The sequence below is a fragment of the Streptomyces sp. NPDC014870 genome (genome assembly GCF_043081505.1).
GTDB lineage: Bacteria > Actinomycetota > Actinomycetes > Streptomycetales > Streptomycetaceae > Streptomyces.
In genome coordinates this window covers 789,824-843,870 of sequence record NZ_JBIBWQ010000002.1, presented here as the reverse complement: position 1 = coordinate 843,870, position 54,047 = coordinate 789,824, and the positions used below count along the sequence as shown (strand labels likewise).

The following is a 54,047-nucleotide window of genomic DNA, read 5'->3' as shown; positions in this document are numbered from 1 at the left end:
AGCTCCTGCTCGAAGTCGTCGTAGTCCTCACGGATACCGTTGAGGTACGCGCTCCAGCCGAGGCTGTTCTTCGCGTAGTGGACGGCCTCCTGGATCTCCTCGTCGGTGGCCCCGAACAGCTTCGCCGCCTCGGTGTGGAAGAGCGTGCAATAGCGGCACTTCGTCTCCGAGTGCAGCGCGATCCCGATCAGCTCCTTGTACTTGTTCGGGATCAGCGTCTCGCCGAGCTCGATCTTCTTGAAGATCTCCCACTCGTGGTCCAGCAGATCATCGGGGATCCGGGAGAAGAAGTGGGGAACGAGTCCCAGGGTCTCCTTGATCTCCGCCTCCACGTCGCCCCGGCTACGTCCCGCCATGGCGACCACTCCTCTCAGCCGAGCGGAACCGGCCCCCACGTTCCACGCTAGGCCGCGCCGACGGCCCCCGCGACTCCAGCGGGCACCGCCGCGTCACGTCACTTGGGCGGCAGGCCGGCGGCGAACACGTGGCCTTGGTCCACCCATTCGGCCAGGGCGTCGTCCTCGGTCAGGGCGGAGGCGTCGACGACGGCCCAGCCGCGCATCGGGCGCCCTGTGAAGTCGAAGGGCCTCGTGCCGGGCCGCGCGCGAGCCTCGTCGTTGGCGTCGGGGCCGACCCGGACCATTAGCTCGTCGCCGATCACGCCCACGAGCATGTTGCCGGCGTACAGGAAGGCCAGGCCGCCGGACATCCGCTTCTCCGAGACGCTCGGGCCCGTACCCAGCCGGGCCCGGATCCGTTCCGCCAGTCCCTCGTCGAACGCCATGGCCGTCCTCACGCTCCGTTCTGTGGCGGGCTCAGCCACCGCTCCAGGTCCCGCAGGTCCTTGGCCAGCGAGGAGCGCACCTTGCGTCCGATGACGAGAGCAGCGAGCCCGGAGAGACCGGACGTGTCGCCCTGTACGCGGATATCGGCGAGCGTGCCGCATTCATCCGGGGTCGGGGCGAACATGTACGTCACACATATCGGCATCGGGGCCCGCGACCGACACCATGTCCAGCAGCCGAGGCGGGCCGAAGCCGCCCGCGCCGGCCTCACGCGTCACCTGCGCCGTGCGGATGCCCTGTGCGCACTCTCCGCCTCGTGCTTTCACGCTGCCGTATGGCTGGCGCGGAACAGGTCCAGGGCGCGCCCCAGGTCCCGTTGGGTGCGCAGCCGTACCTCCAAGTCGCCCGTTCCGTGGTGGCCGAGGCCCTTCACGTTCCTGGTGAAGTCGGGGACGAGATCGACCTCGGCCGGGTCGTAGCGGGTGAAGTCGCCGACGACGCAGATCAGCCGGGCCTGCTCCAGAGCACCTGGGCCCCGGCCCTCGCCCCGAGCCGGTCGCGGACCAGATGCTCGAACTCGGCCCGGTGGTCCATGAGCCAGCTCAGGTGGAACGGGCCCTGGTAGATCACGCCGGGTCGGTTGCCCGCTTGTACTCGACGATGGCTGGCGAGCCCTTCCTCGGCCAGTCACGGCGTGACCTCGGTCGCGCCGTTCGTCGTGTCGAACAGTTTCAGGTCCAGCAACCTCCGCGCTCGGGATCTTCGAGCGGTAACCCTCTCGAACGCAGGGCTATTTCCAGATATCTTCCAGCCACCTCTGGATCCGATGCCACCCAGGTCGACGACTGCTGGCGCCAGTTCGGCTGCTGACACCGGACCCACATGGGATGGACTGTTGGTTCTCGGAGTTGCGGATGCACCGCCGTCCATGTAGGAGGCATTACCTGAGGAGGAGCCTGTCGAGGTGCCGGGCAGGCCGCCTGGCGGCGACCTGGTGGGTGGTCAGGCGGGGCGCCCGCTGTGGACGCGCTGCGCCGCCTGTCCCGTGTACTGGCGGCACTCGCCGGTGAAGACGGTGGCGAGTTCGGCGTCGAGCAGGGGGCCCACGAACAGCGCCACGGGCACCCCCGCGCCCCCCTCCGGCTCGCGGTAGACCTGGAGCGCGAGCCCCTCCATCACGGCGGCGAGGCGCACGGCGGCGGGCAGCGGATCCAGGTGCTCGTCGACCTCGCCGCACTCCTTGCCGTTGTGGACGGCCCGGGCGATGTCCTCGCGCAGCTTCCGGGCGGTCTCGGTGTCGACCTCGGCGAGGGCGGGGGCGTCGAGGGCACGCCCGGCGAACGCGCGGGCCACGCGGTACTCGGCGCGGCGGGCCTCGTCCAGAGGGATGTACTCGGTCATCACCTCCGCCATGACCCGTGCGATGGGTCGCTTGTGCTGGACGCCGTCCCTGACGCGCTCCTCGACGCGTGCGCGGATCCGGGCGGAGATCTCACGGAAGGCGTGGAGCAGCATCTCGTCCTTGGTGCGGAAGTAGTGCTGCACCAGGCCCACGGACATGCCCGCGGTGGCGGCCGTGCGCGCGACGGTGACGGCGTCGAGCCCGTGCTCGGAGATCAACCGGCTGACGGCGTCGGCGATCTGACGGCGGCGTTGTTCGTGGTCGGCGGTTCGCGGCACTTGATAACCGTACCAGCGTACGGCTATAACCGTATCCCCATACGGTTATCTGTCCGTGCCCACGGAAGGACAAGGCCCCCATGCCCAGCCTGCTCCGACGCGCCGCCGCAGCGGCGACCGCCCTCCTGCTCGGCCTGCTCCCCTTAGATAAGGCGTCTGCAGCGGCCAACTCACCTGTCCCGGCGGACCGCTTCGCGGCGATCGACGCCTACGTGCGCGAACGCATGGAAGCCACCCGCACGCCCGGGCTCGCCTACGCCGTGGTCGGCCCCGACGGGCCGGACCACTCACGTGCCTGGGGTACGGACGGACACGGCGAACGGGTCACAGGCGACACGCCGTTCCTCTGGGGCTCGGTCGCCAAGCCGATCGCCGCGAGCGCCGTAATGACGCTCGTGCAGGACGGGCGACTCCGCCTCGACGACCGGGTCGTCGACCACCTGCCGGCCTTCCGCTTCGGCGGCACCGGCCACGCCGCACGCGTCACCGTCCGCCGTCTTCTCCAGCAGACGGCGGGCGTCCCGGAGTCGGCGACCTTCGAGGTCGCGGACTGCGTCGACGCCGACTGTCCGGACGCGACCGGGCGGGTCGCCGCGCTGAACGGCATACGCCCGCTCGGTCCGCCCGGTACCACGTACGCCTATAGCAGCGCCAACTACCTCGTCCTGGCGGCCGTGGTCGAGTCCGTGACGGGCCGGTCCTTCGCCGATCACCTCCGGGACAGTGTCCTGCGCCCGGCCGGCATGGACGGGGCGATCGCCGACCGGGCGGCCGCCCGTGAGCGGAACCTTCCGCCCGGACACCAGCTCCTGTGGGGCGTGCCGTCAGCGATCGCCGACAGCGTGGACGACGACGGAGCCGCCTACGGCTACACCGGCGGCAACCTGAACGACCTCGCCGCCTTCGCCTCCCTCCAACTTCGGTCGGGGAAGGCTGGCAACGGCACGACGGTCCTCACTCCCGAGTCCGTCCGCCTCATGCGGCAATCCGGCCGACTCCACCCGTCCGGCGAAGACACCGGATACGGGCTCGGCTGGCGCGTCGGCGGCTTGGAGTCCCCACTCGACACCGCGATCTGGCACACCGGCGCCACTCCCGGCTACTCGGCCATGCTCTTCCTCCTGCCGGACCAGAACCTCGCTCTCGTCGTCCAGCAGAACCTTCACGGCCTTCTCCATGACGGCAGCGTCATGCAGGTCGGCTTCGGCGCGGCCCGCATCCTCGCCGGAGGCGCCGCTCCCGCCGACGCCCCCTCTGCCGCGACCTACCACGCCACGGTCTGGGGCCTCACCGCCCTGGCCCTCGTCCTCCTCGCGGAGACCTTCCACTCACTCCGCCTGCTCCGCCGTCGGCCGGCGCACCGCCGCATCGTCCCCACCGTCATGTGGTGTCTGGCCGGCGCCCTGCCCTGGATCGTCGTGGCGGCGGCCCTTGCCCTCATAGGCCCCAGTGCGCTGTGGACCTGGACACCCGATGCGTTCATCACCCTGTGCGCGGCATCCGCCGCCGGGACCGCCGTCATCACCCTGCAGCTCGCGACCGCGTGCATCGGGAGAGGCAGCGTGCGGCGTCATACGGCGGCCGGCGCGCCGTGAAGCCTCGTGTGGGGGCTCGGCGTGCAGGGCGGAGGAGCAGGGCAGGCGCGTTACGGATGCGCGGATCGTCGGCTCAGGAGCGTACGTTCCCCGAGCCCGGGCCCGGCGAGGCGTCGGGGTGTCCATCGCTCTGCGCGGCCGGGTTCTGCAGGGGGCGGCTGTCGGCGGCCTGGTAGGTGGCCTGCTGCTCCGGGGTGCCGTCGGCCTTCATGGCCTTGGCCTCGCTCTTGAGGATGCGGGCGGCCTTGCCCGCGTTGCGGGCGAGTTCGGGCAGCTTCTTGGCGCCGACGAGGAGGATGACGACGATCAGGATGATCGCTATCTCGCTGATTCCGAACACTGTCTTCCGCTCTCTCAGGAGGTGGCCCTCTCGGAGCTGCAAATCTACAGTGATGTAGAAGGTGCGGGAAGGGCGGGTTCTGGCCGCCCGCCGCGACACCTTTCGTAGGACAACGCCACCAACATCACACCAACAGCAGCAGGCCGAGCCGTGTCGTCTCAGTACGATGAACCGCCCCACGGGGGCGGGACGAGTCGGCGGGAGGGCGGCGGAATGACGAAAGGACAAGCGAGTGGGCCAGGACGAGTCTCCCCGGCGGCGGGGGCAGGGCGAGCTCGAAGCGCAGGTGCTGGCCGCCCTGCGTCAGGCCGGCGGTGCCCACACCGCGGGGTGGGTGCAGGAGCGCCTCGGCGGCGATCTCGCCTATACGACCGTCATCACCATCCTGACGCGCCTGCACGCCAAGGGCGCGGTGAGCAGGGAGAGGGCGGGCCGTTCGTTCGAGTGGACGGCCGTGGCCGACGAGGCCGGCCTCGCGGCGCTGAGGATGCGGAAGGTCCTCGACGGCGAGGCAAACCGGGAGGCGGTCCTGGCCAGCTTCGTGACGGGGCTCTCGCCCCACGACGAGCGCCTGCTGCGTGATCTGCTGGCTCAGGACTCCGAGGAGGGGGAAGACTGACGGCATGGGGGTCTTCGTCTTCCTGCCGCTGGTCCTGCCCTTGACGGCATGGCCGGTCGCGCGACTTGCCGCACACCATCTGCATCCCCGGACGGCCACGCGGCTGCTCACCGGTTTCTCCGGCGTGCTCGCCGTATGCAGCACCCTGTGCCTCGCCCTGCTGATGGTGGTCGGCACCGCGCAGTTGCCGGGCAACCCGCTGCCGGACGGCTGGTCCGACCCCGAGGTGCGTGAGGCCGTCCCGTACGACGAGGTCGCGGGCAAGGCCGCCATCCCCGCTCTGATCGCCGTACTCGTCTCCTGTGCCAGGGCCGCGTGGCGGCACCACCGGGTACGCCGCCGAGCCGGCCGGGCGCTGGCGGGGCTGCCGGGCACCTCCGTCGTGGTGCTCTCCGACGAGTCGCCCTACGCGTACGCCCTTCCTGGCCGGAAGGACCGCGTCGTGGTCACGACGTCGATGCTCGCCACGCTGACCGGGCCCGAGCGCCGCGCGCTGTTCGCCCACGAGCGTGCTCACTTGGACGCCCGCCATCACACGTTCCTGCTGACCGTGCAGCTCGCGGCGCGGGCCAACCCGTTCCTGCGGCCCCTGCGTACGGCGGTCACTTACACCACCGAGCGCTGGGCGGACGAGGAGGCCGCCACCCGAGTCGGCAGCCGCCGTGTCGTGGCCCGGGCCGTCGGCAAGGCCGCGCTGGTCTCCCGTGGCGCACCCGTGGCGACCCTCGCGGGATTCGCCGTGGCCGGCCCGGTACCGCGCCGCGTGGCGGCCCTGCTGGGTCCCGCTCCCGTCGCACATGTCTGGCCGTCGCTCTTCACCAGGGCGGGCCTGGCCGCGTGGGGCGCCGCGGCCGGCACGACGGTCTCCGCGCTCTGCTCGGCGAATTCGGCGGTCACGCTGTTGCTGATTCTGAAGGCGGCGACGCCGCTCTAGTTCCCTATGCTGGCCTCCAAGTACCGGGGGAAATAGGGGGAGCGGTGGACTGGTTCTGGTGGGTTCTCATCCTGTTCTGGACAGGTGGGTTCGCGTGGGTGGCCGACAACGTCCGTACCGCGCTGCGTCATCGGCACGAGCGAAAGATGGAACTGCTTGAGGCAGCCAAGCAGGAACGTCTGGCTCTTGAGGCCGTACACAAGACGCCGGAGCCGGTGTGCGGGTGCACACACCATCTGGCGAAGCACGACAAGCAGGGTCGGTGCCATGAGCGTGTCGAGGTGCCCACGGCCTGGGACGAGAACAAGAAGCCGCTGCGCTTCGAGGCTGGCCAGTGCAACTGCCAGCAGTACGTGGGGCCGCAGCCGCTGTCACAGGTGTTCGCGGAGGAGCTGACCGACCGGGCCTGACGGGGCGGAAGGATGGGGCCCGTGACGACGGGACGGGCCCCACCCCAGACGGGGGCTACAGGTCGAACTCGTGCGGCGGGAGGTCGAGGGCGTAGCACGCCTCCCGTACGACCGCCTGCTCGTCCTTGTCGAAGTCGCCGTCGGCACCGCCGATGATGATGCCGATCTGGATGACGGCGCGGGCCTCGGCGGGCTTCTTCTTCGCCTTGGCGACCTCCTGGAGGACGCTGACCTTGCCGAAGTCGAAGTCGGCGGTCAGCTTGTCGCAGTTGGCCTCGAAGCGGCGCTGGAGGTCGTCCGCCGGGAAGTTCTGCAGTACCTCGTTGCTCATGATGAGCTGGGCGACCTTCTGGCGCTCGGATGGATCGACGCTGCCGTCGGCGGCGGCGACGAGCGCGCACATCGCCATGCTGGCGTCACGGAACGCGCCGCTCTGCAGGTCCTTCTTCTTCGCCATGAGCTGCGTCTGCATCGTCGATGCGGACTCCTTGATGCGGTCCCACAGGGCCATCGAGAACTCCGTTACGTGTGGGAGGTCGCCCAGGCCGGGTGAATGTGATGCCCGGACGGCCTCACTTCTACATTGCTGTAGAAGCTATCAGGTGGAGGTCGTTGATTCAGCCGGGTCTGCCCGGTACGCGACGCCGATGCGCCTTACTCGTCTGCGCCAGGTCCTGCCGCGGGGGCGAGCTTGGCGATTTCCCGGCCCAGGGTGCTGAGTTCGGTACCGTTTCCGCGGAACGCCACGCTGTCGTTCTTGTCGATCAGGACGTAGGTGTCGGCCTGTTCGACCTTGAACCGGTCGCGCAGGACGTGCCCCTTGTCCGCGAGGTGCGGGAAGTTCGTCGCCCCGGTCGAGGAGATGAAGCGGCTCAGTTCGCCGTCCGGTCCGGGGTCGGCCACTCCCACCACGTGGAGCTGCCCCATGTGCACATCCGCCCATGCGGAGATGCGGAGTGCGTGGGTCGCGCAGGTCTCGCACGAGGGTGCGTAGAACCACAGCAGGGCCGGCTTGCCGGCGAGGGTCGCCGCGTCGAAGGGCTTGCCGTCCACGGTCGTGGTCGAGGTCCGGAGGGCGTCCGGCAGCACGATCCGCTCGGCCGGCGCGTTCAGGCCGCACGCGGTGAGACCCAGGCTGAGGGCGGCGAGCAGGGCGGCTGCGGTAAGGCGAGGTCGCATGGCGGGCTCCCGGTAGGGCGGCTCACGCGCCGCCGAGTCCCCCTGGCTTCGATGGCGGCGCCCAGGGGCGGGGAGTCCGGGGACCGATGCTGTGCACCACCGGTCCCCGGACTCCGGCACCGGGAAATCTACGCCTCTGTAGAGGTGGTGCGCGGCTGGGACACGGCCCCGGTCGGACTGTTCAGCCGGTCGGCGCACCGGGCGGGCTACGCCTCGTCGTCCCCGCCGTCTTCCTCGTCGCCTTCGAAGAAATCGCCGACCTCGTCGACGACTTCGGCGGCCACCATGCCACCGACGACGCCGACGGCGAGTCCGGCCGCGCCGGCCGCGACCGCGGTGCCCATGCCGGGTCCGGAACGGTGCCCGTGGTCGCCGTGGTGGTGGTCGTCGTGGCCGTGGTGGCCGTGGGAGGCGTGGGAGCCGTACGGGGTGTGTGCGCCGTACGAGGCGCGGTGCTCGACGAGCTGCCGGATCCAGCCCTCGACCTCGGCGTTCCAGTTGATCTGCTCGACGCCGTGGTGGCTGACCGTGAAGCGGGTCAGCGCGTCGTGGCCTTCGGTGAAGAAGCCGCCGCGCTTGTCGGCCTCTACGACGACCTCCATTCCCGCCGGGCCGGCGAGGAAGGTCACCTCGATCTCGTTGACCTGGTGGGCGTACTGGGGCGACGGTGCGAGCTCGATCTCCTGATAGAAGGGGAGCTGCTGACCGGTCCCCCGGATGTGACCGAGCTCCAGGTCCGCGGACTTGAAGCCGAAGCCGAGCTGCCCGAGGGCTTCGAGGATCGACTCCTGAGCGGGCAGCGGACGCACGGCGAGCGGGTCGAGGTCGCCCTTGTCCTTGGCGCCCGCGACGCCCAGCTCGGTGCGTACGCCGAGCGTGATGCCCAGGCCCTGGCCGTACAGCTCGGTGATCGGCGTCTCCCACGGCAGCGGGAAGGAGAACGGCACGCTGCGCTGCTCACCCTCCGCGAGGCGGAAGTTGCCGCCGACGACGTGCTGGTGGAAGACGACCGTGCCGTGCGACTCCCCGTCCTCGTGCTCGGCCTCGACCCGGGCCACGAGCTCCAGCGTGATGTGCTCGATGGTGAAGTCGGCGTTGCCGCCCTTCAGGTGGACCTGACCGCTCAGGACGCCGCCGGGCGTCACCGCGCCGGGGTCGAGCACGGTGTCCACGGCGGGACCACCAACGCCGAGTGAGCCGAGCAGACGCTTGAACACCATGGGGCGTTCACTCCTTCAAATAGCCTGTGTGGTTCAGCACTTCGAGGCCGTATAACCTCGGGCCATCTACATGCGTGTAGAAGCATAGAGGCGAGGCGCCCGTACCGGGCTCAGGCGGAGCGAGGCGAGCGGGCGCATTCGGACAGGTGCCGCCTCGGCGGAAGGGGTGCGGGCGAGATGGCGGGGGAGCGGGGTGCGGGCGTTCTCGGGGACGCGTCCGGCGAGATCCTGGAGCAGACGGCCGCGCTCTTCGGAGTGCTGGCCTCTCCCGTGCGCCTGCGCATCCTCCGCACGCTGTCGCGGGGCGAGAGCGACGTCGCGCACCTCGCGGAGCAGGTGGGCGGAGCGCTTTCCACGATCAGTCAGCACCTGTCCGCCCTCACGAGGTCCGGCCTCGTCGATGCCCGAAGAGACGGACGGCGACGCGTGCACTTCATCGCCGACTCTGCCGTCGTCGAGGTGGTGGGGGTCGTGGTCGAGCGGGTCTCGGAGCGCGCCGATGCGCGGTTTGCGGCGCCTGGCGAAGCCTGCGAGGGCGCCCCCTGATCGCGGGGACCTCGCGAGGCGCCCCCGTGCGGGCGGGGGCGCGGGCGGGAGTCGTCCGGGCTACTTGGCGGCGTCGAGCGCGGCGAGGGCCTGGGCCCAGCGCACGTACTTCAGCTCCGCGAGGTCGGCGACCGTCTTCACTCCGAACGCCTCCTGAAGGAGTTCGCCGTCCCGGTCGGACACGCCCTTGAGCGCGGCGACCGGAGCCGCGAGGATCTCGGGCAGACTCTTGTCCGCCCACGCGTTGTCCAGCACCTTGTTCAGGTCGATCGAAGCCATGACACCCTCCGGAGGGAACAGTCGAGCGCGGGGCAGGGCCCGCTCGCCGACACGCGCGTGCCCTCGACCCCGACTTTCTACATTGCTGTAGAAGAATAGTTCCCGGATGTCCCAACGGAAGGGCGTCTCAAGGACGTTCGGGAAAATGTCCGGAACAGTTCACGTGGAGAGGGGTCGAGGGTGGCCTCGCCGCGAGAGAAAGGCGGGAAAGTGACGGACGAGCCGGAGCGGGTCCATGCTGTCGGCCCTGGCGAGCCGACCTGCCGGTCCCGCCTCGCCGCCGTGGTGGCGCCGGTGATCCCGTTCAGCCTCCTCCCGGGCGGCATCCTGATCGGCTCGACGCTGTTCGACGACATCGGTCTCGGCATCACGCTGGGCCTGGGGGTGAACGCGGTCGCGGCCGGCGCCTGTTCCACTCTCTGGGGGCGTTCCGCGCGTCGGGCGAACGGATAGCCGGGCACCTCCGCGGCGCGGCGCACCGGCCCTGGCGGGCACCCCGCCGGGAGCCACGGACCGTCGGCATCCCTGCGTCCTGGCGAGATGCCGCGCCCTCGGCCCTCGATGACTGTTTGCCTTTCCTTTACAGTGGTGTAGAAGCCTTCGCGCTTGCCCGACCACTGATTCCGCCCGAGTACGACAAGGAGTGAGCGACCCGCAATGGGTGAGCCTCCCAGTACCAGCCGTGCCACCGCCTGCCCTGACACATCGAGCCAGGGAGCGGGGGTGGCACGGTGACCGAGGTGCTTCTGCTGCTTCTGGCCCTCGCTCTCACGCTCGCGTGTGCGGTGTTCGTCGCGGCCGAGTTCTCCCTGACCACCGTCGAGCGCGGTGAGCTGGAGCGGGCCGTCGAGGCGAAGGAGCGCGGCGCCGAAGGTGCACTGCGTGCTGTCCGACGGCTGACCGTTCAGCTCTCCGGCGCCCAGCTGGGCATCACCGTCACCTCTCTGGTGATCGGCATGCTCGCCGAGCCGTCGTTGGCGGCGCTGCTGCGCGGTCCGCTGGAAGCGATCGGGCTCGGCGGTGCGGCGTCCTCGCTCGCCACTGTTCTCGGTGTGGCCATCTCCACCGTCGTGCTCATGGTCGTCGGCGAGCTCGTCCCGAAGAACTGGGCGATCTCGCGCCCGCTGGCTGTTGCCAAGGTCGTGGCCGGACCCCAGCGGGGCTTCACCGCGGCCTTCGGGCCGTTCATCCGGCACCTCAACAACACCGCGAACCGGTTCGTACGCCGCTTCGGCCTGGAACCGGCCGAGGAACTGGCCACCGTGCGCACCCCCGCCGAGCTGGCCTCCCTCGCCCGGCACTCGGCCGCTGAGGGGGCCATCGAGGCCGACTCCGTCGAGTTGTTCGTCCGTACGCTCCACCTGGGCGAGCTGACAGCGGAGAACGTGATGACGCCACGCGTCGACGTCCGCGCCCTGGAGGCGCAGGCCACGGCCGCCGACGCCGCCAACCTCACATACGCCACCGGTCTCTCCCGCTTCCCGGTCTACCGGGTCGCTCTCGACGACGTGATCGGCACCGTCCACATCCGTGACGTCCTCGCCCTCGAACCGGACGCCCGCGCGGCCACCCCGATCACCGACCTGGTGACCGAGCCGCTCCTCGTCCCCGAGACGCTGCCCGCCGACCGACTTCTGGAGCGGATGCGGGAGCACCGGACCATGGCGGTCGTCATCGACGAGTACGGCGGCATGGCCGGCGTGGCGACGGTGGAGGACATCGTCGAGGAGGTCGTCGGCGAGGTCCGTGACGAGCACGACCCGGTCGAGGTTCCCGACCTGCTGCCCGCGCCGCCCACCGAGGACGGCCGTGCCACCTGGGAGGCCGACGGAGGCGTACGGATCGACGAGCTGGCCCGCATAGGGCTACGGGCGCCCCACGGCCCGTACGAGACGGTGGCCGGCCTGATCGCCACCCGCCTCGGTCGCATCCCCGCCCAGGGCGACGCGATCCTGCTGGACGGCTGGCGGCTCGACGTCCTCGACATCGAGCACCACCGGGCGGACCGGATCCACCTCACCGAGCCCGCTCGCCTTTCGGAGCACAAGCACGCCGAGGCCGGGGTGTCCCGATGACCGCGCTCCAACTCACCATCGGCTTCCTCACCCTCCTGACGAACGCGTTCTTCGTCGGTGGCGAGTTCTCCCTGATCTCCGTGCGCCGCAGCCAGATCGAGCCGCTGGCCCGCGACGGCGACCGGCGCGCCCGCATGACCCTGTGGGGCCTGGAGCACATCTCCGCCCTGCTGGCCACCGCCCAGCTCGGCATCACCGCGTCCTCGCTGGTGCTCGGCGCAGTCGCCGAACCGGCCATCGCCCACCTTCTGGAGCCGGCGTTCGAGGCCACCCATGTACCGGATGCCCTGGTGCACCCGATCGCCTTCGTCATCGCGCTCACCCTGGCGACGTACGCGCACATGCTCATCGGCGAGATGGTCCCCAAGAACATCGCGCTCGCCGCCCCGGTGAAGACCGCGCTGCTCCTCGGCCCGCCGCTGGTCGCCCTCACCCACGCGCTGAAGCCCGTCGTCTTCGGCATCAACGCCTTCGCCAACACGCTGCTGCGCCTCCTGCGGGTCGAGCCGAAGGACGAGGTCTCCTCGGTCTTCACCGACGACGAACTCGCCCGCATGGTGCAGGACACCAGCGAGGCCGGACTGCTGTCGCCCGCCGACGGCGAGCGGCTGCGAGACGCGCTGGAGCTGGGGACCCGGCCGGTGGGCGAGATCCTCGTTCCCGCCGCGCGGATGGTCACGGTCGACCACCGGGTCACGCCTGCCGAGCTGGAGCGGGCCGCGGCACGCGCGGGCTACTCCCGCTTCCCGGTCACCGGCCCGGCCGGGGCCGTCCTGGGCTACCTGCATATCAAGGACACCCTCGGTGTCGCGGACCGCGACAAGCCGTTCCCGCGCACCGCGTTCCGTGCCGTGACCCGCGTACGGATCGACACCCCGCTGGACGACACCCTCACCGCCCTGCGCGCCGCCGGCAGCCACCTCGCCGCCGTCAGCGGCCAGGCCGGCACAGTCCTCGGCTACGTGACGATGGAGGACGTCCTGGAGGAGCTGGTCGGCCCCGCCGCCGTGTGATCCCGCGCGGCCGTCGCGTACCCGCAGATACTCAGTCCTGATCACCGCCCTCACCGCCCCACGAAGGAGCACCTCCTTGTCCGCCAGATCGACGCACCCCTACGCCCTGCGTGAAGGGGTGCGGTAGCCGATGAACGCCGCTCTCGGCCTGCTGGCCGTCCTCGTACTGACCGCCGGCACCGGCTACTTCGTCGCCCAGGAGTTCGCCTACGTCGCCGCCGACCGCATCGCGCTCGCCGGCGAGGCAGCGGCGGGCGACAAGCGGGCCGCCCGCGCGCTGAAGGTCCTCGAACGGCTCTCCTTCATGCTCTCCGGCGCCCAGCTCGGCATCACCGTCACCGGTCTGGTCGTCGGTTTCCTCGCCGAGCCGTCGGTCTCGGCGCTCCTCAAGCCCGCACTGGACGGAACGGGGCTGTCCGAGGGCACCGTCTCCGTCATCTCCGTCGTCCTCGCCTTCTTGGTGGCGACGGTGCTGCAGATGGTGCTCGGCGAACTGGCCCCGAAGAACCTGGCGCTGGCCGTGCCTGAGCGGCTGGCCAAGTCTTTGGCCTCCTCCACCCTCGTCTACCTGAAAATCGTCGGACCGGTCGTCCACGTCTTCGACGGCGCCGCCAACAAGCTGCTGCGCAAGGTCGGCATCGAGCCGGTCGAGGAGCTGCATCACGGCGCGACGCTCGAAGAGCTCAGCCACCTGATCGGGGAGTCCCACGAGCAGGGCCAGCTGCCGGCCGATACGGCCGAGCTCCTCGACCATGCCCTGGAGTTCTCCGAGCGGACCCTGGACGAGGTCATGGTGCCGCGCGTGGACGCCGTGTTCGTACGCAAGGACGCCCCGCTCACCGAAGCCGTCGAGCTGATCGCGAAGTACGGCCACTCCAACTACCCGGTCCTCGGCGACCACCCGGACGACGTCGCCGGGGTCCTCGGCGTACGCGAACTCGTCCGCCTGCCCGCCGACCGGTTCGAGAGCATGAGCGCAGGGGAGGCCGGCCGCTCGCCCCTGCTGCTGCCCGACACACTGCCGCTGCCGCAGGCGGTGGCACAGATGCGGGAGGCGGACGACGAGTTCGCCGTCGTCCTGGACGAGCACGGCGGCGTCGCCGGCATCGTCACCTACGAGGACATCGCCGAGGAACTGGTCGGCGACATCGCCGACGAGAGCGACACCGTCGTCGCCCTGGCGGTGCCCGACGGCGACGGCTGGCGCGTGGACGCGGGCCGCCGCCTGGACGAGGTCGAGGACGCCACCGGCATCGCCCTGCCCGAGGAAGAGGACTACGACACCGTGGCCGGCCTGATCATCGACCGCCTCGGCCGCTTCCCCACGATCGGGGACCGCCTCACCGTCGACGACGTGCGGATCGAGGTCCTGAGCCTCGACCGTCACGTCCCCGAACGCGTCCGCATCGAACGCGTCGAGTCTGCCGCCGAGGAGGCCCAGGCATGAGCTTCCCCATGGCCCTCTTCGTCACCGTCCTGCTGCTGATCGGCAGCGGCTTCTTCGTCGCGGCCGAGTTCGCGCTCGTCGCCGCCAAGCGGCACCGCATCGAGAAGGCCGTCGCGGACGGTCAGCGCGGCGCGAAGGCCGCGCTCGCCGGCACGCGCGAACTGTCGCTGATGCTCGCCGGCGCCCAGCTCGGCATCACCATCTGCACCCTGGGGCTCGGCTCGATCTCCAAGCCCGCGATCTCCCACGAGCTCGACCCCCTGCTGGTCAAGCTCGGCCTGCCCACAGCCCTCAGCTACGGCATCGCGTTCGCCGTCGCCATGATCATCGTGGTGTTCCTGCACATGGTCGTCGGCGAGATGGCCCCCAAGTCGTGGGCCATCGCCCACCCGGAGCGCTCCGCCATGCTGCTCACCCCGCCGTTCCGTGCCGTGGTCAAGGCCGTACGTCCGCTCCTCTGGCTCCTCAACAAGGTCAGCAACGCACTCGTACGGATGTGCCGCGTCCAGCCCCGCGACGAACTGACCGCCGTCCACAACCGCGAACAGCTCACCCACCTCGTCGAGGAGTCCGAGCGCCTCGGCCTCATCAACAAGACCGACTCACAGCTCATCACCCGCTCGCTGACCGAGCCGCAGACCCCGGTGGCCGAGCTGCAGACCCCGGCCGCCGACTTCGTCACGGTCCCGGCCGAGGCCGACCTCGACGCGGTCCTCGCCCGCGCCGCCGACGCCGACCGCTCCCGTCTCCTGGTCAGGGACGGCGAACGCATCCTCGGTTCCGTCCACGCCCGTGACGCCCTGGTCGCCCGCCCCCGCGGCCGCGTCCGAACCGCCCGCGAGCTCGCCCGCACCGTGCCCGAAGTGGCCCCCGACACCACGGTGTCCGAGGCCGTCGAGCAGCTGCGCCGCCGCCGTGCCTCGCTCGCCCTCGTACGAGACGAACAGGGCGTGCTCACCGGCCTGGTCAGCCTCGACGACCTGCTCATCCGGATCATGGGTCCGCAGAGCGTGTGACGCGACCGGCGTCAGCCGAGGGCTTTCCAGAACGCGTAGTCGTGGTCCTTGACGAATTCCGCGCGCTGCCATGGGCCGAGGTCAGCGACTGCACGCCCCGCTCGCCGTCGTGCCCTCAGCATCGCCGACGGCCCAGACGGTTCCCGGGTAGACCCGGTCGCGGACGAGATCCTCGGGGTTGCCCTGCGAGGACCGGGCCTCCTTCCAGGAGCAGATCAACGCCTTCATGGGCGGGGAGGTCAGCGACGAGGAGCTGATCGCGGCCGACACCGCGCCCCAGGAGTACCTCGCGCGCCTTCAGCCACGGCATCCACCAGTGCCTGGGGCAGCAGCTCGCCCGCGTCGAGATGCGGGTCGCGTTCCGCGCGTTGATCGAACCGCTTCCCGACCCTGCGCCTGGCCGCGCCGGCCGCGGAGGTCGTCCTTCGCCCGGAGACCGCGGACATCTTCGGGGTGAAGAGCCTCCCGGTCACCTGGGACGCGAAGTGACCGCGGCCCGTCTGACCGCCGACCGGGAACCCTGCATCGGCGCCGGGAGTGCGCCATGACCGCCCCCGACGTCTTCAGCCAGGACCCCGACGGCGGCCTCTTACTCCCGCTCCACGCCGCCCCGCCCACCGCCCACATGGCCGCCAGCCTCTGCCCCGCCAGGGCTATCACCCTTCACGAGCCGGAACCCGGCGACTCCTAGGTAGCTGTCACAGCCGATGTCAGCGCAAGCGGCGTCTCGGCCTCTGCCGTCCCGCTGCTACACACCAACGGCGGGGCGGCGGCTACCGGGGACCTTCCGAGACCGGGCCAGTAAGCGACGGGCAATGATGGATTAAGTCACTCAGCGTCCCCGAGGCAGTGCCCCCGATAGGCTGCCCTCCTGTGCCACCACGCCAGCCCGCAAGGGCACCTCCTGGGGAGAATCTGGGGAGTTTCGAGGGTGCTGGGGAGCGCGTGGGGAGAATCGACCGCATAACGCAGCACGATCCTGAAAGACGCTGAAAGACCTGTACGCGCAGGCCAGAGGCTGGGGCGACCGCATCGATGCAGGTCAGCACCACCACGTAGACAACTTCATGACATACGTACCGAGATCGTGGATAGCGCACGCTTGAAGGCCACTACAGATTGCCACTCCTGGGCTGATGCTGACCACGCATGTGCAGCAGCGCGATTCAGACGCTCTCGACGTCGTGGGACGGCCGGTTTTGCGCGCCGGCTCGCCGCCGCCACGGGCCATGGGTCAAGGGGCCCGCTCCGGACCGAGCAAGATCCGGGCCCACTACGACCAGCCACCTGCGGCCTGGCCGAGTCATGGCCGTGCTCCACTGGTCAGCGGTCACGCAAGGCTTATGCCACCAGCACACGAGCTGCCGGTAAGACGCTCCCCGGAAGTACAGCTTCAGCCAGCGCGGGCGTCGGCCGGCCAATGCGCCGCAAAGGCCAGAACAGACCGCGCCGGCAATCTCCTGCCGCGACGCGAACGGGGCGGCCTCAACACCGCGCTTTTGTTGACTGCCCACAACGTCGCGCACCGACCTCCGCGACAGACCGACACTGGACCGCCACGTCGGGGGGAGAGCTCGCTTGGAAGCACCCCTGGCAACCGAAGGGTCCGGGACGGGGCCCTGGTTATGTCGTTCCTCTTCTGGGAGACGCGGCCTGGGCTTCTCCTCCAGCCATCTAACTACTCGTCAGTAGAGTCAGCATAGAGTCAGCATTCGTCCGACCAGACCTGACCACAGCCTGGTTCACATGAGACTCGACCTCAAGATCAAGAAGCCTCCCCCGAGGCCGAGCCGCCTGCCGCCAGACCTCTGGAAGCGGAACGACAGGGCAGCCTCCACCTCCAACCCCTCCTTGAGGCATCGGCCCAGTTCAGCGCACCCTTCCCCTAGGCTTCAGGGGAGTTGGGGGGAGTTCCGGGGCTGGAAGTGGAGCGCCGTCGTAGCCCTTCACCTCGCCGAATCTGGTGCCGTTCGTCCACGCCTCGCGAGCTTCTTCGATATCTTGCTGGGACCGTCCGATCCAGTTCCAGAACATGACGATCTCCTCCTCGAACGGCTCGCCGCCCAGGAGCATCAGGCCCGCGTCGGAGACCGCGCGGAGGGGGAGTTCGCGGCGGCCGCAGCCGAGGTAGAGCATCGAGCCCGGGAGGACCGGGACGCCGTCGACGTGGGCCTCGCCCGACATCGACAGGACCGCGTACTCGAAGTCCGGGTCCAGGGGGAGCTTCGTCTCCGCGCCCGCCGTCAGGGCGAGATCCGCGCCGATCAGCGGGGTGTACGTCGTGCCGGGCGACGCCGCGCCGTCGAGTTCGCCGAGGATGACCGTGGCGGTGAGGCCGGCGGCGGTGACCTGCGGGAGGTTCGCGTGGTGCTGGAAGTGCGGCTCGACATGCCGGTGGGCGTCCGGGAGCGCCACCCAGAGCTGGGCTCCGTGGAGGAAGCGGGCGTGGGACTTCGGGCTCTCCTCGGAGTGGGAGATCGCCCGGCCCGAGGTCATCAGACCCAGTTCGCGCGGGCGGATCGTCTCCAGGCTGCCCGTGCTGTCGCGGTGCAGGACCTCGCCCTCGTGGAGCCAGCTCACGGTCTGGAGCCCCATGTGCGGGTGCGGCGGCACCTGCATGCCGGGCTCATCCGCGATGTCGTCGGGGCCGTAGTGGTCGACGAAGGCCCAGGCGCCGACCATCCGGCGGCCGAGGTTGGGGAGCAGGCGGCGGACCTCGGTGGACTCGCCGAGCTGTACGTGACGGGGGCTGAGGAGTTCCCGGACCGGCTCGGCGACGACGAAGCCGCGGCCGCCGCAGACGGTGAGGGCGGCCTGACGATCAAGATTGCTCATGACGGTCAACCTATTCCTGTCGGGGGACGAGGTGGGTGTGTCTCCACACGGAAATAGTAGTGGAATGTTCAACTAACCTGAGGCGTTGAGCCGAGTGCCGCCCCTTCGGGTGGCAGGGTAGGGACGCCGCGAGGGAGAGCAAGTGAACGACACGTACTACGAGTTCGGCACGGCCGGCGAGCGCTGGGACCGCGCCCAGTTCTTCTTCGAGGCCAAGGAGTACCTGACCGCCGCCCGCATCCTGCGCGGACTCGTCGCCGAGCACCCGGAGCAGAACGCCCAGCGCCTGCTGCTCGCCCGGGCCTACTACCACTCCGCCCAGCTGTCCCGCGCCGAGACCGAGCTCCGCGCCGTCCTCGACCGCGACCCGGTGGAGCAGTACGCCCGGCTGATGCTCGGCCGCACCCTGGAGCGCCAGGGCCGCCACGCAGAGGCCGCCCCGCACCTGCGGCTCGCCGCCGCCATGAGCGGCGACCTTCCGGAGTGAAGCCGGGGGACGTTCTGTAGGCTCCCTCGCAGGAGGTACAGGACGTGCGTACGGGACGAGTGGGGCGACGCGACCTCAGAGTGGCAGGCGCCTTGGCGCAGCTGCTGCTCGTCGTCGTGCTCGCCCTCGGTGTCTTCGTGATGCACGCCGTCGGTCACCCCGAGGGCTCCTCCGGGAGCGCGGCGGGCCATGCGACCTCCGCCTCCGCTCCCGCGCACCACGGCGGGACCGACGCCCCCGACTCCTCCGAGGGATCCGGTGCGCACGGGGACATGGCCACGCTCTGCGTGGCCGTCCTCGGCGTCTGGGCCCTCGCCCGGGTCGTCCTCGCCGCGCTCGACCGGCGCCCGGACTGGCTGGTCCGGCTGCTCGGCCGCCTCGTCGCCGCGCGGGGCCCGAACGCCCCGCCGCTCAGACCTCCCGACCTCGCTCAGCTGTCCGTCCTGCGGATCTAGGCCGAACGCCGCCGCGGGCCGCCTCGCGCTGCCCGCAGAAGCCCGCTCAGTCTTTCCGACAGTACGCAACAGCACACGAGGTGTCACAGACATGTCTGCCTTCGACCACCGCTACGCCCGCACGGGCGCCGTCACCGCCGCCGTCCTCGCGGCTCTCCTGCTCGCCGGCTGCGGCGGCGGGAGCGGTTCCGGCGACGCGGCGAAGACGCCCGCGGCCGCCACGTCCGGCACCGTCGGCGCGTTCAACGACGCCGATGTCGCGTTCGCCCAGGCGATGATCCCGCACCACCAGCAGGCGCTGGAGATGGCGGAACTCGCCGACGGCCGGGCCGAGGACGCCGGCATCAAGAAGATCGTCGCCGACGTCGAGAAGGCCCAGGACCCCGAGATCCGGACCATGCGGTCCTGGCTCAAGGCCTGGGGCAAGCCCGAGGCCCCCGAGGGCTCCGGCGCGTCCGGGGGGCACGGCGGCCACGGCGGGGGTGCCGGTGACGGCGGCTCCATGGCCGGGATGATGTCCGAGCAGGACATGAAGGAGCTCGCGGCCCTGCGGGGCAAGGCCTTCGACCGGAAGTTCGCCGAGCTGATGATCGCCCACCACGAGGGGGCGGTCGAGATGGCCGAGACCGAGCGCGAGAACGGTCGCGACGCCACGGCACGGAAGCTCGCCGACGACGTCGTCCGCACCCAGTCCGCCGAGATCACCGAGCTGAAGAAGATCCTCGGCCGGCTCTGACGCCGGAGCCGTACCGGCGGGCTCCCGGGCGAAACGGGGGCCCGCCGGTACGTGCCGGAGTCAGGCGGCCACGCGCGCGTGGACCACTTCGCCGCCGACCACGACGGTCTCGGCCACCGTGCCCGGGATGTCCTCCGGGTCGATCCGGAGGATGTCGCGGGAGAGGACGACGAAGTCCGCGAGCTTGCCGACCGTGAGCGAGCCTCGCTCCTCCTCCAGGAAATTGGCGTACGCCGAGCCCATGGTGTAGCCCTCGACGGCGCTCGCGACGTCGATCGTCTCCTCCGGCGTCCAGGGCTCTCCCCCGCCGTTCAGCGCGCGGCGGGTGACGGCGGTGTAGATGCCGACCATGGGGTCCATCTCGGCGACGTTCCAGTCGCTGGAGAGGGCGAGGACCGCGCCGGCGGCGTGCAGACTCCGCAGCGGCCAGGCCTTGTGCCAGCGGTCGGGGCCGATGTTCTCGGCCCAGTCCTGGCCGGGTCCCGCGATGTCGGGAGCGGCGTGGCGGGGCTGCATGCAGGCGACGACCCCGAGTTCGGCGAAGCGCGGGGTGTCGGCCGGGTCGAGGCACTCGACGTGGACGACCTGGTGGCGGGCGTCACGCGGGCCGTTGACGCTGCGGGCCCGGGCGACGGCGTCAAGGACCGTACGGATGCCCCGGTCGCCGGTGGCGTGCACGAAGCACTGGAAGCCGCGCGCGTCGAGGCCGGTGAGGAGATCGGCGAACTCCTCCGGCGGGTAGAAGGTGTCGCCGCGGTGGTGGCCGCAGCCGGCGTACGGCTCCAGGAGCGCGGCCGTGCGGGGTTCGACGACATCGTCGATGTACAGCTTGAGCGGGCCGACCCGCAGCCGGTCGTCGGCGAACTCCCGCGCCGCGGCCGCGAATTCGTCCAGCTCTCCGTCCGTGGTGCCGCGCGGGTGGAAGAGCGCCGCGACGATCCGGGAGCGGAGCCGCCCCTCGGCGCGGGCACGGGTGAACAGGGCGAGGTCGTCGAGGGAGTTCTGCGGTTCGACGACCGTGGTGATGCCGTACCCGACGGCGGCGTCGAGGGACGTGGCGAGGCGCCCGTACTGCCGGTCCGGCGAGGCCCACGGCACGCCGAGCTCACGCAGGGCGCGGTGGCCTGCGCGGGAGAGGCCCTTGACGGCGAAGTCCTTGACGAATCCGGTGGGTTCACCGGTCTCGGGGTCGGTGACGGCGGTGCCGAAGGGCAGGTCGGTCCGGTCGCGGGTGACGTCGAGCACCTTCAGGGCCGCGGTGTTGAGCCAGGCGGTGTGCACGTCGTAGCTGAGGACGAGGGCCGGGGTGTCGCCGGTGACGGGGTCGAGGTCGGCGGCGGTGGGCATGCGGCCGCCGGGGATCGCGGAGTAGTCGAAGGCCTCGGCCTCGATCCACGGGGCGTCGGGGTGGGCCGCCCGCCAGGTGGTGATCCGCTCGTGGATCGCGTCGAGGGTGCGGGCACCGGCGAGCTGGACGCAGGCGTCGTCGGAGCCGAGCCGTACGTGGTTGTGGGCGTCGATGAAGCCGGGCAGGACCAGGCGTCCGTCCGCGTCCAGGACCGTCGTGGCGGGGCCCGTCCAGCGTGCGGCGTCGGCGTCGGAGCCGAGCCAGACGATGCGCCCGTCGCGCACGGCCAGCGCCTCGGCCTCGGGCAGGCGCGGGTCGACGGTGTGGATCCTGGCCCCGGTGAGGACGAGGTCGGCCGGGGTGGTGGTGCTGCTGGTCATGGCGGGGTGAACTCCTGTGCCTGGCGAGGGTGTTACGGCTGTACGGGGGTGGCGGTGCGGCGCGCGAGGGCGACGTACACGAGCGCGGAGACGACGGCGCCGAGCAGGGTGAGGTCCGCGCCGCCGAGCGGGGCGACGAGAGGGCCGGTCCAGAGCTCGGAGTCGCAGGTCAGCGCGGCGAAGACCATGCCCGCGAGGAGGGCGGTGAGGCCGGCCGGGTGCCAGCCGCCCCGGTACCAGTAGGCGCCGCGCCCGCCGGCGTGCAGCGCGGCGGAGTCGTACCTGCAGCGGCGCAGGACCATGTCGGCGAGGAAGACGCCGCCCCAGGGGGCGAAGACGATGATCAGGAGGGAGAGGAAGGCGAGCAGCGAGGTGGTGAAGTCGGTGAGGAACAGCGCGCCGAGCGAGCCGAGGGCGGTGACGGCGGCGCTGACGACGATGGCGCGGGCGCGGGTCCAGGGGATGCCGAGGACCTGGAGGTTCAGGCTGGAGGAGTAGAGCGTGATGATCGAGTTCGTCACGGATCCGCCCAGGACCAGGGCGAGGAAGAGCGGCTGGAACCAGCCGGGGAGCAGCGTTTCGGCACCGACCACCGCGTCGGTCATGTCGGTCTGCGTCGCGGCGGCGACTCCGGCGACGCCGAGGGCGACGGAGGAGAGGAACCCGCCGAGCGCGCCGCTCCAGGTGAGGGCCTTGAGCGAGGTGGTGCGCGGCAGGTAGCGGGTGTAGTCGGCGGGCATCGGGACGTACGAGAACGGGCCCGCGAACATGACGACGAGGGCGAGGCTCCAGGCGGAGACACCCGGGGCCGCGGCGGGGGCGGACGTGTCGGCCCCGGGCAGGACGAAGACGAGGAGGGCGGCGAAGCCGAGGGCGAGGGCGTAGGCCATCCAGCGTTCGGCGACCTGGACCGTGGCGTGGCCCCAGAGCGCCACGGCGAAGGTCATGGTGAGGGTCACCAGGAGGGCGAGGGCGCGGGCCGTGTGGCCGCCGGCCCAGCCGAGGTCGGCGAGGAAGGCTTCGAGGGCGAGGGTGCCGACGACCGTGTTGACGATGGTGTAGCCGATGCTGACGATCCAGTTGACCAGTCCGGCGGGCCAGTTGCCGCGTACGCCGAAGGCGGCGCGCGAGATGACGAGGGTGGCGGTACCGGTGCGGACGCCGCTCAGGCCTGCGGCGCTGATCGCGAAGAAGGAGAGACCGCCGATCACGACGACCGCGGTGGCCTGCCAGAAGGAGAGGCCGAAGGCGACGGCGAGAGCGCCGTTGATGACGTAGGTGAAGGTGAGGTTGGAGCCGAACCAGAGCCAGAAGAGGTCCTTGGCACTGCCGTGGCGCTCGGCGTCGGGGATCGGGTCGATGCCGTGGCCCTCCACCTGGAAGACCTCGTCCTTGCGGACCTCCTCGCGGAAAGCCTCGTCGCGGCCGGTGTCCGGTGCTCTCTCCTGGTGCAGCATGCCCACTCCCAGACTTTGAATGACGTTCTAGAACTTAGAACAGGATTCAAGATGTGCGAGAGGTGACGGCCGCGTCAAGACCTCGGGCACCTGCGGTTAGAGTCGTGACCTGCAGGTGACCGGGACGGAGGCGGAGCGGGTGGCTGGGGCAGCACGACGGCGCGACGGGCACATCACCCAGGAGCGAATGCTCGAAGAGGCGATGGCGGCCATCGCCGAGGACGGACTCGCGGCGCTCACCATGTCGGCGCTGGCCGAGCGCCTGGGCACGAGCGGCGGCCACATCCTCTACTACTTCGGCAGCAAGGACCTGCTGCTGCTCGCCGTGCTGCGCTGGAGCGAGGCCGCCCTCGCCGAGGAGCGCAGGGCGCTGCTCGCCCGCCGGCTGACCGCTGAGCGCAAGCTCGACCTGTTCCTCCAGCTCTATCTGCCGCACGGTCCGCGCGACCCTCGGTGGATGCTCTGGATCGAGCTCTGGGCGCGCATACCGGCGAACGAGGCGCTGCGGGAAGCGCAGCGTGAGCTGGATCTGGGCTGGCAGGAGGATCTGGCCGCACTGCTCAGCAAGGGCGTGAGCCAGTCCCGGTTCGCCCCGATGGAGGCGGACGTGGTGGCCGCGCGCGCCTCCGAACTCCTCGCGCTCCTCGACGGCCTGAGTACCCGTGTGGTCCTCGGCGAACAGACCGGCCCTGCCGCCCGGCCGGCCCTCGCCGCCGCCCGGACGGCGGCGGCGCTCCTGGTGCCGCGCGGCTGAGGGATCTCAGGGCCCGTGCGGTGGGGGATCTCAGGGCCCGCGCGGTGGGGGCTCTCAAGGCCCGTGCGGTGGGGGCTCCGGGGGCTGCGGCGGTGTCCACGGTTCGGGAGCGGCCGTGGTGAGGGGCCAGTCCGGTGCGTCGGGATGGTGGCGGGTCTGGTCGGCGTACCAGCGGATCTGCTCGGTGTGCAGCGCGGGGCGGGACAGCTTGGCGACGGCCGGGTACGAATCCGCGATCACCTGGGCGAGGGCGAGAGCCGCCCCGGCGTCCGAGGCTGCGTCTCCGGGGTGGGCGTGCGGGACGCCGTACCACTCGGCGACGGCGCGCAGGGAGCGGCGGCCCGAGCGGTAGCGGTCGGCGTGCCGGTCCAGGACCAGGGGGTCGCAGACAGGGGCGACCCCCTGCGGGAGCCGCTCGGTCAGCGGGGCAAGACCGTGCCGCAGGAGTTCGGCGTGCAGGGCGCTCAGGACGTACGGGGAGAACCAGACGACGAGCACCTCGTGCGTCGCGAGGTGGTCGGCGAGGACGGTGGCGAGGTCGTCGAGGGCCTCGGGCGCGGGGGCGCCTTCGGCGCGGGCCCGCGCGAGGGCGGCGTCCAGTGCCGCGCCCCCGCCGGAGACCGGAGAAGGGATATCGGATCCAATATCCATGATCCAATCTCCGATGTACCCGTCGGATGACCGCACCGACGCGGAGAGGATCCGGTCCACGGACGTCCGGTAGCCGGTGGACACGATGTCCACCGCCAGGAGACGCCGGTGGTGCCAGCCCGGCACGTGCTGCCGGTCCGGCGGCTTCTCCTCCGGCACGTGCCCCGCGTGGAAGACCTGCCAGCCGTCCGACGGGCCGTGGCCGTGCCGGAGGACCCCCGTCCCGGCCGGTACGACGGCACCGCAGACCGCGCAGGGGCCGTCGTACTCGTTGGTGAGGTCGGGGGCCCCGGGGCTCATGAGGTCCCCGCACCGTCCCGGTACGCCTCGAGGAGCCGCAGCCAGGCCTCGCTCAGCGTCGGGTAGGACGGAACGGCGTGCCAGAGCCGGTCGATCGGGACCTCTCCGACGACGGCGACGGTCGCGGAGTGGATGAGTTCGCCGATGCCGGGACCGACGAAGGTGACGCCCAGGACGGTCTCGCGGTCCAGGTCGACGACCATCCGCGCGCGGCCGCGGTATCCGTCGGCGTACAGGCCGGCGCCCGAGACCGCGGTGAGGTCCAGGTCGACGGCGCGCACCCGGTGCCCGGCGCGCTCGGCCTCGGCGAGCGAGAGCCCGACGGAGCCGGCCTCGGGGTCGGTGAAGACGACCTGCGGGACGGCGGCGTGGTCGGCCGTGGCCGTGTGCGCGGCCCAGCGCCCGTCCGTGGGCAGCGAGGCTCCGGAGGCGCGGGCGGCGATGGCCGCGCCTGCGATCCGGGCCTGGTACTTGCCCTGATGGGTCATCAACGCCCGGTGGTTGACGTCTCCCACGGCGTAGAGCCAGTCGCTTCCTTCCACCCGGAGGGTGTCGTCCACCGGGAGCCAGGAGCCCGGCTCCAGGCCCACGGTCTCCAGGCCGATGTCCTCGGTGCGCGGGCTGCGCCCGGTCGCGAAGAGGACCTCGTCGCCCTCGACCCGGTCGCCGCCCTCCAAGACCACCGTGACCGGGCCGGTGCTCCCGTCGCGCACGACGGCGGCGACGGTCACGCCCGTACGGACATCGGCTCCGCCCTCGGTGAGCGCGTCGGCGACGTGGTCGCCGACGAAGGGCTCCATGCGGGGCAGCAGTCCCTTGCCCCGCACCAGGACCGTCACCCGGGAGCCCAGCGCCTGCCAGGCGGTCGCCATCTCGGCGGCGACCACTCCCCCGCCGACCACGATGAGCCGGTCCGGGACGTGGTGGGAGCTGGTCGCCTCGCGGCTGGTCCACGGCCGGGCGCCGGTCAGCCCTGGGAGGTCGGGCAGCGCGGCGCGGCTGCCGGTGCAGACCGCGACGGCGTGACGGGCGGTGAGGAGGTGGTGGTCGCCCTCGGGTCCTTCGACGGCGACCTTCCGCTCACCGCTCAGCCGGCCGTGGCCCCGGAAGAGGCGGGCGCCGGTGGACTCGAGCCAGCCGACGGCGCCGTCGTCCTTCCAGTCGGAGACGTAGTAGTCGCGGTGGGCGAGCACCGCCGCCGCGTCCAGCGGCCCCTGGACCAACTGCCGCAGGCCGGGGACCTTACGGGCGTCCGAGCGGGCGATGGCGGGACGGAGCAGGGCCTTGCTGGGCATGCAGGCCCAGTACGAGCACTCGCCGCCGACCAGTTCGCTCTCCACCACGGCCACGCTCAGGCCCGCCGCCCTGGCCCGGTCGACCACGTTCTCGCCCACCGGTCCCGCGCCCAGGACCACCACGTCGTACTCGTGCTCCACCTCGTGTGTCATGGGCCCCAGTCTGGTGGCAGGTGTGCGCCGTGGCCACAGGGGAAGGCGCGGCGTGCACGCAGGGGACCCGCACGGTGCACTCGTGGAACGGGGGCCACGCGCGCGTGGGGCGGCGCGGAATAGCGCGGCTCGATACGCGGTTGTGCGGGGCGAGTCCCCAGGGGACCGTGAAGGACACCCGCCAGGAGACCCGGAGAGGTAGAAAACATGAGCACTGTCGAGCTCACCAAGGACAACTTCGACCAGATCGTGAGTGACAACGACTTCGTTCTGATCGACTTCTGGGCTTCCTGGTGTGGTCCGTGCCGCCAGTTCGCGCCGGTCTTCGAGGCCGCTTCCGAGCGGCACGAGGACCTGGTCTTCGCCAAGGTGGACACCGAGGCGCAGCAGGAGCTGGCCGCCGCGTTCGAGATCCGCTCGATCCCGACGCTGATGATCGTCCGTGACAACGTGGCCGTGTTCGCCCAGCCCGGGGCGCTGCCGGAGGCGGCCCTGGAGGACGTGATCGGTCAGGCGCGCAAGCTGGACATGGACGAGGTGCGCAAGTCCATCGAGGACGCGAAGCAGCAGCAGGCGCAGCAGTAGGCGCGAGCCGCACGCCTCGCGGCGGCACGAACTGCAGCAGCACCCGGCGGGGGCGGTACGGGACTTCCCGTACCGCCCCCGCTCCGTCGGTTCAGCGCTCTCCGCCGGTTCAGCGCTCCAGGACGAGTGCCAGGCCCTGGCCGACGCCGATGCACAGGGCCGCGAGGCCCGTTCCCGAACCGGCCGCCGCCAACTGGTGGGCCACCGCGCCCGCGAGCCGTGCGCCGGAGGCGCCGAGCGGGTGGCCGATCGCGATGGCGCCGCCCCGCGGGTTGACGATCTCCGGGTCGAGTTCCGGCCACTCCGCGAGGCAGCCGAGGGACTGGGCGGCGAACGCCTCGTTCAGCTCGAAGGTCGTCAGGTCGGCGAAGGAGCGCCCCGCCTTGCCCAGGGCGCGCCGCACGGCCTCCACCGGCCCGAGCCCGAAGAGCTGCGGCTCGATTCCGGTGACGGCCGAGGCGCGGATCCGGGCGAGCGGCTCGCGACCGGTCTCCCGCAGCCCCTCCTCGTCCACGAGGAGCAGAGCGGCGGCGCCGTCGTTGAGGGGCGAGGCGTTGCCCGCCGTGACGGTGCCGCCCTCGGTCCGGAAGGAGGGCTTCAGCTTGGCGAGGGCCTCCATGGACGTGGTGTCGCGGATGCACTCGTCGCGGGTCAGCTCCACCCCCGGGTACGGCACGACCTCACCGTCGTACAGCCCCTTGCCCCACGCCTCGGCCGCCTTCCGGTGGCTGGCCAGGGCGAACGCGTCCTGCTGCTCGCGGGTGAGGCCGTGCTTGTCGGCGACGAGCTCCGCGCCCTCGCCGAGCGGGACGGTCCAGTCGGCGGGCATGCGCGGGTTGGTCATGCGCCAGCCCAGGGTCGTGGAGTGCAACTGCTGGTGGCCGGCCGGGAAGGCGCGTTCGGGCTTCTGCAGGACCCAGGGGGCGCGGGACATCGACTCGACGCCGCCCGCGATCGCCACGGACGCGTCGCCGACCGCGATGGCGCGCGCGGCCTGGATCACGGCCTCCAGACCGGAGCCGCACAGCCGGTTGACGGTCACTCCGGGGACGGAGGTGGGCAGGCCCGCGAGCAGGACGGCCATGCGGGCCACGTCGCGGTTGTCCTCGCCCGCGCCGTTGGCGTCGCCGAAGTAGACGTCGTCGATCCGGGCCGGGTCGAGCGCGGGCGCGCGGTCGACGAGGGACCTGACCACATGAGCGGCGAGGTCGTCGGGGCGGACGGCGGAGAGCGCTCCTCCGAACCTGCCGATCGGGGTGCGGACGGCGTCGACGATGTAGACGTCGCGGATGCTCATCGGTTCTCTCCCACGTGCCCTGGGGACGGTCCTCTTCGACCGACCGCCCACCAGTGCGTTCGCCTGGTGAATTTTCCTTCGTTGACGTGCGCGCAGAGTCTCCGCCCGGCGTGGGTTCCTGTCAACGGCGCCGAGGGGCGATACGTGGAGGGTGAAAGAACCCGGTCATGCCGCCGGCGCGGGCCGGACCAGCGCGGTCAGGCCGTAGTCCAGTTCGCGACCGTCCACCAGCAGCGCCTCGACGGTGCGGGTCCCGGGGTCGATGTCGGCTGCGATGCCGTGGCCCTCGTAACGCGGGTAGCCGGAGGAGCCCGTCCGGCCCGTGGCCTCCACGACCGCCGAGCGGACCGCGCTGTCCTCCACGGACGCGCCGCCCCGGTCCTCCACGTGCTCGGGGACGAGCAGGATCTCGTAACGCCGCGGCAGTGTGCTCATGCTTCGACGCTAAGCCGCTTCGCCCCACGGCGCCCGCCGCGACCGGCGGGACCTTCGCCGCACGGCCCTACGTCAGCTGGACTCCCGGGGAATGACGCGCGAGGCCATGAGTTCCTGCGCGCCCGGGGTGGCGTCGGGGTCGCGGACCGCGCTGTCGACGAGTTCGGCCAGGTGCCGGCCGATGACCATGTCGATCTCGACGGTGGTCAGCCGGGGCCGCAGCAACCGCCCGAGCAGCAGGTCGTCGGAGCCCACCACGGCCGTCTCGGCGGGGACCTCGATCCCGGCGTCCTGCAGCGCGCGCATGAGCAGCATCGCGTACTCGTCGTTGTAGGCGAACACCGCGTCCAGACCCAGCTCCCGCCAGCGTCCGGCGAGCGCGTCCGCCGCCCCCTCCTCGTACCGAAGCGGCAGCGGTACGACGGTGGCGTCGGTGCCCGCCACCGCCTGCCGGGCGCCGTCGAGGCGGGGTCCGGAGAACATCTCCAGGCCCGGCTCCTCCGGGATCACCACGCCGATCCGCCGCCGCCCGCGCTCCACCAGGTGCTCGACGGCGACCCGTCCCACCCGCCCCTGGTCCATGACCAGGGCGTGGGCGCCCTCGACCCGGTGCGGGCCGACCGTGATGACGGCCTTGGCCCCGGAGCGCTTGAGGATCTCCACTCCGCCGGGGGTGAGCTGGACCTCGCCCAGGGAGACCACCGCGACGGGACGCAGCTCCGCCCACGCGCGCGCGGCCTCGTCCCCTTCGAGCCCGAGGCTGCCGTACTGCACGACGGTGTAGTCGAGCCGGCGCAGGGCCCACTGCAGCTCGTTGAAGAACTGGCTGTACAGCGGGCCGATCGGCACGTGGGCGGTGGGCAGCAGGACCATCCGGCTGTGCCCGGCGCGCAGGCTGCGCGCCGCGGCGTGCGGGACGTACCCGAGCTCCTCGGCCGCCTCGCGGACCCGCTGCCGGGTCGGCTCGCTGATCCGTACGGCCGCCGTGTTGTTCAGGACGTAGCTCACGGTGGCTCTGGAGACGCCCGCGAGCCGCGCCACATCGGCGCTCGTCGGGACGGGACGTTCGGCGGACTGTCTGGGTGACTGGCTCATCGCTCCGGCATCTTTCCAGAACAATCCGGCCCGGAGTCTGGCGGATGGCCGGATTCGAGTGCTACACAGTGCTGACACGCGTCAGTGACACGTGTAACCCCATTGAAACTTCCGCTCCTCGCCCCCGCACAGGGCGATCTTCACCAGGAGGGCACCGTGGCCCTTTCCTCCTCCGAATCCGGCAGAGTCGGCACCGCCGGAGTCGACTCCCCTTCGGGCCCCCGGCCCACCCGTGGTCTGCTGCCTCTGCTTCTCGCCGGGAACACGGCGATGTACGCGCTCTACGTCGGTGTGCCCGGACTGCTGCTCGCGCTGCAGATCGAGGGGATCGACCCGGCGAACAAGGTGGCCAACTTCGGTCTGGTCTCCGGTGTTTCCGCGATCTTCGCGACGATCTTCAACCCGGTGGCCGGGGCCCTCTCGGACCGCTCGGGCCGGCGCAACCCGTGGATCCTGGCGGGCGGTCTGCTCGCGATACCGGTGATGTTCCTGCTCGGCAGCGTGGACACGATCCTGCTCGTGCTCATCGCCTGGTGTCTGGGCCAGGCCGTGATGAACGTCTACCAGGCCGCGATCACCTCCGTCGTGCCCGACCGGGTTCCCTTCGCCGCGCGCGGCAAGGCCTCGGCGGCGGTCGGGCTCGGCATGCCGATCGGCTCCACCATCGGCGCGCTGGTCGGCGCCGCGTTCTCGGAGGACTACCGCACCGGGTACCTGATCTTCGGCGTGATCGTGGCGGCCACCGGCGTCCTGTTCACCACCTGCGCCCGCGAGGAGCGGATGCCCGCCAAGGCGCCGCTGCCGGTGCGGCAGCAGCTCGCCGCCTTCGGCAGCGCGCTCAAGGACCACGACTTCCGCTGGGCGTTCATCGGCCGCGCGCTGCTCGTCCTCGGCTACTTCGCGGTGGCGGGCTTCCAGCTGTACATCCTCAAGGACCACACCGACCTGCCGGCCGGCCTCACCCCCGAGGAGGCGGTGGCGATCCTCATGCCGCTCAACTCCGCGGCCATGGTGGTCTCCACCGTCCTGGGCGGCTGGCTCTCCGACCGCTACGACCGCCGCAAGCTCTTCGTCGGGGCCTCCGCCGCGCTGGCCGCCGTCGCCTTGGTGATCCCGGCCGTCTCGTCGAGCTGGACCGCGATGCTCGCCTTCTCCGTCGTCAACGGCCTCGGATTCGGCTGCTACATGGCGGTGGACACCGCCCTGGTCACGATGGTGCTGCCGAAGGCCGAGGACGCGGCCCGCGACATGGGCGTGCTCAACGTCGCCAACGCGGGGCCGCAGATCGTCGCGCCGTTCGTCGCCTCGGTCATCGTCTCGCTGAGCGGCGGATACACGGCCCTCTTCGTGATCGCGGCCGTCCTGTCCGTTCTCGGGGCCCTCGCCGTGCGGCCGATCCGCGGCGTGCGCTGACCTCGTAGGCTCACGGGGCCACCCGTACGCCCCGTCCACCCGACCCGCGAGAGGCTTCGACGTGCTGCTCAACACCCGCACCTGGGGATCCGGAGACCGGATCGCGCTCCTGATCCACGGGATCATGTCCGACCACCGCACCTGGCGCCGGGTGGGTCCGGCCCTCGCCGAGCGCGGCTACCGGGCTATCGCGGTGGACCTGCGCGGCCACGGCGCCAGTGGCCGGGCGGCCGGGCCCGAGGGGTATGGCCCCGGGGAGTACGCCGACGATCTCGTCGAAACCCTGCCCGTCGGGGCCGAGTTGGCCCTCGGTCACTCGCTCGGCGGGCTGGCACTCGCCACCGCAGTGGAGCGGCTCGCCCCGCGGCGCGCCGTGTACGTGGACCCGGCCTGGCATCTGCCGGCCGGGGACACGGGATACAGCGCGGAGCTGTTCGTCGCCGCCACGTCCCTCGCGCGCGAGCACATCAGGATGTTCAACCCCCGCTGGGAGGAGGAGGATCTCGACATCGAGATGGCGACCATGCGGCTCTGGGACCAGCGTTCGGCCCACGGCCTCACCCCATGGGCGGGCCGCGATATGTGGCCCGCGAAGCCCGTGGTGCCCTCGCTGGTCGCCCTGGCCGACCCGAGCCTGCTGGTCTCGCCGGAGAACGCGCGGATGCTGGAGGACCGCGGCTTCGACGTCCGTACGGTGGCGGGCGCCGGGCACACGATCCACCGCGACGACTTCGACGGGTTCATGGCCGCCCTGGAGGGCTGGATCTGACGTACCGTGTGGGCATGGACGACGTCTCGATGGTGGGCATGCTCGGCCGGGTCACCGGCACCGTCGGGCCCGGCCTCGTGGGTGAGGTGATCGTCCGGATCCGGGGCGGCGCCGAGCACTTCCTCGCGTACGCGGCCGACGCCAAGGAGCGGATCCATCCCGGAACGGTCGTGATGGTCGTGGAACATCTCCCTCCACGCACCGTGTATGTCACAGCCGCGTACGACAGTTGACCGAAGCGTTGAGCACCCGTCCGTAGAGGCGCACACTCCCTTCACCGGATCCGCACGGCTCCGGTGAAGGGGGAGCTGCCCATGGCCATCGGCATCCTGGCGGGCGGCGTGGTCGTCGCCGTCCTCGTCCTCATCGCACTGTTCAAACTCATGTGGCGCGTCGCCGAGCCCAACGAGGCTCTGATCATCTCCGGTTCCAACCACAAGATGGAGGGGCTCGGCGAGGGTATGGGCTTCCGAATCGTCACCGGGCGGGGCACGCTCGTGATGCCGGGGGTCCAGGCGGTACGGAAGCTGTCGCTCGACCTCAACGAGACGCAGTTGCAGGTGGAGTGCGTCACCCACCAGGGCATTCCGCTGAAGGTCCGGGGCGTGGTGATCTTCAAGGTGGGTGACGACTTCGTGTCGATCGCCAACGCCGCCCGCCGCTTCCTCGACCAGCAGAAGCTCATGTCCGAGCGGGTGCACATCGTCTTCGCCGGTCATCTGCGCGCGATCGTCGGCGGGTTGACGGTCGAGGACATGATCCGTGACCGGGAGAAGCTGACCGGGCAGGCGCGTTCGGCCTGTGGCACGGAGATGGAGAAGCTCGGTCTGATCGTCGACTCGCTGCAGATCCACGAGATCGAGGACCCGACGGGGTACATCAAGAACCTGGCCGCGCCGCACGCGGCGGCGGTCCAGCGGGACGCCCGGATCGCGCAGGCCGAGGCCAACCGGCGGGCCACGGAGGCGGAGCAGCAGGCCGCCGCGCGGATGTCGGAGGCCACCCGGGACAGCGAGATCCTTCAGGCCGGCTACCAGGCGGAACGTGACCAGGCGTCCGCGAAGGCCCGGCAGGCCGGTCCGCTGGCCGAGGCCGGGGCGCGGCAGGAGGTCGTCGTCCAGGAGACGCGGGTCGCCGAGCTGGAGGCGCACCGCAAGGAACAGCAGCTCCAGGCGGACGTCCGCAAGCCGGCCGACGCGCAGGCCTACGAGACCAGGACCCGCGCCGAGGCCGAGCGCGACGCCCGGATCTCGGCGGCGCAGGCGGAGGCCAGGGAGACCGAACTCGCCAGCGCCGCGCGGGCGGCCGCGACCCGGCTGACCGGTGAGGCGGAAGCGGCGGCCCAGCAGGCGCGGGGGCTCGCGGTGGCCGAGGCGACCCGGGCGAAGGGTCTCGCCGAGGCCGAGGCGATCAAGGCGCGGGCGGCGGCTCTCGCCGAGAACCAGGAGGCCGTGGTCGCCCAGCAGCTGGCCGAGAAGTGGCCGGAGATCGTCGAGGCCGGGGCGTCGGCCTTCGGCAACGTGGACCAGATGGTCCTGCTGAACGGCGCGGACGGCATGGCCGAGATGTTCGCCAAGGCGCTGACCATGGGCGGGACGGGTCTGGGCCTCGCCCGGCAGTTGCTCTCGAACATGAGCCCCTCGACGGCGGCGGCTGAAGCGCCCTCGCCGAAGCTGAAGCTGGACGGCGCGGCTGTACCGGTTCCGGCGGTGCAGGTGCCGGCGGCCGCGTCGGCTCCCGCCGCAGAGGCGATTCCGGTCGGCGACGACGAGGCGTAGCCCTACCGGAGCGTACGGAGACAGGCCGGGCCCGGTGCCTTCATGGCGCCGGGCCCCGGTCGTGGTGAGGCGGAAGGTCAGTTGTGGCCGAACTTCCGTTCCTTCTTGTGGGAGACCTGCTCGATGATCGGCCTGGGCGTCTCCCGCACGACCGGTGTCGATTCCTTCGCTGCGGCTTCGGTCCGGTGTTCGTGGCCGCCCGTACGGGCACCCTTGTTCACCCGGGTCTGTTTCTTGCCCACGATCGTGCCTCCTGACAGCGGTACTCGGACGCTGGGGCCGTTTTCAGCCTCGCACGCGAGTACGAGCACCGCATGTCAGGAGAGGGCCCTCCGGAGGAGGGTCGCGCTCAGGCCGCGAGTACGCGCTGGAACGCACCGAGGGTCGCCCGCCCGGCCGTGCGGTCGAGGATCGCGAAGACGATCTCGTCGAAGTGGCCGGCGAACCGGCCGCCGCCCGTGAGCAGCGCCTGGAACGCCCGCGCGACCTCGGCCGGGTCGTTCTGGAAGACGCCGCAGCCCCAGGCGCCCAGGACGAGCCGGCGGTAGCCGCCGGCGACGGCGGTCTCCAGGACCCGTTCGGCGCGGGTGGCGAGCGCGGCCGGTATCCGGTCGGCCAGGTCCGGGGTCTGGCGGCGGACGACGCCGGCGTTCGGGGCGGGCGAGGTGAGGAAGCCGACGGTGAACGGCTCGTCCAGGAGTGCGCCGCGGTCGTCGCGGAAAACCGGGACGCCGGGCGACAGGATCACGCGGTCGGTGTAGAAGGCATCCTTCTCGGCCCGGTGGTGCGCGTAGAACTCGGGGGCGCGCAGGAGGGTGGTGTAGAGGGCGGAGGCCCGGCAGACCGCCTCTTCCTGGGCCTGGGCGCCGTTCAGATAGCCGCCGCCGGGGTTGCGGGCGGAGGCGAAGTTCAGGACGGCGACCGGGGTGGCCGGGTCGGCCCTGGTCAGTCGGCGGGCGGCGTCGAGGCTGCTCTCGTCGGTGACCTCGACCGCGGTGGCGCGGCCGGTCTCTGGGGTTACGGGGACGGGGTCGGGGCCGTACATCCGGGTGCCTGCCAGGGCGGCACTCAGCTCCTCCTCGATGGAGACGGACCGGCCGCCGGGGGCCCGGTACCGGCCCGCCTCGACGATCTCCTCGGTCTGCTTCGCGATCCCCCGCAGTCGTGCGCTCATGCCCAAAAGCATGATCGACTCCGCACTCCGGGGGCAACGGGATATTCACCCTGAGGCCGATGAGGCGCTCTTGCACGCCCGTCGACGGTGGCTTTAGGTGGAATCAGCGTCTATCGGGACGCCCATCGGAACACCAGTCCGAACGCCGACCGGAACAGGAGGAGACGACATGTCGCCGAGCGGTATACCGCGGAGCGGTCCGGCCATCAACGAGGACGAGGCCGAAGACCTGCTGCGATGTATCTGCTTCAAGACGGGCCCGCCCCGCACCGTCGGGGTGGAGGTGGAATGGCTCGTCCACGAGCTGCGCGACCCGCGGCTCCCCGTCCCGGCCGAGCGCCTTGCGCCGGCCTTCGACACCGTACGGTCCCTGTCCCTCGCCTCCCTGATCACCCTCGAACCCGGCGGACAGCTGGAGCTCAGCTCGCCTCCCGCCGACTCCCTGATGAGCTGCGTCGACACTCTCTCGGCCGATCTGCGCACGGTGCGTGACGCGCTCACCCCCCTCGGACTCTCCCTCAGCGGCTACGGGGTCGATCCCTGGAACGCGCCGCGCGAGCGGCTCCTGCGCGAGCCCCGCTACGACGCGATGGAGACCGCCCTGGACCGAACGGGTCCCGCCGGACGGGCCATGATGCGCGACTCGGCCTCCGTGCAGGTGTGCCTGGACGCCGGGCACGAGGAGCCTGGGCCGCTCGGCTACCACCGCCGCTGGCAGCTCGCCCATCTGCTCGGCGCCGTCCTGGTGGCCGCCTTCGCCAACTCTCCCCTGCACGGCGGCCGCCGGACGGGCTGGCGCTCGACCCGGCAGGCCCTGTGGACCGACCTCGACCCGGCGCGGGCCCTCGCCCCCGATCCGGGGCGCGAGCCGCGCGCCGCCTGGGCCGCGCACGTCCTCGACACCCCGGTGATGTGCGTACGGGGCGAGGAGGACGCGCCGTGGGACGTCCCGGAGGGGCTGACCTTCCGGGAGTGGCTGCGCACCGGGCGTCCCCGGCCCGCCGACGAGGACGATCTGCGCTATCACCTGACGACTCTCTTCCCGCCGGTGCGGCCGCGCGGGCATCTGGAGCTGCGGATGATCGACGCTCAGCCCGGCCCCGACGGCTGGGTCGTGCCGGTGGCCGTGACCACCGCGCTCTTCGAGGACCCGGAGGCGGCCGAGACGGTCTACCGGGCGGTCAAGCCCCTGGCGGAGCGGGCGGGTTCACTGGCGGCTCCGCGCAATCCGCTCTGGCTCGCGGCGGCCCGGGACGGCCTCGCGGACCCCGAACTGCACGCCGCGGCCCTGGTGGCGTTCCCGGCGGCACTCGAAGCGCTGCCCCGGATCGGCGCGAGCCCGGCCGTCGTCGCCGCCGTCGCCGCCTTCCACGAGCGTTACGTCCTGCCAGGCAGCTGTCCCGCCGACGATCTCCTGGAGGTGGCGTCATGACCGTGACCGACGACCCGACGGTCCTGCGGCGGCGGGCGCTGGACGCGCTCACCACCGCGCGGGCCCGCACCGCGCTCCTCACCTCCTGCGTCGAGGACGACGAACTCACCGCGCAGCACTCTCCGTTGATGTCCCCGCTGGTGTGGGACCTGGCCCACATCGGCAACCAGGAGGAGCAGTGGCTGTGGCGGGCGGTCGCGGGGCGTGACGCGCTGCGTCCGGAGATCGACTCGATCTACGACGCCTTCGAGCATCCCCGCGCCAGCCGCCCCACGCTGCCGCTGCTGCCGCCCGCGGAGGCCCGCGCGTACGCCTCGGACGTACGGGGACGGGTCCTGGACGTCCTGGAGCGGACCCCGCTGGAGGGCCGGCCGCTGGTGGAGGCCGCGTTCGCCTTCGGGATGATCGCCCAGCACGAACAGCAGCACGACGAGACGATGCTGATCACCCATCAGCTTCGGAAGGGGCCGCAGGCCCTGACCGCTCCCCCGCCGCCCGCCACGGAGACCGGTCCGCTGCCCTCCGAAGTCCTGGTGCCCGGCGGAGCGTTCACGATGGGCACATCGGACGAGGCCTGGGCGCTGGACAACGAGCGCCCGGCGCACAGCCGGTTCGTCCCGTCGTATTTCATCGACACCGTGCCGGTCACCAACGGCGCGTACATGGCGTTCGTGGCCGACGGTGGCTACACGGACGAGCGCTGGTGGCAGGCGGAGGGCTGGGAGCAGATCCGCAACCACGAGATCGGCGCGCCGCTGTTCTGGCGACGGGACGGCGGGCAGTGGACACGGCGCCGGTTCGGGGTGACGGAGCCGGTGCCCGAGGACGAGCCGGTGGTGCACGTCAGCTGGTACGAGGCGGACGCCTACGCACGCTGGGCCGGGCGCAGGCTGCCGACGGAGGCCGAGTGGGAGAAGGCGGCCCGGCACGACCCGGCGACGGGACGCTCGCGCCGCTACCCGTGGGGCGACACCGACCCGGCGCCCGAGCACGCCAACCTCGGCCAGCGGCACCTGCGGCCCGCCCCCGCCGGCAGCTATCCCGAGGGCGCCTCGCCGCTCGGGGTACGGCAGTTGATCGGGGACGTGTGGGAGTGGACGGCCAGCGACTTCCTGCCGTACCCGGGCTTCCGGGCCTTCCCGTACAAGGAGTACTCGGAGGTCTTCTTCGGACCCGCGCACAAGGTGCTGCGCGGTGGGTCGTTCGCGGTGGACGCCGTGGCCTGCCGGGGCACCTTCCGCAACTGGGACCTGCCGGTGCGCCGGCAGATCTTCTCCGGATTCCGCACCGCGCGTGACGCGGAGCTCTCCTGATGTGCCGCCATCTGGCGTATCTGGGACCTTCGGTGGCGCTCGGTGAGCTGCTCGCGCGACCACCGCACGCGCTGTACCGGCAGTCCTGGGAGCCGCGTCGGCAGCGGCACGGCACGGTCAACGCGGACGGATTCGGGATCGGCTGGTACGCCGAGGACGATCCGGTACCCGCGCGCTACCGCCGCGCCGTGCCCATCTGGGCCGATGTCGCCTTCCTGGACCTCGCGCGCGTGGTGCGCGCCGAGGCGTTCCTCGCCGCCGTGCGCGACGCGACGGTGCCGGGGGCGGACGGGGAGGCCGCGGCGGCCCCGTTCACCTCCGGGCCGTGGCTGTTCAGCCACAACGGATCGGTGCGGGACTGGCCGGGTTCCCTCGGCCCGGTGGCGGCGACACTGCCGTCCGAGGAGCTGCTCTCCCTGGCGGCGCGTACCGACTCGGCCCTGGTGTGGGCGCTGGTGCTGCGCCGGCTGCGGGCGGGCGACGGTCTCGACCGGGCGCTCGGGAACACCGTGGCGGAGGTCGCCGAGGCGGCCCCGGGATCCCGGCTGAACCTGCTGCTCACCGACGGCGCCACGATCGCGGCGACCGCCTGGGGGGACTCCCTCTGGTACCGGACGGAGCCGGGCCCCCCGGGCTCGGCCCGCACGGTCGTGGCCTCCGAACCGTACGACGACGACCCACGCTGGCACGAGGTGCCGGACCGCACGCTGCTGACCGCCACCCGTACCGATGTCACCCTCACCTCGCTCAAGGAGCAGTCCTCGTGAGTCCGTTCCAGCTGACCCGCACCCTTCCCGAGGACGCCACGGAGGCCGACCTGCGCGCCGACGTGCTCCAGGGCCTGACTCGTACACCCAAGGAGCTGCCGCCGAAGTGGTTCTACGACGCGCGTGGCAGTGAGCTCTTCGAGGAGATCACCCGGCTCCCCGAGTACTACCCGACCCGCGCCGAGCGGGAGATCCTGATCGACCGGGCGCCGGAGATCGCGGCGGTGACGGGCGCGCGGACCCTGGTCGAGCTGGGCTCGGGTTCCTCGGAGAAGACCCGTTTCCTGATCGACGCCCTGCTGCCGGGGCTCGACAGCTATGTGCCGGTGGACGTGAGCGAGTCGGCGCTGAAGGGCGCGGCCGACGCGCTGATCGCGGACCGGCCGCAGCTGCACATCCACGCCCTGGTCGCCGACTTCACCCAGGGGCTCGCCCTGCCGGGGACACCGGGGCCGCGCCTCGTGGCGTTCCTCGGCGGCACGATCGGCAATCTGCTGCCCGGCGAGCGTGAGACGTTCCTGCGCTCGGTGCGGGCCATGCTGGCGCCGGGCGACGCGCTGCTGCTCGGCACGGACCTGGTCAAGGACGAGGCGACGCTGGTCGCCGCGTACGACGACGCGGCCGGGGTGACGGCGGCCTTCAACAAGAACGTGCTGGCCGTCATCGCCCGTGAGCTGGACGCGGACGTCGAGCCGGACGACTTCGAGCACGTGGCGCTCTGGGACCGGGAGCGGGAGTGGATCGAGATGCGGCTGCGGGCGCGTCACGCGCTGACCGTGAAGATCCCGCAGCTGGATCTCGTGGTGCCGTTCGAGGCGGGCGAGGAGATGCGGACGGAGGTGTCGGCGAAGTTCCGTCAGGCGGGTGTGCGGGCGGAGCTGGCCGAGGCCGGGCTTGAACTGACCCGCTGGTGGACGGACAAGGAGGGGCGGTTCGCGCTGTCGCTGGCGACGGCGCGCTGAGCCGCCTGAGCGAGCGCACGACGGTTCGGATACTGGATCGTGGATATTGGATCCAGTATCCGAATTTCGGCGGTGAGTCCGCGGGCGGCGACGACCCGCCAGAGCGAGGCGCCCAGCGGATCCTCCCCCACGAAGGCCGCGGGCCCGACCGGCCGGTACTCGAGCCGTACCGGTAGCACCGGCACGGAGGCGTCGAGAGCGGCCTGGAACGCCGCGTGCCGGAAGGCGCCACCGCCCCGGCCGCACCAGGTCGACCCTTCGGGGAAGACGACCACCCGGCCGCCGCCGGCCATGGCCCGGGCCATCGTCCGGACGGTGTCGGGCAGCGCCCGCAGCCGGTCCCGGTCGATGAAGATCGTGCCGCCCCGCGCGGCGAGCGGGCCGAGCACCGGCCACTGCCGGACCTCCCGCTTGGCGAGCATGCGCCCGGGGAGGACCGAGGCGACGAGCGGGATGTCCAGCCAGGAGATGTGGTTGGCGACGATCAGGAACGGGGTGTCCGCCGGGGCGGGGACGCCGGTGACCACGACCCGGACGCCGAAGGACCGCAGGACCAGCCGGCACCACACCCGGACGAGCGCCCGCCGACCGGCGGAGGGCAGCGGCACCGCCAGCGGCGAGAGCACCACCCCGGCGAGGACGGCGGTCATGCCCAGGACCAGCCGGAGCACCGCGAGGACGGATCCCGCGACCGGTCCTGAGTGCCGTGCGCAGGGGTCGGGCGCGCACGGCGACGTCGGCAGCCAGGGGGAGACGGGGCCGGCGGTGGTCACTGCGCCGGGGCGAGGGAGAGGAAGTGGTTCAGGTAGCGGGGGTTGGTGTTGCGCAGCGACAGCAGGACGTAGAGGTCGGCGACCCCGAAGTCCACGTCGTGGGCGGGGGCTCCGCAGACCCAGGCCCCGAGCCGGATGTAGCCGCGCAGCAGCGGCGGGAGTTCCACGCGGCCCTCGGGGCGGGCGATCCCGTCCGGGGTCCAGAGCTTGTGCGGGGTGACCCAGTACTCCTCGGGGGCGAGGTGCTTGGCCTTGACCCGGTCCCAGGTGGCGGCGGCGAGCGTGCCGCCGTCGGACAGCGGTATCGAGCAGCACCCGGCGAGCCAGTTGTGGCCGGTGCGGGTCATGTAACGGGCGAGACCGGCCCAGATCAGGGCGATGACGGCGCCGTTGCGGTGCGCGGGGTGGACGCAGGAGCGGCCCACCTCGACGAGGTCGTCGCGGATGGGGCCGAGGCGGCCGAGGTCGAACTCGCTCTCGGAGTAGAGGCGGCCGGCGACCCGGGCGCGGTCCGGCGGCAGCACCCGATAGGTGCCGACGACCTCGCCGGTGGTCTCCTCGCGGACGAGCAGATGGTCGCAGTAGGCGTCGAAGGCGTCGATGTCGAGGCCCGGCTCGGGTCCGTCGAGGTGGGCGCCCATCTCACCGGCGAAGACCTGGTGGCGCAGCCGCTGGGCGGCGCGGACGTCGTCCTGGTCGCGGGCGAGGCAGACGATGTAGCGGGGCTCATCGGCGGTCCTGTCCGCGGCGAGGGGCTGGGGCTGCGCCGGGACACCCGTGAGCGGGGCGCCCGTCAGCGGGGGGCTCATGAGGGGGACACCGGCGGGGACGGGGACAGCGGGTGCGACAGTGGCTGCGGGGGACGGTGCGGGCATGTCGGGCTCCTCCGGCGTACGGAAGGGGGACGGTGAGGGCCGGACCGGGTGAGCGGTGGTCCGGCTCCTTACTTCTTCCGTGGCCGATTGGATTCGACATGACCGTTCGGGGGATCGCGGGTGTGTAGGCGCTGAATGCTGTGGTCGGTGGACCCCGCGCGGCCTGCCGTGTTCCGGGCGCTCGCCCGCAACCCGCTGCTCCCCCGCCCCGCTGCTCCTCCGCCCCTCCCTGTCCCCCCGCCCCGACCTGCTCCCCCGCCCCGCCGCTCCGGCTCCCGCGCTACTCCGCGAGGGCCTGCGTGATCCGGGTCGAGGCCGCCTCCGCGGCCTTCTTCGGGTCCTCGCCCTGGAGCACGGCGGTCATGTAGGGCTTGATCGGGTTGGCGGCCTCGACGTCGGCCCACTGCGGCGAGTTGGGCGTGGCCTTGCCGCGCGCGGCGCCGACGGCCATGACGGCGGTGGCCTCCTGGCCCTCGACGACCGAGGCGAGGGAGGTCTTGTTGGGGACGTAGTTCATGGCGCGGGCCAGTTCCGTCTGCCACTTCTCGCCGGCCAGGGCCTTGACGACCTCGATCGCGGCGTTCCGCTGCGGCGCGTTCTCCGGGACGATCAGGTCGGAGCCGCCGGTGAAGACGGCGCAGGGCCGACCGGCCTTCTTGCCGGGTATCGGGAAGAAGCCCAGCTTGTCCTCGAGCTCGGGGTTGGCCTTGGTGATGGCGGCGACGGCGCTCGGGGTGGCGATGATCTGGGCGACGTCGCCCTTGGCGAAGACCTCGGCCTGGGGCGGTGTCTGCTCGTCGGCGTTCTTGGGTCCCGAGCCGAGCGACTGCAGCTCCTTGTAGAAGTCCATGCCGCGCAGCGCGGCGGGGCTGTCCAGGGCGCCGGTCCAGTCGCCGCCCTTGTCCACGGCCAGCTCGCCGCCCTCGTCCCAGATGAACCCGGCGAGCGTGTACCAGTCCTGTCCGGCGAGGTAGATGCCCTGGGATCCGTCGCGGTTGAGCTTCTCGGTGTCGTCGAGCCACTGGGCCCGGGTGGCGGGCGGCTTGGTGACGCCGGCCTGCGCGAAGAGGTCCTTGTGGTAGATCACCACGCGGTTGGCGGCGTACCAGGGGATGCCGTACTGCGATCCACCGATGCGGCCGGGCTCGGCGAGACCGGGCAGCCAGTCGGAGCTGCCGAGGTCGCGCACGGACTCCAGGGTCAGGTCGTAGAGCTTGTCGGTGTCGGCGTACTGGGCGACCTGGGTGTTGCCGACCTCGATGACGTCGGGGCCGCCCTCGCCGCGGATGGCCTCGGTGACCTTCTTGCCGATGCCCGTCCACTCCTGGAAGGTGAACTTCAGCTCGACGCCCTCGTGCTGGGCCTCGTAGTCGGCGGTGAAGCGCTGCAGGAAGTCCTCGCTGACGCTGTCGCGCATCAGCCAGACGTTGACCGTGCGGGTCGCGTCGCCGGAGCCGGGGAGGAGCCCGCAGCCGGCGAGGGCGAGGGCGGTCGCCAGCGGACAGACCAGGTGTCGGTTCTTCACGGAGGTCACCTTCTGCGTCCCATGGAGGGACTGCGGTTGGGGAGCTGACCCGTCGTGGGGGGACCGAACGGCGTGTTCGTGCGGGTGTGTGGGTTGGATTCTGGTCTGGACCAACGGAGCGGTCAAGCCCCGGACGCCCCGGTTCCGGGCAGGCGCACACCAGGCGCCTGCCCGTTACCGCAGGTAGCACGGAGCCCGTGACGTCAGACGGCCGGTACGGAGTCCTCGAAGGCCGTGCCCGCCGTCCGGTACGCCGCCACCTTGGCGGCCACCTGCGCCGGGGTCAGGACCTGGTCCTTCACGTGCAGGACGTAGTCGACCTTCTGGTCGTAGGACCGGGGCGTGGTGGAGGTCTGCCCCTGGAGGTCGATGAGCCACTGGTTGAAGTTGATGGACATCGGGCGTTCGGGCAGATAGCGGGCGTCGTGCCGGCCGAACTCCTGGCCGTCGACGTAGTAGACGATCGTGCTGTCGTCGATGGTCAGGACGAGGTCGTGCCAGCCCGCGTAGCTCGCCCGGACCTCGGAGTGCTGGTTGACGGCCTCCCACGGGTCGGGCCGGTAGGTCTCCCACGAGGTGGTGTAGAGGATGTTCGCGGGCTCGCCCCAGCCGCCGTTGGGCAGGTACTCGAAGTCGTACTCGGCGTAGTCGTCCGCCATCGGCGCCTTGAGGTCGTTGATGGTGAAGAAGGTCTGCACGAGCCGGTCGCCGTCCGGTCCGGAGAGCGGCGCGTCGGAGAAGCGGACCCGGGCCGCGTACGTCCCGTTCTTGAACTTCATGGACCGGGTGAGGATCTCGGTCTGCCGGGTGGATTCGGCGGTGCCGGCCGTCGAGGTCCGCAGGTTCATGATCGAGTTGGTGCCCTCCTTGGCGAAGGTCACGTTCTCGGGCGCCCAGGCGGCGCCCGGCACGCCCGGACCGCCGGAGTTGGACCGCACGCTCCAGCCGTGCGCGGCGATCGCCGGGTCGGTGTGGCCGGTGTAGTCGAAGTCGTCGAAGAGCGCGGGCCCGCCGGTGGGCGGCGGGGTGGTCGGGTCGGTGGGCGTCGGGGTCGGGGTCGGCTCGTTGCCCTCGGGTGCCGTGCCCCAGACCTGGACGCCGCCGACGGTGGCGGTGACCTTGCTCCAGTTCGCGTACGTCGTCTGCGTCGGGCCGAAGGAGTAGTCGTCACTCTGGTTCAGCGGCTGCCAGTTGGAGCGGTGGAAGCGCAGCTGCATGTCGCCGGTGTCGGCGCCGGGGGCGAGGCTGCCGGCGCCCGCGGTGAAGCCGACCTCCAGATAGCGGTCGGCGGTGGCCGTGGGGTGGGCGAGGGTGCCGAAGGTCCCGGTGAGGTTCGCGCAGCCCTTCACCGCCCAGGAGCAGGCGTAGGTGTACGAGGCTCCCGCGTCGGCCTTGAAGTAGTACCGCAGCTTCACCTGGCTCAACGGGACGCTCGCCGTACCGGAGTTGACGACCTTGAACCACGGCTCGGCCTGGTCGCTCCCGGTGGCGCTCTGCCGGTACTGCACGGTCACGGCCTCGCCGGCCGCGGCTGCGGGCAGCGCGGTCAGGGCGGTGGCGCCGAGGCCGGTCACACCGGCGACGGCGAGCGCGGCCCGTATCCGCAGCGTCGTCTGTCGGGTACGCGTTCGGGTACTCATGAGGATTCCTCTCCTTGGACGGAGGTGGGGGAAAGGCGGCGCGGCACCCGGAGGGTGTCGAGCCGGGTCCGGTGGTGGTGCAGCCGCGCCCGGAAGCCGGGCCAGTCCCGGCGGCCGGTCCAGGCGGTCTCGGCGAGGGCGCAGAGCCGGGGGAAGGCCAGGTACTCGGCGTGGGCGCCGGTGGGGACGTACTCCGTCCACAGCTGGGCCTGGGTGCCGAGGACCCGAGCGCTCTCCTCCGGGCTCCAGTGGGCGGGCGCGGGGTCGGTGGCGAGCACGGTGCGCAGGTCCACGACCGCGCCGGGCTGGCCGGGCGGCTCGTGGGGGCTCGCCGACTGGGGGTAGTCGAGGTAGGTGGAGCGGTGCGGCGCCATCACGACGCGGTGGCCGCGGCGGGCTGCGGTGCGGCCGTGGGCGGAGTCGCGCCAGGGCATCACGGTGAAGTACGCGGGGAGGTCGGCACCGGTCTCGGTCCAGCCGAGCGGGTGGCGGCCGGCGTCGCGGAGATGGCCGCCGATCCGCTCCATGAACCAGCCGTGCAGGGCGTCGGGCCCGTCGAGTCCCTCGTCGGCGACGCGCCGGAGGGCGGCGGGCGAGGCGTGCCACTCGGTCGTGGGGCACTCCTCGCCGCCGATGTGGACGAACGGCGAGGGGAAGACGTCCATCACCTCGTCGAGGACGTCCCGGCAGAAGTCCAGGACCTCGTCGTGGACGCCGAGGACGGTGTCGCAGACGCCCCAGCGGTCCCAGACCGGGAGGGTGCGGTCCGGCCGGTTGCCGAGCGAGGGGTAGGCGGCGAGGGCGGCCCTGACGTGGCCGGGCATCTCGATCTCGGGCACGACGGTGATGCCGCGTGCGGCCGCGTGCCGTACGAGGGCGGCGAGTTCGGTACGGGTGTAGGCGCCGCCGTGCGGATGGCCGCCGATCTCGGTGAGCCGGGGGCGGGCGGCGACCGGCATGCGCCAGCCCTGGTCGTCGGTGAGGTGGAGGTGGAGGACGTTGAGCTTGTGGAGGGCGAGCAGGTCGACGTATCTGCGGAGGAAGTCGACGGACCGGAAGGTGCGGGAGACGTCGAGCATGGTGCCGCGCCAGGAGAACCGGGGCACGTCGGTGATCTGGACGCAGGGCACGGTCCACTCGACGCCGGCGACCGGGTGGTCGAGGAGGGCCTCGACGGGCAGGAGCTGACGGAGCGTCTGCACGCCGGCGAGCAGGCCGCGCGGGGTGGCGGCCCGTAGCAGCACCGCCCGCGCGCCGACGGTCAGGCCGTATCCCTCCTCGCCGAGGCCGGTGAGGGCCGGGTCGACCGCGAGGACGACGGACCCGTCGGGACGCTCGGGCAGCGTCAGACCGGTGGCGGGCCGGAGGAGGGTGCGCAGCAGATCGGCGGCGCCGTGGGCGCCGGTGCCGACCTTGAGCGTGACGGTCTCGTCGAAGGTGAAACTGCCCGGCAGTGAGGTGAGTTGGGTGGGCTCGGGCACGAGCGAGGGCGTGGGGTGGGGGCGCATGGTGGCTCGTTATCCCTTCACGGCTCCGCCGGTCATCCCGGCGGCGACCCGGCCCTGCAGGACCAGGAAGAGGACGAGGACGGGCAGGGCGAAGAGGGTGGAGGCGGCCATGGTGGCGCCCCAGTCGGTGCCGAAGACGTTGGAGAAGGAGGAGAGCCAGACCGGAAGGGTCCGGTCGTCCTGGTTCTTGATGATGAGCATGTTGGCGAAGGCGAACTCGTTCCAGGCGGTGATGAATCCGAAGAGCGAGGTGGCAAGCAGACCGGGCGCGAGCAGCGGCAGCGTCACCCGGCGGAACGCCTCGGCGCGGGTGCAGCCGTCGACCTGTGCGGCTTCTTCGAGTTCGGCGGGGACGGCTGCGAGGAAGGACCGCAGGGTGACGATGGTGAAGGGCAGGGTGACCATGAAGTAGATCAGCGTCAGGGTGGCCAGCCTGTCGAGCAGGTCGGCGTCCCGGGCGATGACGTACATGGGGATCAACAGTGCTTCCCACGGGGCCACTTGGGCCACGAAGACCATCAGGACGAAGCCGCGCCGGCCGCGCCAGCGCATCCGGGCGACGGCGAAGGCCGCGCTGAGTGCCACGACCAGAGCCAGCAGGACGCAACCGGCGGTGACGAGCAGGCTGTTGCGCCAGAAGAGCCAGAAGCCGTCCGCCTCGACGGCGTGCGCGAAGTGCTCCAGGGTGAGGGAGGTGGGCAGGAAGACCGGGGTCTCCGCCTGGATGTCGGGGGTGGGTTTGAAGGCGGTCAGGACCATCCAGTAGACGGGGAAGACGGCGAGGACGAAGACGATCGACGCGGCCGTGTTCAGGGGAACGCGGCGCAGGGCGCGGGGAGTCACCGGTCGGCCTCCTGGCGGAACAGCTGGCGGAAGTAGGCGATCAGCACGGCGACCAGGAGGAGCACGGTCAGGGTCGAGACGGCCGAGCCGAGGTCGTAGCGGTGCAGGGACTGGGCCACCCGGTACGCGTAGACGGGCAGCGTGGTCGTCGCGTCGCCGGGGCCGCCGCGGGTGACGGCCCAGATCTGGGCGAAGCAGCGGAAGACCCAGATCACTTCGAGGCAGAGGACGAGACCGAAGATCGGCCGGAGCAGGGGCAGGGTGATCGAGCGGAAGATCCGCCCCGCCCCGGCTCCGTCGAGCCGGGCCGACTCGTACAGCTCCTCGGGAACGGTCAGCAGGGCCGTGTGCAGGGTGATCGCGGCGAACGGCACCGACTGCCAGACCACGAGCAGGACGAGGACGGTGAAGGCGGCGGTGCCGTCGGCGAGCCAGGAGTAGCCCTCGTAGGAGGTGAACCCGAGGCGTACGAGCACCCAGTTGACGACGCCGAGCCGCGAGGCGAAGAGCCACTGGAAGACGGTGGTGGTGGCGATGACCGGGCTGGCCCAGGCCAGCACGAGCCCGCTCGTCACCACGATCCGCATCCGCCGGCCGAGCCGCCGCATCATCAGCGCGACGAGGGTGCCGATCACCATGATCAGGACGACGTTGATCAGGGTCCACCAGAAGGTGCGCCGGACGACCTCCCAGAACTCCGGGTCCGCGAGGACGGTCCGGTAGTTGGCGAGCCCGACGAACGGCGCCCCGCCCCTGATGAGTTCGCCCATGCCGTAGTGCTGGAGGGAGATCAGCAGGTTGCGGACGAGGGGGTAGCCGAGGAGCAGGGCGCCGCCGAGGACGGTCGGCGCGACGAGGAGGTAGGGCCAGAGGGCGGCCCGGCGCCGCCCGCTCACGAGCCGAGGGTCTTGGTGATGCTCTCCGACGCGTCCTTGGCGGCCCGCGCCGGGTCGGTGCCGGTGAGCACGGCCGTCATGTACTGCTTGATCGGGTTGGTGGCCTCGACGGCCGCCCACTGCGGGGAGTTGGGGGTCGCCCGGCCCTGGGCCGCGCCCGCCGCCATGGCGGCGGTGCCCTCGTCGTCCTGGATGACGCGGGCGAGCGAGGTGCGGTTGGGGACGTAGCTCATCGCCTTCGCCATCTCCGTCTGCCACTTCTCCCCCGCGAGCGCCTTGACGACCTCGTAGGCGGCGTCGGGGTGGGCGGAGGCCTCGGGGACGATGAGGTCGGAGCCGCCGGTGAAGACGGCGCCGGGCTTGTCCGCGGTGGTTCCGGGGATCGGGAAGAAGCCCAGCTTGCCCTTGAGCGCCGGGTTGGCCTCCTCGACGATCTTCGCGCCGCCGGGCACGGCGATGATCTGGGCCACGTCCCCCTTGGCGAAGACGTCGGCCTGCGGGGGCTTGGCCTCGTCGGAGTCCTTCGGCCCCTTGCCGAGGGCCTGGAGCTGCCGGTAGAAGTCCATGCCCGCGAGGGCCTGCGGGGTGTCGAGCGCGCCCTTCCACGTCTCGCCGTCGCGTACGGCGAGGTCGCCGCCGTCCTCCCAGATGAAGCCGGCGAGGGTGTACCAGTTCTGTCCGGGCAGGTAGATGCCCTGCGTCGAGCCCTTGTTGAGCTTCGCGGTGACGGTGAGCCACTCGGCGCGGTTCCTGGGCGGGGCGGTGACGCCGGCCTTGGCGAAGAGGTCCTTGTGGTAGATGACCACCCGGTTGGCGGCGTACCAGGGGATGCCGTACTGCTTGCCGTCGACCTTGCCGGGCTCGGCGAGTCCGGGCAACCAGTCGGCGCCGTTCAGGTCGGCGACCTTGTCGCTGAGGTCGCGCACGCCTCCGCTCGCCGCGTACTGGGCGATCTGGGTGTTGCCGACCTCGATGACGTCAGGGGCGTCCTTGCTGGCCAGGGCCGCCGTGACCTTCTCGCCGATGCCGTCCCACTCCTGGATCTGGATGTCGAGGGTGGTGCCCTGGTGCGTCGCCTCGAAGTCGGCGCGGAAGCGGGAGAGGAAGTCGTCGGTGACGCTGTCCTTCATGATCCAGACGGTCACCTTGCCGGATGCGCCGGACTTCGGGTCGTCCGTCGAGCCGCAGGCCGTGACGGAGACGGCGAGGGCGGTCGCGAGGGCGACGGGGGCGGCGAGGGAGCTGATCTTCACGGGCACCTCGAAGGAGAAGGATTGACCAATTGGTCAGGTGGTCAGCTGCGCGCCCAGAAGGTGGCATAGACCAATCGGGCCGTCAACCCCCGTAAAAATATGCGCTGTTCACGGATCAGCCGGGCACCGACCATGGCTAGGATGGGGCTTACCAGTTGACCAGTCAGGGGAGCCAGGGAGAGCACATGAACGACAGCCCCTCGGGCGGGGTGCTGAAGCGGGAGCGGGTACGGGAGCACCTACTGGGCCTGATCGAGGCCCGCGGACCCGGCATGCCGATCCCGTCCGAACGCACGCTCTGCGCCGACCTCGGCGTCTCGCGACCCACACTGCGCGCCGCGGTCGACGAACTCGTCGCGACGGGCGCGCTCGTACGGGAGCAGGGCCGCGGCACGTTCGTCGCACCGGCCAAGATCACTCAGCAACTCATGCCACTGGACAGCGCGTTCACGGTCCCGCGGGCGTCGGGCACCTGGTCGAGCCGGGTCATCGAGTGCGTCCGGACGACGGCCGGGGCGCGGATCGGAAGGAAGCTCAGGATCTCCCCGGCCGCCGAGCTGCTCTACATCGCCCGGCTGCGCCTGGTCGACGGCTCGCCCATGGCCATCGAGCACCTCCACATCCCGGCGGAGCTGCTGTCCACGACGCTCACCACGGAGGAACTGGAGGCCGGCGATCTCTACGAGCACCTGCGCGACCACCACCGGATCCACGTCCGCGAGGCGACGCAGTCCATCGAGCCCACCGTCGTCAGCGAGGACGAGGCGGGGCTCCTCGACATCCCCGTCCTCTCCCCCGCCCTGCTGATCGAGCGGCTCACCCTGGACACCTCGGGCCGGCCCGTCGAGTACGTCCACTCGGTGTACCGGGGCGACCGGTACCGGATCGTCTCGCGCCTCGACTTCACCCAGGACGGCGTCGTGACCTCCTCGACGGAGGGGGACGCGTACTGAGCCCGCCTCCCGGGCGCGTCCGACGTGTCGCGGACCGGGGCTCCGTGGGGCACCGTGGAATGACCCCCACGGAGAGGAATCCGGCCCCCATGTCGAACCACACCTACCGCGTCACCGAGATCGTCGGCACGTCCACGGAGAGCGTGGACCAGGCCATCCGCAACGGCATCGAGCGGGCCTCGCAGAAGCTCCGCGGTCTCGACTGGTTCGAGGTGACGCAGGTCCGCGGCCACCTGGTCGACGGCGCGATCGCGCACTTCCAGGTCGGCCTGAAGGTCGGCTTCCGGCTGGAGGAGGGCGAGTAGGACGCCCGGCCCCGCCGGGCGGGCGGGCGCCGGTCAGGTCCGGCCCTCCTTCTCCTGGGCGTCCCTGAGCGCCTCCGAGGCCGTCGCCCAGCGGGCCCGTACGACCGTGAAGCCTGCCCCCTCCGCCGCGTCGCAGACCAGCTCGTCGTCGTCCACGAGCATCCGGATCTCACGGTCGCGGCCGAGGCGGCGCAGGATCTCCAGCTTCGTCACACGCGCGGGGCGGAAGTCCCGGTCGCGCCGCATGTGCAGAGCGCCCTCGGGAAGCCCGTGCGCGGCGAGCCACGCGACGGTGTCCCGGCGGCAGCGCTCGGGCCGGCCCGTCAGATACACGGTCTCGCACTCCTCGGCGGCCTCCCGGCACAGGGCGACACCCTCCGCGAGCGGCGGGTCCTGGGGCGCCGCAGCGAAGAACGCGGCCCAGTCGCGCGGCTTGCCCTCCAGGAAGCGCTGCCGGTGCGCCGTGGAGGCGAGCGTGTTGTCGAGGTCGAAGACGGCGAGGGGCCTGTCGGCACTGCTGGTACGGGTCACCCGGACAGCCTAGGCAACTCCGGACCGTGCCCCGTCCCCGCGCCGGGAATCCTCGGCGACCTGGGGCGTTGAACCCCATGTGACTCTTTCCGCCGACGGCATCCGTCTCTCCGTGCTCGACCGCTCCCGCACCCGGGAGGGCGAGGACGGCTCCGTCGCCCTGCGCGCGACCGTGGACCTGGCGCGGGAGGTGGAGGCGCTCGGGTACCACCGGTTCTGGGTGTCGGAGCACCACAGCGTGCCCGGCGTCGCCGGTTCGGCGCCGACCGTCCTGGCCGCCGCCGTGGCCGCGGCGACCTCGGCCATCCGGGTCGGGACCGGCGGAGTGATGCTCCCGAACCACCAGCCGATGGTCGTCGCGGAGCAGTTCGGCGTCCTGGAGTCGCTGTTCCCCGGCCGGATCGACATGGGCCTCGGCCGTTCCGTCGGCTTCACCGACGGCATCCGGCGGGCGCTCGGCCGGGACAAGGACGACGCCGACCGGTTCGGCGAGCAGCTGGACGAGCTGCTCGGCTGGTTCACCGGAACCCAGAGTTCCCATCCGCAGGTGCACGCGCGCCCGGCCGAGGGCCTGCGGGTCCCGCCTTACGTGCTGGCCACCGGCGAGGGCGCGCGGATCGCGGCCCGGGCCGGGCTGCCGCTGGTGATCGGGGACCTGCGCGGCCGGGAACGGATGCTGCGCGCGATCGACGACTACCGCTCCGCCTTCCGGCCCTCGCCCTGGTCCGTGGAGCCGTACGTCGTGATCGCGGGTACCGTCGCGGTCGCCGCCACCGAGGAGGAGGCTCGGGAGCTCCTCGTCCCGGAGGCGTGGTCGCTGGCGTACTCCCGTACGCGGGGTGCCTTCCCCGCGCTCGCGCCCGCCGACGAGGTCCGGCGGCTCGCCATGACCGACAAGCAGCGTGAGTTCTTCGACTCGGGCCTCCAGGGGCATCTGTACGGCACGGAGGAGCAGGTCGGTGAGGCCCTGGAGCGGGTGGTGAAGGAGAGCGGCGCGCGGGAGGTGCTGGTGACGACCAGTACGTACGACCGCGCGGCGCTGCTCGACTCGTACCGCCGACTCGCCCGTACGGCGGGCCTCACACCGGCCTGACCAGGCAAAACGCTTAGAATCTGGCGCATGTCCCACAGCTCCCCCGGCACCTTCGACCCGTACGTCCGTGTGCGCGGCGCCCGCGAGCACAATCTCGCCGGCGTCGACGTGGACATTCCGCGCGACGCGATCGCCGTCTTCACGGGGGTGTCGGGCTCGGGCAAGTCCTCCCTGGCCTTCGGGACGATCTACGCGGAGGCCCAGCGCCGCTTCTTCGAGTCGGTCGCGCCGTACGCCCGGCGGCTCATCCACCAGGTGGGGGCGCCGAAGGTCGGCGAGATCAGCGGCCTGCCGCCGGCGGTCTCGCTGGAGCAGCGCCGTTCCTCGCCGGGCGCCCGCTCGTCGGTCGGCACGGTCACGACGCTCTCCAACTCGCTGCGCATGCTGTTCTCCCGCGCCGGTACGTATCCGGCGGGCGCCGAGCGGCTCGACTCCGACGCCTTCTCGCCCAACACGGCCGCCGGCGCCTGCCCCGAGTGCCACGGTCTCGGCCGGGTGCACGAGACCAGCGAGGAACTGCTCGTACCGGACCCGGAGTTGTCGATCCGGGACGGGGCGATCGCCGCCTGGCCCGGAGCCTGGCAGGGGAAGAACCTCCGTGATGTGCTCGACGCCCTGGGCCACGACGTCGACCGGCCGTGGCGGGAGCTGCCCGAGGCGGACCGGCGGTGGATCCTCTTCACCGAAGAGCAGCCGGTCGTGACGGTGCATCCGGTACGGGACGCTGAACGCATCCAACGTCCGTACCAGGGCACCTACATGAGCGCGCGGCGCTATGTGATGCACACCTTCTCCGACTCCAAGAGCGCCACGCTGCGGGCGAAGGCGGAGCGCTTCCTCACCAGCGCGCCCTGCCCGGTCTGTGGGGGCGGCAGGCTCCGTCCCGAGGCGCTCGCGGTGACGTTCGCCGGCCGGACGATCGCCGATCTCGCCGCCCTGCCGCTGACGGGCCTGGCCGGTCTCCTGGCGGAGCACGACGGCTCGGAGACCGCCCGGGTGCTGACCGAGGATCTCGTCGCCCGGATCGGCACGGTCGCCGAACTGGGCCTCGGCTATCTCAGCCTGGACCGGGCCACCCCGACGCTCTCCAACGGGGAGCTCCAACGGCTGCGGCTCGCGACCCAGTTGCGCTCGGGTCTCTTCGGTGTCGTGTACGTCCTCGACGAACCCTCCGCCGGTCTGCACCCGGCCGACACCGAGGCGCTCCTGGTGGTCCTCGACCGGCTGAAGGCGGCCGGCAACACGGTGTTCGTGGTGGAGCACCACCTCGACGTGGTCCGGCACGCCGACTGGATCGTGGACGTCGGGCCAGGGGCCGGGACGCACGGCGGCCGGGTGCTGCACAGCGGTCCGCCGGGCGGTCTCGCGGAGGTGACGGAGTCGGCGACCCGCCGCTACCTCTTCGACCGCGCCCCCGTGCCGGAGCGGGCGGCCCGTTCCGGCACGGGCCTGCTGCGCGTCGGCCCGGTCACCCGGCACAACCTCACGGGCGTGACCGCGGCGTTCCCGACCGGGGTACTCACGGCGGTGACCGGCGTCTCGGGCTCGGGCAAGTCGACGCTGGTCGGCGAGTTGCGCGAGGAACTCGCCGGTGTGGGACGGGTCGTGACGGTCGACCAGAAACCGATCGGCCGGACTCCCCGGTCCAACCTGGCGACGTACACGGGCCTCTTCGACGTCGTACGGAAGCTGTTCACGGACACCGAGGAGGCGCGGGCCCGCGGCTACCGGGCGGGCCGGTTCTCCTTCAACGTGAGCGGCGGGCGGTGCGAGACCTGCCAGGGCGAAGGCTTCGTCTCGGTCGAGCTGCTGTTCCTGCCGAGCACGTACGCTCCCTGCCCGGACTGCCGGGGTGCCCGCTACAACCCGGAGACCCTGGAGGTCCGGTGGCGCGGGCTCACCATCGCCGAGGTGCTCGACCTGACGGTCGAGTCGGCGGCCGGGTTCTTCGCCGACACCCCGGCCGCCGCGCGGAGCCTGCGGACGCTGCTCGACGTCGGCCTCGGGCATCTGCGGCTCGGGCAGCCGGCCACCGAGCTGTCCGGCGGCGAGGCCCAGCGCATCAAGCTGGCCGCCGAACTCCAGCGGCCGCGCCGGGGCCACACCCTCTACGTCCTGGACGAGCCGACGACGGGGCTCCACCCGGCCGATGTCGAGGTCCTGATGCGCCAGTTGCACGGCCTGGTCGACGCCGGTCACACCGTGGTCGTGGTCGAGCACGACATGGACGTCGTCGCCACCGCGGACTGGGTGATCGACCTGGGTCCTGGCGGCGGCGAGGAGGGCGGCCGGATCGTGGCCGAGGGCCCGCCGCGGGTCGTGGCGGCGGTGGCGGCGAGCCGGACCGCACCGTACCTCGCGGCCCGGCTCGACGGCCGGTGACCTCCAGCCCCTGACGGGCTGAACGCCTTCGAACCCAGGTCTACCTGGGCTCGACGAACTGGACCTCCAGGCTCACCTTGATCACGTCACCGAGGAAGCCGGGCGCGAAGTCGAGGCCGAAGTCGCTGCGCCGGAACTCCCCGGTCGCGTCGAAGCCCGCGTGCCGGCTCCCGTCCACCGGGACGTCGACGACACCTCCGAACTCGACGTCGAACGTGATGGGGCGGGTGACGTCCCCGATGGTGAGGTCGCCCTCAAGCGTCCACTCCTCCCCCGCGCCGCCGATCCGGGTGGACCGGAACGTCATGGTGGGGCGCTTCTCGACATCGAGGAGATCCGCGGCGCGCACGTGTGCGTCCCGGTCCGCGTTGCCGGTGTCGATCGAGGCGAGGGCGACGGTCGCGGTGATGGAGGAGTCCGCGAGGCTCTCGCCGACGACCAGCTCGGCGCTCAGCTCGTTG

At 71.7% G+C, this 54,047-nt stretch carries 58 protein-coding genes and 2 pseudogenes (2 of these 60 running past the window's edge); 29 read left to right on the top strand and 31 right to left on the bottom strand.

Going from position 1 to position 54,047, the window contains the following annotated elements; translation table 11 throughout:
- From ACF09C_RS08405 to ACF09C_RS08385, 5 genes and pseudogenes are all read right to left on the bottom strand, one after another.
- A protein-coding gene (locus tag ACF09C_RS08405) for a carboxymuconolactone decarboxylase family protein (protein ID WP_392090145.1) crosses the window boundary here: on the bottom strand, positions 1-356 show its 5' portion. The gene continues 37 nt to the left of window position 1, outside the view; the window shows 356 of its 393 coding nt (coding positions 1-356); it begins with the start codon at positions 354-356; the stop codon falls past the left edge of the window.
- A gap of 98 nt (positions 357-454) precedes the next feature.
- A complete protein-coding gene (locus ACF09C_RS08400; protein WP_392090142.1) occupies positions 455-784 on the bottom strand; it encodes a TfoX/Sxy family protein in 330 nt (109 codons plus the stop codon).
- An 8-nt stretch (positions 785-792) separates the two neighbouring features.
- Positions 793-969: a hypothetical protein gene (locus tag ACF09C_RS08395; RefSeq protein WP_392090140.1), complete on the bottom strand. Its 177-nt coding sequence runs from the start codon at positions 967-969 to the stop codon at positions 793-795.
- Positions 970-1,107: 138 nt separating this feature from the next.
- A pseudogene (locus ACF09C_RS08390) lies at positions 1,108-1,459 on the bottom strand (transporter); the annotation flags it as partial.
- A gap of 328 nt (positions 1,460-1,787) precedes the next feature.
- Positions 1,788-2,465, bottom strand: coding sequence for a TetR/AcrR family transcriptional regulator (locus ACF09C_RS08385; RefSeq protein ID WP_392090138.1), 678 nt, complete (start codon positions 2,463-2,465; stop codon positions 1,788-1,790).
- An 80-nt stretch (positions 2,466-2,545) separates the two neighbouring features.
- Here ACF09C_RS08385 and ACF09C_RS08380 point away from each other — a divergent pair, with 80 nt between their 5' ends.
- Entirely contained in the window at positions 2,546-4,060 is a 1,515-nt protein-coding gene (locus ACF09C_RS08380) for a serine hydrolase domain-containing protein (RefSeq protein WP_392090135.1), read from the top strand.
- Positions 4,061-4,133: 73 nt separating this feature from the next.
- Here the strand turns inward: ACF09C_RS08380 and ACF09C_RS08375 are convergent, their stop codons facing one another.
- Positions 4,134-4,400: a twin-arginine translocase TatA/TatE family subunit gene (locus tag ACF09C_RS08375; protein WP_392090133.1), complete on the bottom strand. Its 267-nt coding sequence runs from the start codon at positions 4,398-4,400 to the stop codon at positions 4,134-4,136.
- A gap of 232 nt (positions 4,401-4,632) precedes the next feature.
- Between ACF09C_RS08375 and ACF09C_RS08370 the strand changes: the two genes are divergently transcribed.
- From ACF09C_RS08370 to ACF09C_RS08360, 3 genes are read left to right on the top strand one after another with little or no spacing between them, the layout of a single operon-like run.
- Complete coding sequence (locus ACF09C_RS08370; protein ID WP_392090130.1) at positions 4,633-5,019, top strand: BlaI/MecI/CopY family transcriptional regulator; 387 nt, start codon at positions 4,633-4,635, stop codon at positions 5,017-5,019.
- A 4-nt stretch (positions 5,020-5,023) separates the two neighbouring features.
- A complete protein-coding gene (locus tag ACF09C_RS08365) occupies positions 5,024-5,953 on the top strand; it encodes a M56 family metallopeptidase (protein WP_392090127.1) in 930 nt (309 codons plus the stop codon).
- A gap of 44 nt (positions 5,954-5,997) precedes the next feature.
- A complete protein-coding gene (locus tag ACF09C_RS08360; RefSeq protein WP_392090124.1) occupies positions 5,998-6,363 on the top strand; it encodes a hypothetical protein in 366 nt (121 codons plus the stop codon).
- 55 nt (positions 6,364-6,418) lie between these two features.
- Here the strand turns inward: ACF09C_RS08360 and ACF09C_RS08355 are convergent, their stop codons facing one another.
- The 3 genes from ACF09C_RS08355 to ACF09C_RS08345 all read right to left on the bottom strand — a co-directional run bounded on the left by ACF09C_RS08355 (position 6,419) and on the right by ACF09C_RS08345 (position 8,762).
- Positions 6,419-6,874, bottom strand: coding sequence for a tellurite resistance TerB family protein (locus ACF09C_RS08355; protein ID WP_392090121.1), 456 nt, complete (start codon positions 6,872-6,874; stop codon positions 6,419-6,421).
- Between the two features lie 143 nt (positions 6,875-7,017).
- Positions 7,018-7,542, bottom strand: a complete 525-nt coding sequence (locus tag ACF09C_RS08350; RefSeq protein WP_392090118.1) for a redoxin domain-containing protein — start codon at positions 7,540-7,542, stop codon at positions 7,018-7,020.
- 206 nt (positions 7,543-7,748) lie between these two features.
- Positions 7,749-8,762 (bottom strand): sporulation protein, encoded by a 1,014-nt coding sequence (locus tag ACF09C_RS08345; RefSeq protein WP_392090115.1) that lies wholly within the window; start codon positions 8,760-8,762, stop codon positions 7,749-7,751.
- Positions 8,763-8,939: 177 nt separating this feature from the next.
- On the opposite strand from ACF09C_RS08345, the gene ACF09C_RS08340 reads away from it, so the two are divergent.
- A complete protein-coding gene (locus ACF09C_RS08340) occupies positions 8,940-9,308 on the top strand; it encodes an ArsR/SmtB family transcription factor (protein WP_392090112.1) in 369 nt (122 codons plus the stop codon).
- A gap of 60 nt (positions 9,309-9,368) precedes the next feature.
- Here the strand turns inward: ACF09C_RS08340 and ACF09C_RS08335 are convergent, their stop codons facing one another.
- Positions 9,369-9,587, bottom strand: a complete 219-nt coding sequence (locus tag ACF09C_RS08335) for a hypothetical protein (protein WP_392090110.1) — start codon at positions 9,585-9,587, stop codon at positions 9,369-9,371.
- A 210-nt stretch (positions 9,588-9,797) separates the two neighbouring features.
- Between ACF09C_RS08335 and ACF09C_RS08330 the strand changes: the two genes are divergently transcribed.
- The 5 genes from ACF09C_RS08330 to ACF09C_RS08310 all read left to right on the top strand — a co-directional run bounded on the left by ACF09C_RS08330 (position 9,798) and on the right by ACF09C_RS08310 (position 15,138).
- Positions 9,798-10,040, top strand: coding sequence for a hypothetical protein (locus ACF09C_RS08330; protein ID WP_392090107.1), 243 nt, complete (start codon positions 9,798-9,800; stop codon positions 10,038-10,040).
- 278 nt (positions 10,041-10,318) lie between these two features.
- Entirely contained in the window at positions 10,319-11,662 is a 1,344-nt protein-coding gene (locus ACF09C_RS08325) for a hemolysin family protein (RefSeq protein ID WP_392090104.1), read from the top strand.
- The gene (locus ACF09C_RS08320; protein WP_392090101.1) at positions 11,659-12,675 is read left to right on the top strand and encodes a hemolysin family protein; all 1,017 of its coding nucleotides are present in this window, start codon (positions 11,659-11,661) and stop codon (positions 12,673-12,675) included. The genes ACF09C_RS08325 and ACF09C_RS08320 overlap by 4 nt, the downstream gene beginning before the upstream one ends.
- A 130-nt stretch (positions 12,676-12,805) precedes the next feature.
- A complete protein-coding gene (locus ACF09C_RS08315) occupies positions 12,806-14,122 on the top strand; it encodes a hemolysin family protein (protein WP_392090098.1) in 1,317 nt (438 codons plus the stop codon).
- Complete coding sequence (locus ACF09C_RS08310; protein ID WP_392090095.1) at positions 14,119-15,138, top strand: hemolysin family protein; 1,020 nt, start codon at positions 14,119-14,121, stop codon at positions 15,136-15,138. The genes ACF09C_RS08315 and ACF09C_RS08310 overlap by 4 nt, the downstream gene beginning before the upstream one ends.
- Positions 15,139-15,219: 81 nt before the next feature.
- Here the strand turns inward: ACF09C_RS08310 and ACF09C_RS08305 are convergent, their stop codons facing one another.
- Positions 15,220-15,408: a hypothetical protein gene (locus ACF09C_RS08305; RefSeq protein WP_392090092.1), complete on the bottom strand. Its 189-nt coding sequence runs from the start codon at positions 15,406-15,408 to the stop codon at positions 15,220-15,222.
- A 23-nt stretch (positions 15,409-15,431) separates the two neighbouring features.
- Between ACF09C_RS08305 and ACF09C_RS08300 the strand changes: the two are divergent.
- A pseudogene (locus tag ACF09C_RS08300) lies at positions 15,432-15,627 on the top strand (cytochrome P450); the annotation flags it as partial.
- A gap of 55 nt (positions 15,628-15,682) precedes the next feature.
- Complete coding sequence (locus tag ACF09C_RS08295) at positions 15,683-15,829, top strand: ferredoxin (RefSeq protein ID WP_392090089.1); 147 nt, start codon at positions 15,683-15,685, stop codon at positions 15,827-15,829.
- A gap of 1,178 nt (positions 15,830-17,007) precedes the next feature.
- On the opposite strand, the gene ACF09C_RS08290 is transcribed toward ACF09C_RS08295, so the two are convergent.
- Entirely contained in the window at positions 17,008-17,973 is a 966-nt protein-coding gene (locus ACF09C_RS08290; RefSeq protein ID WP_392090087.1) for a pirin family protein, read from the bottom strand.
- A 142-nt stretch (positions 17,974-18,115) separates the two neighbouring features.
- On the opposite strand from ACF09C_RS08290, the gene ACF09C_RS08285 reads away from it, so the two are divergent.
- From ACF09C_RS08285 to ACF09C_RS08275, 3 genes are all read left to right on the top strand, one after another.
- Positions 18,116-18,460, top strand: a complete 345-nt coding sequence (locus tag ACF09C_RS08285) for a tetratricopeptide repeat protein (protein ID WP_392090085.1) — start codon at positions 18,116-18,118, stop codon at positions 18,458-18,460.
- A 44-nt stretch (positions 18,461-18,504) separates the two neighbouring features.
- Positions 18,505-18,915 carry a DUF6153 family protein gene (locus ACF09C_RS08280; protein WP_392090083.1) on the top strand — a complete coding sequence of 137 codons (411 nt, stop codon included), beginning with the start codon at positions 18,505-18,507 and terminating at the stop codon, positions 18,913-18,915.
- Positions 18,916-19,006: 91 nt separating this feature from the next.
- Positions 19,007-19,651: a DUF305 domain-containing protein gene (locus ACF09C_RS08275; RefSeq protein ID WP_392090082.1), complete on the top strand. Its 645-nt coding sequence runs from the start codon at positions 19,007-19,009 to the stop codon at positions 19,649-19,651.
- Between the two features lie 60 nt (positions 19,652-19,711).
- On the opposite strand, the gene ACF09C_RS08270 is transcribed toward ACF09C_RS08275, so the two are convergent.
- Both ACF09C_RS08270 and ACF09C_RS08265 read right to left on the bottom strand, forming a co-directional pair.
- Entirely contained in the window at positions 19,712-21,379 is a 1,668-nt protein-coding gene (locus ACF09C_RS08270; protein ID WP_392090080.1) for an amidohydrolase, read from the bottom strand.
- Between the two features lie 32 nt (positions 21,380-21,411).
- Positions 21,412-22,836, bottom strand: coding sequence for a purine-cytosine permease family protein (locus ACF09C_RS08265; RefSeq protein ID WP_392090078.1), 1,425 nt, complete (start codon positions 22,834-22,836; stop codon positions 21,412-21,414).
- Between the two features lie 139 nt (positions 22,837-22,975).
- Here ACF09C_RS08265 and ACF09C_RS08260 point away from each other — a divergent pair, with 139 nt between their 5' ends.
- Complete coding sequence (locus ACF09C_RS08260) at positions 22,976-23,590, top strand: TetR/AcrR family transcriptional regulator (protein ID WP_392090076.1); 615 nt, start codon at positions 22,976-22,978, stop codon at positions 23,588-23,590.
- A gap of 54 nt (positions 23,591-23,644) precedes the next feature.
- On the opposite strand, the gene ACF09C_RS08255 is transcribed toward ACF09C_RS08260, so the two are convergent.
- Both ACF09C_RS08255 and ACF09C_RS08250 read right to left on the bottom strand, forming a co-directional pair.
- Entirely contained in the window at positions 23,645-24,541 is an 897-nt protein-coding gene (locus ACF09C_RS08255; RefSeq protein ID WP_392090074.1) for a hypothetical protein, read from the bottom strand.
- Positions 24,538-25,989, bottom strand: a complete 1,452-nt coding sequence (locus ACF09C_RS08250; RefSeq protein WP_392090072.1) for a dihydrolipoyl dehydrogenase family protein — start codon at positions 25,987-25,989, stop codon at positions 24,538-24,540. The genes ACF09C_RS08255 and ACF09C_RS08250 overlap by 4 nt, the downstream gene beginning before the upstream one ends.
- Before the next feature lie 207 nt (positions 25,990-26,196).
- Here ACF09C_RS08250 and trxA point away from each other — a divergent pair, with 207 nt between their 5' ends.
- The gene (trxA, locus tag ACF09C_RS08245; protein WP_362415181.1) at positions 26,197-26,574 is read left to right on the top strand and encodes a thioredoxin; all 378 of its coding nucleotides are present in this window, start codon (positions 26,197-26,199) and stop codon (positions 26,572-26,574) included.
- 109 nt (positions 26,575-26,683) lie between these two features.
- On the opposite strand, the gene ACF09C_RS08240 is transcribed toward trxA, so the two are convergent.
- The 3 genes from ACF09C_RS08240 to ACF09C_RS08230 all read right to left on the bottom strand — a co-directional run bounded on the left by ACF09C_RS08240 (position 26,684) and on the right by ACF09C_RS08230 (position 29,401).
- Positions 26,684-27,871 (bottom strand): thiolase family protein, encoded by a 1,188-nt coding sequence (locus ACF09C_RS08240; RefSeq protein ID WP_392090070.1) that lies wholly within the window; start codon positions 27,869-27,871, stop codon positions 26,684-26,686.
- 165 nt (positions 27,872-28,036) lie between these two features.
- On the bottom strand, positions 28,037-28,306 hold the full coding sequence (locus ACF09C_RS08235) for a hypothetical protein (RefSeq protein ID WP_392090068.1): 270 nt from the start codon (positions 28,304-28,306) through the stop codon (positions 28,037-28,039).
- Between the two features lie 72 nt (positions 28,307-28,378).
- Entirely contained in the window at positions 28,379-29,401 is a 1,023-nt protein-coding gene (locus ACF09C_RS08230) for a LacI family DNA-binding transcriptional regulator (RefSeq protein WP_392090066.1), read from the bottom strand.
- Positions 29,402-29,557: 156 nt separating this feature from the next.
- Between ACF09C_RS08230 and ACF09C_RS08225 the strand changes: the two genes are divergently transcribed.
- The 4 genes from ACF09C_RS08225 (at position 29,558) to ACF09C_RS08210 (ending at position 33,361) form a co-directional block, all read left to right on the top strand.
- Entirely contained in the window at positions 29,558-30,814 is a 1,257-nt protein-coding gene (locus tag ACF09C_RS08225; RefSeq protein ID WP_392090064.1) for an MFS transporter, read from the top strand.
- A gap of 61 nt (positions 30,815-30,875) precedes the next feature.
- Positions 30,876-31,583 carry an alpha/beta fold hydrolase gene (locus ACF09C_RS08220; RefSeq protein ID WP_392090062.1) on the top strand — a complete coding sequence of 236 codons (708 nt, stop codon included), beginning with the start codon at positions 30,876-30,878 and terminating at the stop codon, positions 31,581-31,583.
- A 14-nt stretch (positions 31,584-31,597) separates the two neighbouring features.
- Entirely contained in the window at positions 31,598-31,816 is a 219-nt protein-coding gene (locus tag ACF09C_RS08215; RefSeq protein WP_362415169.1) for a hypothetical protein, read from the top strand.
- A gap of 81 nt (positions 31,817-31,897) precedes the next feature.
- Positions 31,898-33,361, top strand: coding sequence for a flotillin family protein (locus tag ACF09C_RS08210; protein WP_392090059.1), 1,464 nt, complete (start codon positions 31,898-31,900; stop codon positions 33,359-33,361).
- Positions 33,362-33,438: 77 nt separating this feature from the next.
- Here ACF09C_RS08210 and ACF09C_RS08205 read toward each other — a convergent pair whose 3' ends face one another.
- Together ACF09C_RS08205 and ACF09C_RS08200 are read right to left on the bottom strand one after the other, a co-directional pair.
- Positions 33,439-33,603 carry a hypothetical protein gene (locus tag ACF09C_RS08205; RefSeq protein ID WP_362003070.1) on the bottom strand — a complete coding sequence of 55 codons (165 nt, stop codon included), beginning with the start codon at positions 33,601-33,603 and terminating at the stop codon, positions 33,439-33,441.
- 107 nt (positions 33,604-33,710) lie between these two features.
- Positions 33,711-34,535, bottom strand: a complete 825-nt coding sequence (locus ACF09C_RS08200; RefSeq protein WP_392090057.1) for a TIGR02452 family protein — start codon at positions 34,533-34,535, stop codon at positions 33,711-33,713.
- A 169-nt stretch (positions 34,536-34,704) separates the two neighbouring features.
- Here ACF09C_RS08200 and egtA point away from each other — a divergent pair, with 169 nt between their 5' ends.
- From egtA to egtD, 4 genes are read left to right on the top strand one after another with little or no spacing between them, the layout of a single operon-like run.
- Entirely contained in the window at positions 34,705-35,967 is a 1,263-nt protein-coding gene (egtA, locus tag ACF09C_RS08195; RefSeq protein ID WP_392090055.1) for an ergothioneine biosynthesis glutamate--cysteine ligase EgtA, read from the top strand.
- The gene (gene egtB, locus ACF09C_RS08190) at positions 35,964-37,280 is read left to right on the top strand and encodes an ergothioneine biosynthesis protein EgtB (protein ID WP_392090053.1); all 1,317 of its coding nucleotides are present in this window, start codon (positions 35,964-35,966) and stop codon (positions 37,278-37,280) included. Before egtA ends, egtB begins: the two co-directional genes overlap by 4 nt.
- The gene (egtC, locus tag ACF09C_RS08185) at positions 37,280-38,047 is read left to right on the top strand and encodes an ergothioneine biosynthesis protein EgtC (RefSeq protein ID WP_392090051.1); all 768 of its coding nucleotides are present in this window, start codon (positions 37,280-37,282) and stop codon (positions 38,045-38,047) included. Before egtB ends, egtC begins: the two co-directional genes overlap by 1 nt.
- Entirely contained in the window at positions 38,044-39,009 is a 966-nt protein-coding gene (egtD, locus tag ACF09C_RS08180; protein ID WP_392090049.1) for an L-histidine N(alpha)-methyltransferase, read from the top strand. The genes egtC and egtD overlap by 4 nt, the downstream gene beginning before the upstream one ends.
- Here egtD and ACF09C_RS08175 read toward each other — a convergent pair.
- The 8 genes from ACF09C_RS08175 to ACF09C_RS08140 form a co-directional block, all read right to left on the bottom strand.
- Positions 38,904-39,782: a lysophospholipid acyltransferase family protein gene (locus ACF09C_RS08175; RefSeq protein ID WP_392090047.1), complete on the bottom strand. Its 879-nt coding sequence runs from the start codon at positions 39,780-39,782 to the stop codon at positions 38,904-38,906. The genes egtD and ACF09C_RS08175 overlap by 106 nt on opposite strands.
- On the bottom strand, positions 39,779-40,657 hold the full coding sequence (locus tag ACF09C_RS08170; protein ID WP_392090045.1) for a GNAT family N-acetyltransferase: 879 nt from the start codon (positions 40,655-40,657) through the stop codon (positions 39,779-39,781). The genes ACF09C_RS08175 and ACF09C_RS08170 overlap by 4 nt, the downstream gene beginning before the upstream one ends.
- Before the next feature lie 280 nt (positions 40,658-40,937).
- The gene (locus ACF09C_RS08165) at positions 40,938-42,182 is read right to left on the bottom strand and encodes an extracellular solute-binding protein (RefSeq protein ID WP_392090043.1); all 1,245 of its coding nucleotides are present in this window, start codon (positions 42,180-42,182) and stop codon (positions 40,938-40,940) included.
- A gap of 203 nt (positions 42,183-42,385) precedes the next feature.
- On the bottom strand, positions 42,386-43,822 hold the full coding sequence (locus ACF09C_RS08160) for a cellulose binding domain-containing protein (RefSeq protein WP_392090041.1): 1,437 nt from the start codon (positions 43,820-43,822) through the stop codon (positions 42,386-42,388).
- Positions 43,819-45,330: a beta-N-acetylhexosaminidase gene (locus tag ACF09C_RS08155; protein WP_392090039.1), complete on the bottom strand. Its 1,512-nt coding sequence runs from the start codon at positions 45,328-45,330 to the stop codon at positions 43,819-43,821. The genes ACF09C_RS08160 and ACF09C_RS08155 overlap by 4 nt, the downstream gene beginning before the upstream one ends.
- Before the next feature lie 9 nt (positions 45,331-45,339).
- Complete coding sequence (locus tag ACF09C_RS08150; RefSeq protein ID WP_392090038.1) at positions 45,340-46,173, bottom strand: carbohydrate ABC transporter permease; 834 nt, start codon at positions 46,171-46,173, stop codon at positions 45,340-45,342.
- Positions 46,170-47,069 carry a carbohydrate ABC transporter permease gene (locus ACF09C_RS08145; RefSeq protein WP_392090036.1) on the bottom strand — a complete coding sequence of 300 codons (900 nt, stop codon included), beginning with the start codon at positions 47,067-47,069 and terminating at the stop codon, positions 46,170-46,172. Before ACF09C_RS08145 ends, ACF09C_RS08150 begins: the two co-directional genes overlap by 4 nt.
- On the bottom strand, positions 47,066-48,322 hold the full coding sequence (locus ACF09C_RS08140; protein ID WP_392090034.1) for an extracellular solute-binding protein: 1,257 nt from the start codon (positions 48,320-48,322) through the stop codon (positions 47,066-47,068). The genes ACF09C_RS08145 and ACF09C_RS08140 overlap by 4 nt, the downstream gene beginning before the upstream one ends.
- Positions 48,323-48,507: 185 nt before the next feature.
- Here ACF09C_RS08140 and ACF09C_RS08135 point away from each other — a divergent pair, with 185 nt between their 5' ends.
- Complete coding sequence (locus ACF09C_RS08135) at positions 48,508-49,275, top strand: GntR family transcriptional regulator (protein WP_392090031.1); 768 nt, start codon at positions 48,508-48,510, stop codon at positions 49,273-49,275.
- 89 nt (positions 49,276-49,364) lie between these two features.
- Positions 49,365-49,580: a dodecin gene (locus ACF09C_RS08130; RefSeq protein WP_392090029.1), complete on the top strand. Its 216-nt coding sequence runs from the start codon at positions 49,365-49,367 to the stop codon at positions 49,578-49,580.
- Positions 49,581-49,613: 33 nt separating this feature from the next.
- Here ACF09C_RS08130 and ACF09C_RS08125 read toward each other — a convergent pair whose 3' ends face one another.
- A complete protein-coding gene (locus tag ACF09C_RS08125; RefSeq protein ID WP_392090026.1) occupies positions 49,614-50,111 on the bottom strand; it encodes a hypothetical protein in 498 nt (165 codons plus the stop codon).
- 79 nt (positions 50,112-50,190) lie between these two features.
- Between ACF09C_RS08125 and ACF09C_RS08120 the strand changes: the two genes are divergently transcribed.
- Positions 50,191-51,204 (top strand): LLM class flavin-dependent oxidoreductase, encoded by a 1,014-nt coding sequence (locus tag ACF09C_RS08120; protein ID WP_392090025.1) that lies wholly within the window; start codon positions 50,191-50,193, stop codon positions 51,202-51,204.
- A gap of 27 nt (positions 51,205-51,231) precedes the next feature.
- Positions 51,232-53,586, top strand: a complete 2,355-nt coding sequence (locus tag ACF09C_RS08115) for an ATP-binding cassette domain-containing protein (protein ID WP_392090021.1) — start codon at positions 51,232-51,234, stop codon at positions 53,584-53,586.
- A gap of 40 nt (positions 53,587-53,626) precedes the next feature.
- Here the strand turns inward: ACF09C_RS08115 and ACF09C_RS08110 are convergent, their stop codons facing one another.
- Positions 53,627-54,047 carry the 3' portion of a YceI family protein gene (locus tag ACF09C_RS08110; protein ID WP_392090018.1) on the bottom strand. It continues 143 nt past the right edge of the window, so 421 of the gene's 564 nt are visible here — the last part of the coding sequence; its start codon lies off the right edge, out of view — the gene reads right to left on this strand; the stop codon is at positions 53,627-53,629.

Bases quoted from the DNA above. Each gene is read 5' to 3' on its own strand.
- ACF09C_RS08400 (WP_392090142.1), bottom strand. From the start codon at position 784: ATGGCGTTCGACGAGGGACTGGCGGAACGGATCCGGGCCCGGCTGGGT.
- ACF09C_RS08395 (WP_392090140.1), bottom strand. From the start codon at position 969: ATGTTCGCCCCGACCCCGGATGAATGCGGCACGCTCGCCGATATCCGC.
- ACF09C_RS08380 (WP_392090135.1), top strand. From the start codon at position 2,546: ATGCCCAGCCTGCTCCGACGCGCCGCCGCAGCGGCGACCGCCCTCCTG.
- ACF09C_RS08365 (WP_392090127.1), top strand. From the start codon at position 5,024: ATGGGGGTCTTCGTCTTCCTGCCGCTGGTCCTGCCCTTGACGGCATGG.
- ACF09C_RS08355 (WP_392090121.1), bottom strand. From the start codon at position 6,874: ATGGCCCTGTGGGACCGCATCAAGGAGTCCGCATCGACGATGCAGACG.
- ACF09C_RS08350 (WP_392090118.1), bottom strand. From the start codon at position 7,542: ATGCGACCTCGCCTTACCGCAGCCGCCCTGCTCGCCGCCCTCAGCCTG.
- ACF09C_RS08345 (WP_392090115.1), bottom strand. From the start codon at position 8,762: ATGGTGTTCAAGCGTCTGCTCGGCTCACTCGGCGTTGGTGGTCCCGCC.
- ACF09C_RS08340 (WP_392090112.1), top strand. From the start codon at position 8,940: ATGGCGGGGGAGCGGGGTGCGGGCGTTCTCGGGGACGCGTCCGGCGAG.
- ACF09C_RS08335 (WP_392090110.1), bottom strand. From the start codon at position 9,587: ATGGCTTCGATCGACCTGAACAAGGTGCTGGACAACGCGTGGGCGGAC.
- ACF09C_RS08320 (WP_392090101.1), top strand. From the start codon at position 11,659: ATGACCGCGCTCCAACTCACCATCGGCTTCCTCACCCTCCTGACGAAC.
- ACF09C_RS08315 (WP_392090098.1), top strand. From the start codon at position 12,806: ATGAACGCCGCTCTCGGCCTGCTGGCCGTCCTCGTACTGACCGCCGGC.
- ACF09C_RS08310 (WP_392090095.1), top strand. From the start codon at position 14,119: ATGAGCTTCCCCATGGCCCTCTTCGTCACCGTCCTGCTGCTGATCGGC.
- ACF09C_RS08295 (WP_392090089.1), top strand. From the start codon at position 15,683: ATGACCGCCCCCGACGTCTTCAGCCAGGACCCCGACGGCGGCCTCTTA.
- ACF09C_RS08290 (WP_392090087.1), bottom strand. From the start codon at position 17,973: ATGAGCAATCTTGATCGTCAGGCCGCCCTCACCGTCTGCGGCGGCCGC.
- ACF09C_RS08275 (WP_392090082.1), top strand. From the start codon at position 19,007: ATGTCTGCCTTCGACCACCGCTACGCCCGCACGGGCGCCGTCACCGCC.
- ACF09C_RS08270 (WP_392090080.1), bottom strand. From the start codon at position 21,379: ATGACCAGCAGCACCACCACCCCGGCCGACCTCGTCCTCACCGGGGCC.
- ACF09C_RS08265 (WP_392090078.1), bottom strand. From the start codon at position 22,836: ATGCTGCACCAGGAGAGAGCACCGGACACCGGCCGCGACGAGGCTTTC.
- ACF09C_RS08255 (WP_392090074.1), bottom strand. From the start codon at position 24,541: ATGAGCCCCGGGGCCCCCGACCTCACCAACGAGTACGACGGCCCCTGC.
- ACF09C_RS08250 (WP_392090072.1), bottom strand. From the start codon at position 25,989: ATGACACACGAGGTGGAGCACGAGTACGACGTGGTGGTCCTGGGCGCG.
- trxA (WP_362415181.1), top strand. From the start codon at position 26,197: ATGAGCACTGTCGAGCTCACCAAGGACAACTTCGACCAGATCGTGAGT.
- ACF09C_RS08240 (WP_392090070.1), bottom strand. From the start codon at position 27,871: ATGAGCATCCGCGACGTCTACATCGTCGACGCCGTCCGCACCCCGATC.
- ACF09C_RS08235 (WP_392090068.1), bottom strand. From the start codon at position 28,306: ATGAGCACACTGCCGCGGCGTTACGAGATCCTGCTCGTCCCCGAGCAC.
- ACF09C_RS08230 (WP_392090066.1), bottom strand. From the start codon at position 29,401: ATGAGCCAGTCACCCAGACAGTCCGCCGAACGTCCCGTCCCGACGAGC.
- ACF09C_RS08215 (WP_362415169.1), top strand. From the start codon at position 31,598: ATGGACGACGTCTCGATGGTGGGCATGCTCGGCCGGGTCACCGGCACC.
- ACF09C_RS08210 (WP_392090059.1), top strand. From the start codon at position 31,898: ATGGCCATCGGCATCCTGGCGGGCGGCGTGGTCGTCGCCGTCCTCGTC.
- ACF09C_RS08200 (WP_392090057.1), bottom strand. From the start codon at position 34,535: ATGAGCGCACGACTGCGGGGGATCGCGAAGCAGACCGAGGAGATCGTC.
- egtA (WP_392090055.1), top strand. From the start codon at position 34,705: ATGTCGCCGAGCGGTATACCGCGGAGCGGTCCGGCCATCAACGAGGAC.
- egtB (WP_392090053.1), top strand. From the start codon at position 35,964: ATGACCGTGACCGACGACCCGACGGTCCTGCGGCGGCGGGCGCTGGAC.
- egtC (WP_392090051.1), top strand. From the start codon at position 37,280: ATGTGCCGCCATCTGGCGTATCTGGGACCTTCGGTGGCGCTCGGTGAG.
- ACF09C_RS08170 (WP_392090045.1), bottom strand. From the start codon at position 40,657: ATGCCCGCACCGTCCCCCGCAGCCACTGTCGCACCCGCTGTCCCCGTC.
- ACF09C_RS08160 (WP_392090041.1), bottom strand. From the start codon at position 43,822: ATGAGTACCCGAACGCGTACCCGACAGACGACGCTGCGGATACGGGCC.
- ACF09C_RS08155 (WP_392090039.1), bottom strand. From the start codon at position 45,330: ATGCGCCCCCACCCCACGCCCTCGCTCGTGCCCGAGCCCACCCAACTC.
- ACF09C_RS08135 (WP_392090031.1), top strand. From the start codon at position 48,508: ATGAACGACAGCCCCTCGGGCGGGGTGCTGAAGCGGGAGCGGGTACGG.
- ACF09C_RS08130 (WP_392090029.1), top strand. From the start codon at position 49,365: ATGTCGAACCACACCTACCGCGTCACCGAGATCGTCGGCACGTCCACG.
- ACF09C_RS08115 (WP_392090021.1), top strand. From the start codon at position 51,232: ATGTCCCACAGCTCCCCCGGCACCTTCGACCCGTACGTCCGTGTGCGC.